The 52,516-nt window shown below is 60.9% G+C and carries 36 protein-coding genes, 1 rRNA gene and 2 pseudogenes; 31 read left to right on the forward strand and 8 right to left on the reverse strand.

What is annotated here, in order from left to right; genetic code table 11:
- Positions 1-183: 183 nt before the first annotated feature.
- The 3 genes and pseudogenes from rrf to AO064_RS31640 all read left to right on the forward strand — a co-directional run bounded on the left by rrf (position 184) and on the right by AO064_RS31640 (position 2,645).
- Positions 184-299 (forward strand): 5S ribosomal RNA (rrf, locus tag AO064_RS03930).
- A 465-nt stretch (positions 300-764) separates the two neighbouring features.
- A pseudogene (locus AO064_RS31635) lies at positions 765-1,742 on the forward strand (cache domain-containing protein); the annotation flags it as partial.
- A gap of 117 nt (positions 1,743-1,859) precedes the next feature.
- Positions 1,860-2,645: a methyl-accepting chemotaxis protein gene (locus AO064_RS31640; RefSeq protein WP_370636097.1), complete on the forward strand. Its 786-nt coding sequence runs from the start codon at positions 1,860-1,862 to the stop codon at positions 2,643-2,645.
- Between the two features lie 39 nt (positions 2,646-2,684).
- Here AO064_RS31640 and AO064_RS03940 read toward each other — a convergent pair whose 3' ends face one another.
- From AO064_RS03940 to AO064_RS03960, 5 genes are all read right to left on the reverse strand, one after another.
- The gene (locus AO064_RS03940) at positions 2,685-3,143 is read right to left on the reverse strand and encodes an SRPBCC family protein (RefSeq protein ID WP_064052460.1); all 459 of its coding nucleotides are present in this window, start codon (positions 3,141-3,143) and stop codon (positions 2,685-2,687) included.
- A gap of 19 nt (positions 3,144-3,162) precedes the next feature.
- Positions 3,163-6,534: an amino acid adenylation domain-containing protein gene (locus AO064_RS03945; protein WP_064052461.1), complete on the reverse strand. Its 3,372-nt coding sequence runs from the start codon at positions 6,532-6,534 to the stop codon at positions 3,163-3,165.
- The gene (locus AO064_RS03950; protein WP_064052462.1) at positions 6,531-7,478 is read right to left on the reverse strand and encodes a diiron oxygenase; all 948 of its coding nucleotides are present in this window, start codon (positions 7,476-7,478) and stop codon (positions 6,531-6,533) included. The genes AO064_RS03945 and AO064_RS03950 overlap by 4 nt, the downstream gene beginning before the upstream one ends.
- Positions 7,465-8,232 (reverse strand): DUF3050 domain-containing protein, encoded by a 768-nt coding sequence (locus AO064_RS03955; RefSeq protein ID WP_082893872.1) that lies wholly within the window; start codon positions 8,230-8,232, stop codon positions 7,465-7,467. Before AO064_RS03955 ends, AO064_RS03950 begins: the two co-directional genes overlap by 14 nt.
- A gap of 372 nt (positions 8,233-8,604) precedes the next feature.
- Positions 8,605-9,303 (reverse strand): GntR family transcriptional regulator, encoded by a 699-nt coding sequence (locus tag AO064_RS03960; protein WP_012721561.1) that lies wholly within the window; start codon positions 9,301-9,303, stop codon positions 8,605-8,607.
- A gap of 311 nt (positions 9,304-9,614) precedes the next feature.
- On the opposite strand from AO064_RS03960, the gene AO064_RS03965 reads away from it, so the two are divergent.
- The 9 genes from AO064_RS03965 (at position 9,615) to AO064_RS04005 (ending at position 19,239) form a co-directional block, all read left to right on the forward strand.
- Positions 9,615-10,508 (forward strand): TauD/TfdA dioxygenase family protein, encoded by an 894-nt coding sequence (locus tag AO064_RS03965; protein WP_064052464.1) that lies wholly within the window; start codon positions 9,615-9,617, stop codon positions 10,506-10,508.
- Between the two features lie 14 nt (positions 10,509-10,522).
- Positions 10,523-11,548 (forward strand): ABC transporter substrate-binding protein, encoded by a 1,026-nt coding sequence (locus tag AO064_RS03970; RefSeq protein WP_064052465.1) that lies wholly within the window; start codon positions 10,523-10,525, stop codon positions 11,546-11,548.
- Between the two features lies 1 nt (position 11,549).
- Complete coding sequence (locus AO064_RS03975; RefSeq protein WP_064052466.1) at positions 11,550-12,404, forward strand: ABC transporter ATP-binding protein; 855 nt, start codon at positions 11,550-11,552, stop codon at positions 12,402-12,404.
- 11 nt (positions 12,405-12,415) lie between these two features.
- Positions 12,416-13,264, forward strand: coding sequence for an ABC transporter permease (locus tag AO064_RS03980; RefSeq protein WP_064052467.1), 849 nt, complete (start codon positions 12,416-12,418; stop codon positions 13,262-13,264).
- A 132-nt stretch (positions 13,265-13,396) separates the two neighbouring features.
- Positions 13,397-13,990 carry a TonB family protein gene (locus AO064_RS03985; protein WP_170171902.1) on the forward strand — a complete coding sequence of 198 codons (594 nt, stop codon included), beginning with the start codon at positions 13,397-13,399 and terminating at the stop codon, positions 13,988-13,990.
- Between the two features lie 52 nt (positions 13,991-14,042).
- Positions 14,043-14,963 (forward strand): LysR family transcriptional regulator, encoded by a 921-nt coding sequence (locus AO064_RS03990; RefSeq protein WP_064052469.1) that lies wholly within the window; start codon positions 14,043-14,045, stop codon positions 14,961-14,963.
- A 224-nt stretch (positions 14,964-15,187) separates the two neighbouring features.
- Positions 15,188-16,723 carry an MFS transporter gene (locus AO064_RS03995; RefSeq protein ID WP_064052470.1) on the forward strand — a complete coding sequence of 512 codons (1,536 nt, stop codon included), beginning with the start codon at positions 15,188-15,190 and terminating at the stop codon, positions 16,721-16,723.
- 15 nt (positions 16,724-16,738) lie between these two features.
- Complete coding sequence (locus AO064_RS04000) at positions 16,739-17,797, forward strand: HlyD family secretion protein (protein WP_012721569.1); 1,059 nt, start codon at positions 16,739-16,741, stop codon at positions 17,795-17,797.
- Positions 17,794-19,239, forward strand: coding sequence for an efflux transporter outer membrane subunit (locus tag AO064_RS04005; RefSeq protein WP_064052471.1), 1,446 nt, complete (start codon positions 17,794-17,796; stop codon positions 19,237-19,239). The genes AO064_RS04000 and AO064_RS04005 overlap by 4 nt, the downstream gene beginning before the upstream one ends.
- Positions 19,240-19,264: 25 nt before the next feature.
- Here the strand turns inward: AO064_RS04005 and AO064_RS04010 are convergent, their stop codons facing one another.
- Both AO064_RS04010 and AO064_RS04015 read right to left on the reverse strand, forming a co-directional pair.
- Complete coding sequence (locus AO064_RS04010; RefSeq protein WP_012721571.1) at positions 19,265-19,969, reverse strand: DUF3142 domain-containing protein; 705 nt, start codon at positions 19,967-19,969, stop codon at positions 19,265-19,267.
- Positions 19,966-22,134 carry a PA5441 family protein gene (locus tag AO064_RS04015; protein WP_064052472.1) on the reverse strand — a complete coding sequence of 723 codons (2,169 nt, stop codon included), beginning with the start codon at positions 22,132-22,134 and terminating at the stop codon, positions 19,966-19,968. Before AO064_RS04015 ends, AO064_RS04010 begins: the two co-directional genes overlap by 4 nt.
- A 179-nt stretch (positions 22,135-22,313) precedes the next feature.
- Between AO064_RS04015 and AO064_RS04020 the strand changes: the two genes are divergently transcribed.
- The 17 genes and pseudogenes from AO064_RS04020 (at position 22,314) to AO064_RS30625 (ending at position 49,589) form a co-directional block, all read left to right on the forward strand.
- Positions 22,314-23,927 (forward strand): glycosyltransferase family 39 protein, encoded by a 1,614-nt coding sequence (locus AO064_RS04020; protein WP_064052473.1) that lies wholly within the window; start codon positions 22,314-22,316, stop codon positions 23,925-23,927.
- A gap of 33 nt (positions 23,928-23,960) precedes the next feature.
- Positions 23,961-24,215 (forward strand): DUF2789 domain-containing protein, encoded by a 255-nt coding sequence (locus AO064_RS04025; RefSeq protein WP_012721574.1) that lies wholly within the window; start codon positions 23,961-23,963, stop codon positions 24,213-24,215.
- A 377-nt stretch (positions 24,216-24,592) separates the two neighbouring features.
- Positions 24,593-25,003, forward strand: coding sequence for a MarR family winged helix-turn-helix transcriptional regulator (locus tag AO064_RS04030; RefSeq protein ID WP_043204616.1), 411 nt, complete (start codon positions 24,593-24,595; stop codon positions 25,001-25,003).
- Positions 25,000-27,078 (forward strand): FUSC family protein, encoded by a 2,079-nt coding sequence (locus tag AO064_RS04035; protein ID WP_064052474.1) that lies wholly within the window; start codon positions 25,000-25,002, stop codon positions 27,076-27,078. Before AO064_RS04030 ends, AO064_RS04035 begins: the two co-directional genes overlap by 4 nt.
- Positions 27,075-27,284 carry a DUF1656 domain-containing protein gene (locus tag AO064_RS04040; protein WP_012721577.1) on the forward strand — a complete coding sequence of 70 codons (210 nt, stop codon included), beginning with the start codon at positions 27,075-27,077 and terminating at the stop codon, positions 27,282-27,284. Before AO064_RS04035 ends, AO064_RS04040 begins: the two co-directional genes overlap by 4 nt.
- Positions 27,281-28,171, forward strand: a complete 891-nt coding sequence (locus AO064_RS04045) for an efflux RND transporter periplasmic adaptor subunit (RefSeq protein ID WP_064052475.1) — start codon at positions 27,281-27,283, stop codon at positions 28,169-28,171. The genes AO064_RS04040 and AO064_RS04045 overlap by 4 nt, the downstream gene beginning before the upstream one ends.
- Positions 28,168-29,610: an efflux transporter outer membrane subunit gene (locus AO064_RS04050; RefSeq protein WP_064052476.1), complete on the forward strand. Its 1,443-nt coding sequence runs from the start codon at positions 28,168-28,170 to the stop codon at positions 29,608-29,610. The genes AO064_RS04045 and AO064_RS04050 overlap by 4 nt, the downstream gene beginning before the upstream one ends.
- Before the next feature lie 81 nt (positions 29,611-29,691).
- The gene (locus tag AO064_RS04055) at positions 29,692-30,324 is read left to right on the forward strand and encodes a hypothetical protein (RefSeq protein ID WP_064052477.1); all 633 of its coding nucleotides are present in this window, start codon (positions 29,692-29,694) and stop codon (positions 30,322-30,324) included.
- A 146-nt stretch (positions 30,325-30,470) separates the two neighbouring features.
- Positions 30,471-31,967, forward strand: coding sequence for a YdgA family protein (locus tag AO064_RS04060; RefSeq protein ID WP_064052478.1), 1,497 nt, complete (start codon positions 30,471-30,473; stop codon positions 31,965-31,967).
- Between the two features lie 300 nt (positions 31,968-32,267).
- On the forward strand, positions 32,268-34,748 hold the full coding sequence (gene pgaA / locus AO064_RS04065) for a poly-beta-1,6 N-acetyl-D-glucosamine export porin PgaA (protein WP_064052479.1): 2,481 nt from the start codon (positions 32,268-32,270) through the stop codon (positions 34,746-34,748).
- Between the two features lie 12 nt (positions 34,749-34,760).
- Positions 34,761-36,758 carry a poly-beta-1,6-N-acetyl-D-glucosamine N-deacetylase PgaB gene (gene pgaB, locus AO064_RS04070; RefSeq protein ID WP_012721583.1) on the forward strand — a complete coding sequence of 666 codons (1,998 nt, stop codon included), beginning with the start codon at positions 34,761-34,763 and terminating at the stop codon, positions 36,756-36,758.
- A 2-nt stretch (positions 36,759-36,760) separates the two neighbouring features.
- Positions 36,761-38,101, forward strand: a complete 1,341-nt coding sequence (gene pgaC / locus AO064_RS04075; protein ID WP_064052480.1) for a poly-beta-1,6-N-acetyl-D-glucosamine synthase — start codon at positions 36,761-36,763, stop codon at positions 38,099-38,101.
- 2 nt (positions 38,102-38,103) lie between these two features.
- Positions 38,104-38,586, forward strand: a complete 483-nt coding sequence (gene pgaD / locus AO064_RS04080) for a poly-beta-1,6-N-acetyl-D-glucosamine biosynthesis protein PgaD (protein WP_064052481.1) — start codon at positions 38,104-38,106, stop codon at positions 38,584-38,586.
- 376 nt (positions 38,587-38,962) lie between these two features.
- Entirely contained in the window at positions 38,963-40,687 is a 1,725-nt protein-coding gene (locus AO064_RS04085; RefSeq protein ID WP_064052482.1) for a ShlB/FhaC/HecB family hemolysin secretion/activation protein, read from the forward strand.
- 30 nt (positions 40,688-40,717) lie between these two features.
- A pseudogene (locus tag AO064_RS32010) lies at positions 40,718-45,385 on the forward strand (two-partner secretion domain-containing protein); the annotation flags it as partial.
- A gap of 56 nt (positions 45,386-45,441) precedes the next feature.
- Positions 45,442-49,011, forward strand: coding sequence for a hemagglutinin repeat-containing protein (locus tag AO064_RS32015; RefSeq protein WP_279615277.1), 3,570 nt, complete (start codon positions 45,442-45,444; stop codon positions 49,009-49,011).
- Positions 49,012-49,013: 2 nt separating this feature from the next.
- Complete coding sequence (locus AO064_RS30625) at positions 49,014-49,589, forward strand: hypothetical protein (protein ID WP_133822175.1); 576 nt, start codon at positions 49,014-49,016, stop codon at positions 49,587-49,589.
- A gap of 207 nt (positions 49,590-49,796) precedes the next feature.
- Here AO064_RS30625 and AO064_RS04095 read toward each other — a convergent pair whose 3' ends face one another.
- Entirely contained in the window at positions 49,797-50,054 is a 258-nt protein-coding gene (locus AO064_RS04095; protein ID WP_027608116.1) for a hypothetical protein, read from the reverse strand.
- A gap of 410 nt (positions 50,055-50,464) precedes the next feature.
- Here AO064_RS04095 and AO064_RS31130 point away from each other — a divergent pair, with 410 nt between their 5' ends.
- Together AO064_RS31130 and AO064_RS31135 are read left to right on the forward strand one after the other, a co-directional pair.
- The gene (locus AO064_RS31130) at positions 50,465-50,719 is read left to right on the forward strand and encodes a hemagglutinin repeat-containing protein (protein ID WP_064052483.1); all 255 of its coding nucleotides are present in this window, start codon (positions 50,465-50,467) and stop codon (positions 50,717-50,719) included.
- Positions 50,698-52,516, forward strand: a 1,819-nt coding sequence (locus AO064_RS31135; protein WP_341844895.1) for a hemagglutinin repeat-containing protein, incomplete at its 3' end; no start/stop codon positions are given. The genes AO064_RS31130 and AO064_RS31135, both read left to right, overlap by 22 nt.

A 52,516-nucleotide genomic window follows, 5' to 3' on the forward strand; every position in this document is an offset into this window, starting at 1 on the left:
AACTCAGTAGTGAAACGATGCATCGCCGATGGTAGTGTGGGGTTTCCCCATGTGAGAGTAGGTCATCGTCAAGATTAAATTCCAGAACCCCTGTTTGCTAACGCAAACAGGGGTTTTGTTTATGTAGAAGTCCATGAATTTAACCGGCACGTTGCTAACAAGACGGTCCGGTGCACAGAATTTCTTGACGACCATAGAGCATTGGAACCACCTGATCCCATCCCGAACTCAGCAGTGAAACGATGCATCGCCGATGGTAGTGTGGGGTTTCCCCATGTGAGAGTAGGTCATCGTCAAGATTGAATTCCGAAACCCCTGTCTGCTAGCGCAGACAGGGGTTTTTTCGTTTAAGAGAGGCGGCAGTTGATAGATCCTCGGTAAGCATGTTCGATTTATTCACGTCGTCAGTGATCGATTACCAGGCCATTGCATGACATGCAAAAACCTACGAGGCATCTTGATTCCGGAGCTCCTGCTCTGTTGCAGCAAGTTCACAAAGGCGCCTTGCGCGCACGTATCTGCGGCACGACCCTGGCGACTGAAAGGATCCGCATCACCGATCCGTTATCGCCTACCACCGGTCGGTTTCCCTCGCGAAAACAGGATATACCTCACAATCCCCTAAGATTTGCCCTGCTTTGGCCGAAAGCCTGATGAGCCATGCGTGCACCGAAATAGAGCGGTCAGAGAGTCCGCCTATACCGTTACATGGAATGTTCCACTCGGCACGCTCACACCCCCATTTGGCAAAAGAAGTCGGTGAAATGAATCTTAAGTTCAGTCATAAAATTCTGTTGGCCGCGTCAGGCGTTGTGGTTCTAGCCTTCGCGTTATTCACGCTTTACAACGACTACCTGCAGCGCAGCACCATCAAGCAAAACCTGGATTCCTCCATCCAGCAATCCGGCGAGCTTACCGCCAGTAGTGTGCAGAACTGGCTCAGTGGGCGAATTCTAGTACTCGAAAGCCTGGCGCAAAATATTGCCCACCAGGGCACTGGCGCAGACCTCCCGGGCTTGGTCGATCAACCTGCCCTCACAGCAAATTTCCAGTTCACCTATGTCGGCCAAACCAACGGTGTGTTCACCCAGCGTCCAGATGCGAAGATGCCTGATGGCTACGACCCCCGTCAGCGTCCTTGGTACAAGCAAGCTGTAGCCACTGATAAAACCATGCTCACCCCGCCTTACATGGCCGCAGTGGGTGGGCAGATCGTGACCATCGCGATGCCGGTGAAAAAGAACGGTGAACTGCTGGGTGTCGTCGGTGGTGACCTGAGCCTGCAAACCCTGGTGAAGATCATCAACTCTGTGGATTTCGGCGGCATCGGCCATGCGTTTCTGGTCAGCGGCGATGGCCAGGTCATCGTCAGTCCTGACCAGGACCAGGTGATGAAGAACCTTAAGGACATCTATCCAGGCTCCCCTGTGCGTATCGAGAAGGTCAGTCAGGATGTCGTCCTCAATGGCCAGGATCGTATTTTGTCGTTCACCCCGATCAGCGGCCTGCCAGATGCGGATTGGTACATTGGTCTGTCGATCGATAAAGACAAGGCCTACACACCGCTGGGTAAATTCCGTACATCAGCGTTGATTGCCATGTTGATTGCGGTGGTGGCGATCGCAGTGCTCTTGAGCCTGCTGATCCAAGTACTGCTGCGGCCTCTGACCACTATGGGCGTTGCCATGCAGGACATCGCTCAGGGCGAGGGCGACCTGACTCGTCGCCTGGACGTCACCAGCAAGGACGAGTTTGGCGAGGTAGGCAGTGCATTCAATCAATTCGTGGAGCGTATCCACGCCTCCATCTCCGAAGTGTCTTCAGCAACACGCCAGGTGCATGACTTGTCCCAGCGCGTAATGGCATCGTCCAACGCCTCGATCATCGGTTCCGACGAGCAGAGCGCGCGCACTAACAGCGTGGCTGCCGCGATCAACGAGCTGGGTGCAGCCACTCAGGAAATCGCGCGTAATGCTGCCGACGCCTCGCAGCACGCGAGCGGTGCCAGTGAACAGGCTGACGATGGGCGCAAAGTGGTGGAGCAAACCATTTTGGCGATGTCGGAACTGTCGCAAAAGATCAGCCTGTCCTGCACCCAGATTGAAACCCTGAATGCCAGCACCGACAACATCGGTCACATTCTTGATGTCATCAAAGGCATCTCCCAGCAGACCAACCTGCTTGCGCTCAACGCCGCGATCGAGGCTGCCCGTGCCGGGGAGGCTGGCCGCGGGTTTGCCGTGGTCGCTGATGAAGTGCGTAACCTGGCCCACCGTACGCAAGAGTCGGCTGAAGAAATCCACAAAATGATCACCTCGTTGCAAGTGGGTTCGCGTGAAGCGGTGAGCACGATGAACGCCAGCCAGACCTCCAGCGAAGAAAGTGTCCAAGTGGCCAACCAGGCGGGTGAGCGGCTGATCAGCGTGACGAAGAGGATCGTTGAAATCGATGGCATGAACCAATCGGTCGCTGCCGCCACCGAAGAGCAGACTGCAGTAGTGGAAACACTCAATGTCGACATCAATCAGATCAACCTGCTGAACCAGCAAGGCGTGACCAATCTCAACGAAACGTTGAAGGACTGCGACGCGTTGTCCCAGCAGGCCAGCCGCTTGAAACAGCTGGTCGACAGTTTCAAGATCTGACGGTGATTGAACAGGAGCGAGCCCTCTCGCTCCTGCTCCTCAACCCAGCATATGGCGCACATTTCCCAAAGCGTTGTCGGCGAATGTTTGTACAAACTGTTCAAACTCCGCCTGCGCCATTTCTGCCGGTTCGCCGATCAGCGTCCAGGTCGCCCTTGAACCGCTTGAACCGAGTGCTTCCACGCGCATCGCCGCCCACAATCGAGCTACGCCCAGCGTGTTATAGATCGTTGTCCAGGTCATGCTCATGGCATCTTCGTCCCGGCTATTGAGTTGCTCCACGACGCAATGACCATCGTGGAAAAACTTGGTGCGCAAAGCGCCCACGCCTTCCCCCGTCATTTCGATGTGCGACAGGGCCGGAATAAAGGCATCAAAGCCTGCAAAGTGACCCACCACCCCCCACAGTCGCATGGCCTCGCAGTTGACCACGACAGAGGCCACCACCGGCATGCCAGTTGGGTTGTGAATCAATGTATCGGGTTGCAGCGGTTTCATGAGGTTGTCCTTAATCCGTTCAAAGAAAGCCGATAGCCTTGAGGTAGTCGCAGCCCCTTTGCAGCAGCGATGCGTTCTTTTCGGGGTAGCGGGTGCCCATTGCTTCCACTGCCCGACGTGCGTTGTTGCAGTGGATCATTGAGGTGTCGCCAATGTCGTCACCCAGCCCATCCAGATAAAAGCCCAGTACGCCAAACAGCGCGTTTTCGCGGCTTACCGTGCGCAGCGCCCTTTGCCAGTGCGCCACACTGACGCGCTCGAATTCGTAGCCCGCCCGGCTGAATGCATCCAAATATTGATCCCAGCTCAAAGGCTGTGGGTTATGCAGGTTGAAGACGTTTCGCCTCGCTTCAAAATGGCCGCAGTGGAACGCGAGAAACCGAGCAAAAAAATCCACAGGCATCAGGTCGAAGTTCACTTCCAAACGGGGCACCAAGCCCAATTGCAGCGAGCCTTTTAGCATCAGCATCAGGCGATTTTTCTGCGGCTGACACACACCGCTCCGGCTGTTGAAACTGATGTTCCCCGGGCGGTGAATGTTTACCCAGGAACCTTGCTTGACCGCGCGCCCCAGCCAGCGCTCGGCGACCCATTTGGACAAGTTGTAGCCATTTTTGATGTAGATCGGCAGGGTCTGCGCGGCAGGGGTTTCGAGGACGTGGCCATGTGCGTCGGTGTCGCTGCAGGCCGACAAGGTCGAGATGAAATTGAGCACTTTCTTGCAGTGGGTCTCACACAGGCGCAGGCACTCCAGCAGTGGGGCGACGTTGTCCTTTACCAACGAGGCGTAGTCCATCACGTGATTGACCCGCGCGGCGTTGTGCACGAGCACACCGTAGTCCCGTGCAAGGTGCTCATACGTATCGCAAGCCAAGCCCAGGCGTGGTTGGCTGATATCCGCGGCATAGACCTGCACCCGGCTCAAGTCCAAGTGTTCAAGACGGTGTTCGCGCAACGCCTGAGCGAATCGCGTGGTTGCGGCTTGTCCCGGCAGCTCCCGCACCAGGCACGCCACGTGGGTTGCACCATTGGCCAACAGCGCCTCGACGATATGCACACCGATAAAACTGTTTGCGCCTGTCACGATCACTTTGTTGCAATCACCAACGCGCTCTACAGGCAGTACCTGAACAACGTCTTCCCTCTGTGCATCCTGAAGCGCCTGGCCGGAAGCTGCTTCAGGCAGCGCCCCATCCTCGATCAGCAGCGCAAGCGTGCGAATCGTTGGTGCTTCAAAGAAGCGGTTCAACGGCAGGCTGCGGCCAAACTGCTCGCGGATACGCAGTAACAACATCGACAGCAACATGGAGTGGCCGCCGAGATTGAAGAAGCTGTCATCAATTGACAGCTCGCCCACTGGCAACCGCAACAACTCACGCCATAACGCCACCAGTTGCATGTGAAGGGCCGTTTGCGCAGCCTGCCCGGCGCTATTCAACGTGGGGTGGGCCGGCAACGCCAGCAAGGCCTGGCGGTCGACCTTGCCGTTACTGGAGCAAGGCAGGCTGGGTAGCTCGGCCCACAAGTCGGGCTGCAGGTAATCAGGCAGCCACTGCCGTGCATGCTGTTTCAAGCCGGCTAGCGTCGCGCCAGGCTCCGGTTGGGCGACGACACCACGAATCTTGCGTTCACTATCAATGACCACCGCCACCTGGCGATACAGTCGACTGTCGCGCAGGCACTGTTCGATTTCCTGAGGCGCGACCCGGATTCCGCGAATCTTCACCTGCGCATCGCGCCTGCCGCCCAGCTCGATACCCTCGGCAGTCCACTTCGCAAGGTCGCCACTGCGATAGGCCCGCAGGGGCTTGCCACCCGGCAGGGCCAGCGTCATGAAAGGGTCGTCGGGCAACTGCGCTGCATTTAAATACCCCAGGCCTACCCCAGGGCCGACGATGTACAGCTCGCCCATCACCTGTTCGTCCACCGGTTGCAGGTTATCGTCGAGGATCAGCACTTGGCTGTTGGCGATGGGGCGGCCCAGGTTGCGATTGCCATCCCCGGCTTGCAGGATGCGATGCGTGACCAGTACCGTCGCTTCGGTGGGACCGTAGAGGTTGTGCAGGTGGCATTGGCCTGCCAAGCGTTCGATCACATAAGGCTCGCAGGCATCGCCGCCGGTCAACAGATGCGTCAGGCCCAGGGGTTTATCAAGCGGCAAGAGGCTGAGCAGCGCCGGCGGCAAGAACGCATGGGTGATGCGCCGTTGCCGAATCAGCTCGACCAATTGCTGCGGATCGCGCCGTTGCGTCTCGCTGGGGATGATCAACTCCGCGCCGGCGATCAGGCTGGGGAAAATGTCCATCAGCGATGCATCGAAATTCACCGAGGCGAACTGCAGCACACGACTCTGTTCACTCAGCGCCATTTGGCTGGCAAACCAAGCGCTGAAATGGGCGAGATTGTCCTGGCCGAGCAGTACACCCTTGGGCCGTCCCGTGGTGCCCGAGGTGAAGAGCGCCATGCAAGGTGCTTCAAGGTCGATGCAAGGAGGCCGCAATGGTCGTGCAGTGTCTGGCGCGCCGAGATTGCCGACGTCCAGCGAAACGAAGTGCTCACGCAATGGATGGCTGCCGTCATCCAGCAATACGCGGGCGCCTGCACTTTCCAGCATGGCCTGCTGGCGTTGTGATGGGTGGTCGGGCGCCAGCGGCAGGTACACCGCGCCGCAGCCGAGCACTGCGAGAATACTGGCGTACAACGCGATGGATTTTTCCAGGCAAACACCGACTACGGCGGGTGCCTCAATGCCCTCCAGTAGCCGTTCCAGCCGCTGCTGGATGGCGAGCATCTGAGTCTGCAGTTGCCGGTAAGTCGTCACATTGCCCGCGATGTTCAGGGCAGGTCGCTCGGCGAAGGTGAGAAGGCTGGCCTGCAATCGCTCGATCACCGGCACCTGGGCTGCCTGCCACACGGCCGGGTCCGCCGTGCGATTAAACCGATGCAGAAACGCCACCGCTTCCAGCCCCTGCATGCCTTGCTCAGGCCAGGCATTGGCGCAGGCTTCTGGGGGCAAATACTCAGGGTCACGTGCAAAACGACTGATGTGCAAGGCAACCCATTCCGCCAGCACCCGGGTTGCGTGCAAGCGCAGTCGCTGGCCGTTCCCACTGGGCTCTTCGGCAAGGTCCAGCGCGGCAAGCAGGCGCCTGTTGCGGTCATAGCCGCGCAACTGTACGGCGGGCAGCCCGTATTCAGTCAGAGCGCCGATGCCCACGCGCAAGCTGATGCGGGAGGCTTCGGAAAAGCGCCGGGGTACTGGCTGGCTCCCGTCTTCGATCACCCAGTCGGCGGCCTCATCACCAGACCGATGGCCGTACTGCTCCAGCACGTGCTTCACGCTCTCCAGGGCTTGGCTGACACCGACCCATCCAATGGTCAGGCATCTCATGCCGCTCTCCCTGCCAGGGGCAAATAGTCACTCAATGCCTGTGTCACGCTGGGTGTCTGCAGCAATCCGCTACGCTGCAGAAAACCTGTGATGTTACCGATCAGTGGGTGTTGTCGGGTGATGGGGAAATCCAGCGCGTTTACTTCTCGTGTCAGCGCCTGACGGATGTCGGGGTCCACGTCCAGACGTTCGATCAGTTGCAGGTCGAAGGACTTCTGCAGGTCGTTGGTCAGGTAGTGGCTCAAGAATGTTGGCAGCACGTCGGCGATGCCGTCGCGATCCTCCGGGCTCGCCGCTTGCCAGTAGAGGCGTACCAGGCGTGTCCAGAATTGCGCATGACGCCCTTCGTCAGAGAGATGATCGGCCATCATGCCGCGGACCGACGACTTGACGCTGTCGTCCTTGGCGAAGGCGGCGACGTCATGGGTCACCGTGTTTTCGGCGATGGCCACGCCAATCAACTCAACCGCGTCACGCAGGTGTGCCGGGGCCTGCGCCTGTGCTGCCGGCAGGGCGCGACTGAGCTCGATTTGTGCCGGCAGTTCGAGCGGTTCTATACCGGTCATTGCCACAGTCTGTTGCAGGAAATCCAGCGCGACCAGGGCATGGTAATCCTCGTCCACCACGATGGTCATTGCGTCGTAGCGACAGGCGAGGGGGAAGGTGATGGCGAAGCGATTCTTGGCAATGCGGCGGGCGGTCTTGTCGACGATCTCGGTTTCGAAAATCACTACGTCATTGATGAATTTATAGAAGCTTTGCACCAGCACAAAATCGCGCCATTGCGAGCAGTGCTCAAGAAACGTCGCGCCCACTACCAGTGGCTGGCGACACAATGGATAGATCAGATTGCCGTCGTTTTCCAGCACGCGGCGAGGACGTGTGCGAATGGTTGCACGGCACTCCCAATCCTCAGCGATGGAGCGGTAGTCAGCGGTATTCATGGATGCCCCCTTGCAACGAGGCACGCACCGAGTCCCAGAAGGTGATGCGGTTTTCCACCGCGTTGAGTGCAGCGCCAGCAGCTTCCTCTTTGCGGCACGCGTCGGCGCCAATCAGGCGTTGCAGTAACTGTTGCGCCGCTGGCTCATGGCCCTGGGTATCCAATTCGATGTGACGGTTCAGGTAGTGGCCCAGGATAGGCGCCTGTTGATTGATGATCCCGCTACCTTGCAACAAACGTTCGAAGATGGCCGGGATTACACTCTCACGGCCGTGCAGGAACGCTGCGGCAACACAATGGGTCGGGGCATTTAACGCGATAAGCAAGGTGTCCTCGACGAAGCGGGACACGCCCTGCGGTACATTGACCTGTTGCAAGGCTGCCTGGGCCTCGATGCCTCGGCGTTGCAGCGTAATAAAGGCATCGATGGCGGCGGTGCTGGCGCCCACTTCGACCATTGCTTCACGGTACAGCTCGAAGTGGCTGCTATAGCCTCGCTCAGGATGCTCGTCGGACTCCTCACCCAGCACGATCTCGTTGATCAATCGGGCGGCGTGTGGATCGGTCGGGGGGAGCCAGGGTAGCCGCGTGCACGTCAGGTCCTGTTGCAGGCGTTTGGTGAGGGTCATGAAGTCCCATACCGCAAACACATGGCTCTCCATGAAAAGTTGTAACTTACCCAGTGAAGTTATTTCATCAAATAACAGATGGTTGCATAACTGCTGTTTTTTTTGCTCAAGCAAAGTTTGATACATGGTTGATGCCTATAAGTTGTCGCGACTGCTCGTGAAGCAGTGATGGCTTTTGCAGCCGGAAGTAGACAAATAGCGTTCAGTCAGGCCACGCGCAAGGCGCGCCATAGGCCTGGATGGATACGGACAGTTGAAAAGTTTAATGTTCAGCGGAAGATAATAAGCTGATTAAACGTTTGGGTGAGCTTATAAGTGCACTGGATGTTTTTTCGAGAAGTTACATGTGGTGTGTAAAGTGCGTTTTAAAGGTGGGAAGTTTCCTGGGTAGAAGCAGGTTTAGTTTAATCAAGTTGTTTTAATCACGTCATCTGACGCGGCGCTCTCCTTGAGGGGGGGAGCCCCGCAACGCAGGGGGTCGAGCGTTGCGGTGGAAACCTATCTATCGGCTTCTTCAAGGCCATTGAGATAGTTCGCGATGACTTCCATGCCGCGCGTCAGGTGATTGCGCAGTGCCAGGATGCTTTCGTCGAGCTTCTTCTGCGCCACCAGGTTCAGCAGTTCACGGTGATCTTCCTGGGATGTCTCGCCCAGCCCCATCGCTTCAAGGTTGAAGCGCAAAAAACGCTCCTCTTCATTCAAACCGTGTTCGACCAGCTTGAGCAGCCGCTGGTTAGGAGCCTTGCCATACAGGACCATGTGAAACAGTCGATTCAGGCGGCCAATCTCGGTGTAGTCTTTCTCCCGTTCCAAGGCATCGATGTAGGTATTCGCCTCGGCAATATCGGCGGCGGTCAGCAATGGGGTCGACAAGCGCAGCGCTTCCGACTCCAGAAGAATGCGCAAGGCATAGGTCTCAGCCGAGTTGTCCTCAATCAGCGGCGCAACCACTGCGCCCTTGTGCGTCACCACATGCAGCAATGACTGTGCCTCCAACTGGCGCAAGGCTTCGCGGACTGGCATGCGGCTGACCCCGAACAGGCTGGCCAGCTCTTGCTGGCGCATGGCGGTACCACACGGCAACCGCCCATCGAGAATGGCGTTACGCAAGGTTTCTTCAATTACGGAGCGGGCAAGGTGGGCGGGAATCGGCCCGCTGATCTTGATGCTGTTCAAGGGGTTCGGCTTCTGCGTCACGGCTACGCTATCCTCCTTATTAGAATGAGTGTGGCTAATTGGATCCAATGCACACTAGAGACTGCCTGCCGGGTTGTCAAACGGGCAAGGTTTTCGGCTTGTAAGCGGCTAAACACGCGGTTCTTGGCGCCCACACAGCGTTTCTACGACGTCTTACAGTTGAACGTTTCGCTTCGCTGATTTATGCCATCCCGGCCGCCGAAAGCGCCTTTTCGCCGGAACATTCCTGTCTATAGATATTCATTAACGGTATTTAAAATGCCGCTCTTATATCTATAAAGTCACTCTCCTGTCTGACCGGGAGTGAACTCATGTCCGCCGCCTCTACTGTTCCAACAGCGATCCCTACCCACCAAACCTTCGAGATTCGCCCACTTCCCGGCAGTGTCGGTGCCGAGATCATTGGCCTGGACTTGACCCGTGCGATCAACGACAAAGATTTCGCGCGCATCCACCGCGCACATCTGGACCATCATGTCGTGGTCTTCCGTGACCAACGCATCACCCCCGAGCAACAGATCGCCTTCAGCCGTCGCTTTGGCGTGCTGCAGATCCATGTGCTCAAACAGTTCCTGTTGGCCCACCATCCGGAAATCCTGATCGTCTCCAACATCATCGAAAACGGCCAGTCCATCGGCCTGGGGGACGCGGGCAAATTCTGGCATTCGGACCTGTCCTATAAAGAACTGCCGAGCCTGGGCTCGATGCTGCACGCTCAGGAGCTGCCCTCTGAAGGCGGCGACACCTTGTTCGCCGATATGCACAAAGCCTGGGACCAATTGCCCGAGCACTTGCGCAACGCCGTCGAAGGTCGCAGTGCCGCCCACTCCTACACCGCGCGCTACAGCGAAACCAAATTCGAAGGCAACTGGCGCCCCACGTTGACCCCTGAGCAGCTTGCCCAGGTGGCGGAAGTCGTGCACCCCATCGTGCGCACTCACCCGGAAAACGGCCGCAAAGCGCTGTTTGTCAGTGAAGGTTTCACCACCCGCATCGTCGGCCTGCCGGAGGACGAAAGCCGCGACCTGCTGGCCCAACTCTATGCGCACAGCGTGTTGCCGCAAAACATCTACCGCCACCAGTGGCAGCCCCACGATCTGGTGTTCTGGGACAACCGTTCACTGATCCACCTGGCCGCCGGTTGCCCGAGCCATCTGCGCCGCAAGCTGTTTCGTACCACCATCCAGGGCGACGCGCCTTTCTGACTCGGAGCATGACCATGTCCAGGAACATTCCATTTGCACGGCTGGCCGCGACCGTCGGCCTGGGTATCAGCCTGCTGGCTGGCAGCCTGGTCGCGCCAGCGGCCGCGCAGGCCGAAGGCGAGATTCGCATTGCTGAGCAGTTCGGCATCGTCTACCTGTTACTCAACGTGGTACGCGACCAGAACCTGATCGAGAAATACGGCAAGCAGGAAGGCATCGACATCAAGGTGGACTGGACTCAGCTGTCTGGCGGTGCGGCAGTCAACGACGCACTGCTCTCCGGTTCCATCGATATTGCCGGTGCCGGTGTCGGCCCGCTGCTGACCATCTGGGATCGCACCCACGGCAAGCAGAACGTCAAGGCCGTCGCTTCCCTGGGCAACTTCCCGTACTACCTGGTCAGCAACAACCCCAAGGTCAAGACCATCGCCGATTTCACCGAGAAAGATCGCATTGCCGTACCGGCGGTGGGCGTGTCGGTGCAGTCGCGTTTCCTGCAATACGCGGCGGCCAAGCAATGGGGTGACAAGGAATTCAACCGCCTCGACAAGTACACCGTTGCCGTCCCGCACCCGGATGCCACCGCCGCGCTGATCGCTGGCGGCACCGAGCTCACCGGGCACTTTTCCAACCCCCCGTTCCAGGACCAGGCCCTGGCCAACCCGAACGTTCACGTGGTGCTGAACACCTATGACCTGCTCGGCCCGAACTCGCCGACAGTGCTGTTCGCCACCGAGAAATTCCGCAACGACAACCCGAAAACCTACAAGGCGTTCGTCGAGGCATTGACCGAAGCCGCGCAGTTCGTCCAGAACGACAAAGGCGCTGCGGCCGACACTTACATCCGTGTCACCAACGCCAAGATCGACCGCGCCGAGTTGCTGAAAATCATCGACAACCCGCAGTTCGAATTCAGCGTCACGCCGAAAAACACCTACCCGCTGGCGGAATTCCTCTACCGCGTTGGCGCCATCAAGAACAAGCCTGAATCGTGGAAGGATTACTTCTTCCAGGACGCCAAGCCCCTGCAAGGAAGTTGAGATGAACGCGCCCTTGCAAGGCCACGCGGCCAGCAACCTGCACACCACCACCACCCCGCTGCTGGCGGTGGATAACGTCAGCCTGGAATACCGCACCCCCGAGCGCGTGGTGCGGGCCACCCACCAGGTGAGTTTCGAGATCGACCCGGCCGATCGCTACGTGCTGCTCGGCCCTTCGGGCTGCGGTAAGTCCACCTTGCTCAAATCCATCGCCGGGTTTATCAAACCCTGCGAAGGCGAGATCCGCTTGCTGGGCCAGAAGGTCGAGCAACCAGGCCCGGACCGTATCGTGGTGTTCCAGGAATTCGACCAACTGCCGCCCTGGAAAACCGTCAAACAGAACGTGATGTTTCCGCTGCTGGCCTCGAAAACCCTGAAGCGCGCCGAAGCCGAAGAACGTGCATTGCACTACCTCGACAAAGTGGGCCTCACGGCCTTTGCCGATGCCTACCCACACACCCTTTCCGGCGGTATGAAAGCCCGCGTCGCCATCGCCCGTGCCCTGGCCATGCAGCCGAAAATCCTGTTGATGGACGAACCCTTCGCCGCCCTCGACGCGCTGACCCGGCGCAAGATGCAGGAAGAGTTGCTGCTGCTATGGGAAGAAGTGCGTTTCACCCTGCTGTTCGTCACCCACTCCATTGAGGAAGCGCTGGTGGTGGGTAATCGCATCCTGTTGCTGTCGCCCCACCCGGGGCGCGTGCGCGCGGAAATCCACAGCCATCAATACGACCTGCACAGCCTCGGCGGTGTGGACTTCCAGGCGTCGGCGCGGCGCATTCATCGCCTGCTGTTCGATGAAGCGCCCGAGGCCGAACGTGAGTTGGGTTTCGCCGATATCCGCATCGCTTACTGAAGGGACAACCCATGCGCCAGGAATACGAAATCACCCTCGAGCCGTTGCTCAGTGTCCCCGTGGAACGCGAGCTGCCGCTGCGTCAACGTTTGTGGCAACAAGGCTGGCTGCGCAAGGGCCTGATCCTGATCGTGCTCGCTATCCTCTGGGAAGCCGTTGCGCGTTATCAGAACAACGACCTGCTGTTGCCGAGCTTCTTGCAGACCTTTCACGCACTGTACGACGGCCTGCTCAGCGGTGAATTGCTCAGCAAAGTCAGCATTTCGCTGGTGGTGCTGATCAAGGGCTACCTGATCGGCATTGTGCTGGCGTTTGCCCTGACCACCTTGGCGGTATCAACCCAACTGGGCCGTGATCTGCTGAGCACCCTGACCTCGATGCTCAACCCGCTGCCGGCGATTGCCTTGCTGCCGCTGGCGCTGCTGTGGTTCGGCCTGGGGCAGAACAGCCTGATTTTCGTGCTGGTGCATTCGGTGCTGTGGGCGTTGGCGCTCAACACCTATTCGGGGTTCCTCGGCGTGTCCGAAACCCTGCGCATGGCTGGCCGCAATTACGGCCTCAAGGGCATGCGTTTTGTGCTGTTCATCCTCATCCCTGCGGCGCTGCCGTCGATCCTCGCGGGCCTCAAGATTGGCTGGGCCTTTGCCTGGCGCACATTGATCGCCGCCGAACTGGTGTTCGGTGCTACCAGCGGCAAGGGTGGCCTGGGGTGGTACATCTTCCAGAACCGCAACGAGCTGTACACCGACAAGGTGTTTGCCGGGTTGGCGGTGGTGATCATGATCGGCCTGCTTGTGGAAAATCTGGTGTTTGACACGTTCGAGCGCCTGACCGTGAAGCGCTGGGGCATGCAGCGCTAAACAGGAATGATTGCTCTTTGTCCGCCGTGAACCCGATAATGCCGGCCAAATCTGACGTCGCCCTGGCGTCAGGTGTGCCCGGTAAAAGGATTTACGACGATGCGATTTTTTGTGTTGGTGGCGGCTTTGTGTTTGTCGACTTCGGTTCTGGCGGAATTCGTGCCTGAAGTGGTCACCATGCCCAAGCCGCTGTACCCCAGCCATCTGATAGCCACCCAGGGGCACGCACGCATCAGCCTGAACATTCATAACGACGGTACGGTCAGCGACGTCAAAGCGCTCAGCGCCACCAAGCCGGCATTTGGTGAAGCCGCCGTGGCGGCGGCCACGCTATGGCGTTTCAAGCCCTGGACGGTAGAGGCCGATCGGCCCGCAGTGCTCCAGGCGCAAAACGATATGGTGTTCACACCCGAACCGGTGAGAAAGGAAACCACTCAACTGACCTTTACCCAGACCACCTACCAATCCTGCAGCACGCTGACCGAAGAAGTCAGCCAGTTCCGTCGCGAACATCCCACGCGCCCCTTGATCGCAATGAAGAGCTTTGCCATTACCCGAGTCGCGGTGATGTTCCCGGCGCTGAGCGGTAAGAGCGACTACAACGAGGGCCTGACTCGCGCCGACGAACTGGAAAATGCCCTGCCGGACATCGTGCGCAAATGCCAGGCCCATCCCAAAGCCGCCTTTGCGGACTACCTGCCCCGCAACCTGAAGCCTTACCTGTAAAGCCTGCTACGATTGCGCTCAATTCACGCCCCGTTGATCACGAGTGCTTGGCATGCAACTACCGGACATGAACCTGCTGGTCGCCCTCGACGCCTTGCTCGACGAGGGCAGTGTGGTTGGCGCCGCGCGCCGCATGAACCTCAGCCCGGCGGCCATGAGCCGCACCCTGACGCGTATTCGCGAAGCGGTGGGCGACCCGATCCTGGTGCGCGCCGGTCGCGGCCTGGTGCCCACGCCTAAGGCGCTGCAGCTGCAAGGCCAGGTGCGCAACGTTGTCGAGCAGGCGGCGCTGCTGTTCCGCTCGGCGGACCAAGTGGATCTGAGCACCTTGCGCCGCCGCTTCAGCGTGCGCGCCAATGACTTCTTTATCGGCGTATACGGCGGGCGGCTGTTCGACACCATGGAGCGCCTGGCGCCCCTGTGCGAGCTGTGCTTCGTGCCCGAAGGCGACACCGATGACGAGGCCCTGCGCGAAGGGCGCCTGGATTTACGCGTGAGCAACACCATGCCGGCCAGCCCCGAGGTGAAGGTGCAGAACCTGTTCTCCACCACCTTCGTCGGCCTGGCGCGGGAAGACCACCCGTTGTTCGACGAAGAAATCACCGCCGCACGTTTCGCCAGTTATTCCCATATCAGCATCTCGCGGCGCGGCATCGCACGGGGGCCGATCGATACCGCGCTGAATGCCCAGGGCCTGGAGCGCCGCGTGGCGATGATCGCCCCAGGCTTTCACGGCGCGATGTTCATGCTGCCCGACTCCGACCTGATCCTGCCGGTGCCTAAGGAGGCGCTGTTGAGTGCCAATCGCCTGAAGCTGCCACTGCGCGCATTCACCCTGCCTATCTCGCTGCCGACGCTGGTATTGGCCCAATCCTGGCACCCGCGATTCGACAAAGACCCCGCCCACAAATGGCTGCGCGAAACCCTGCGCGAGAGCTGCCACGCCACGTGGCTCGAAGCCCAGCCGGCCTGAAGTGAACTCGGTGAATGTGGGAGCTGGCTTGCCTGCGATTGCGGTCTGACTGTTCCAAATGGATCACTGACCCACCGCTATCGCCGGCAAGCCAGCTCCCACAGAGGTTGGTGTTTATCGTGATTGTTGCGTCTGGTGCAGTTACACACTGCCAACAAGTAACTTTTTGTCATGTTTGTGCCTGATTAAACTGCTCGGGTATTTATCATTCGAGCTACTTGTTCATGACGTCCCTCGCTGCACCCACCCTTGCGGCCGCAGCCAAGCCCACTGCCATGACCCCGCCCGTGTTCGGCCCGCGCATCATCATCGGGCTGGTCGGCGTGTTGCTGGCGGTGCTGGTCTCCGGTCTCAACGAGATGGTCACCAAAGTGGCCCTCGCCGATATTCGCGGGGCGCTGTACATCGGGTTTGACGAAGGCACCTGGCTGGTCGCGGCCTACACCGCCACCTCGGTATCAGCCATGGCCTTTGCACCCTGGTGTTCGGTGACTTTTTCCCTGCGCCGCTTCACCCTCTGGGCGATCGGAGTGTTTACGGTGCTGGGGATCCTGTGCCCGTTCGCGCCGAACTACGAAAGCCTGCTGCTGCTACGCACCGTGCAAGGCCTGGCCGGTGGTGCGCTGCCGCCGATGCTGATGACCGTGGCGCTGCGTTTCCTGCCGGCCAACGTCAAGCTGTACGGCCTGGCCGGCTACGCCCTCACCGCCACCTTCGGCCCGAGCCTGGGCACGCCGCTGGCGGCAATGTGGACCGAGTACGTCGGCTGGCAGTGGGCGTTCTGGCAGATCGTTGCGCCGTGTCTGCTGGCCATGGCCGCCGTGGCCTACGGGCTGCCGCAGGACCCGTTGCGCCTGGAGCGCTTCAAGCAGTTCAACTGGCGCGGCCTGCTGCTGGGCTTCCCGGCGATCTGCATGCTGGTGATCGGCATCCTGCAAGGCAATCGCCTGGACTGGTTCGAGTCGGGCCTGATCACCTTCCTGCTGTCGGGTGGCAGCGTGTTGTTGGTGCTGTTCATGGTGAACGAGTGGTCGCACCCGATGCCGTTTTTCAAATTGCAGATGCTCGGGCTGCGCAACCTGTCGTTCGCCCTGATTGTGTTGGCGGGCGTGCTGATGGTGCTGACCTCGGTGATCATCATCCCGTCGAGTTTTCTCGCCCAGGTCCAGGGGTACCGTCCGCTGCAAACCGCGCCGGTGATGCTGTTGATGGCGATCCCGCAATTGATCGCGCTGCCGCTGGTGGCGGCGCTGTGCAACCTGCGCTGGGTCGATTGCCGCTGGGTGCTCGGGATCGGCCTGGGGATGCTGGTGCTGTGCTGCGTGGGCAGTGCGCACCTGACCTCGGCCTGGATTCGCGATGACTTCTACGACCTGTACCTGCTGCAAATTTTCGGACAACCGATGGCCGTGTTGCCGCTGCTGATGCTCTCCACCGGCAGCATCCAGCCAACGGACGGCCCGTTCGCCTCAGCCTGGTTCAACACCATTAAAGGCCTGGCCGCCGTGATTGCCACCGGCGTGCTCGACACCTTGGCCACCCAGCGCCTGCACTTCCACTCGACTCTGCTGGTGGACCGCCTGGGCAACTCACCCCTGGCCGACGGCGACGCGCCGGGCTTGGCGCACCGTCTGCACGAGCAGGCCGTGGTGCTGACCTCTTCGGATCTCTATTACGTCATGGCCGCAGTCGCGGCGGCGTTGATCCTGCTGATTTTCTGGATGCCCACGCGGATTTTCCCGCCTCGTGCACCGACTTGATTGAAAGGACTGCTCATGAAACGCAAAGACAAAATTGCCGTCTCCGTTATCGCGGTATTCGCCGTCGGCGTGCTGGTGTACCTGGTCGCGCCGGGCGTGCTCGGCAGCAAGCGCCAGACCACCAACGACGCCTTCGTCGCCGCTGACTTCACCCTGGTGGCGCCGCGCGTGGCGGGCTTCATCAAAGAGGTGCTGGTGGAGGACAACCAGCGCGTCAAGGCCGGGCAACTGTTGGCGCTGATCGACGACCGCGATTTCCGCGCCGCCGCCCAGGCTGCTGACGCTGATACGTTGGTCGCCCAGGCCCAACTGAAAAATGCCACCGCCACCCTCGAGCGCCAAAGCTCGGTGATCGCCCAGGCCCAGGCCACCGTCGCAGCGGACCGCGCCGAAGTGGCTTTTGCCGAACACGAACTCAATCGCTACAACCACCTCGCCGGTGTCGGCGCCGGCACCGTGCAGAACGCCCAGCAAGCCAAGACCCGCATCGACCAGGCCACCGCGCGCCTGGCGAACGCGACGGCGGTGCTGGCGGCCGAACGCAAGCAAGTGGAGATCCTCACCGCCCAGCGCGATGCCGCCGAAGGTGGGCTCAAGCGTGCCCAGGCCGCGCTGGAATTGGCCAGTTATCAACTGTCCTACACGCGCATCGTCGCGCCGGTGGATGGCATGGTCGGCGAACGTGCGGTGCGCGTTGGCGCGTATGTGACGCCGGGCAGCAAGATCCTCGCGGTGGTGCCGCTGGAAGAGGCGTACGTGGTGGCCAACTTCCAGGAAACCCAGCTTTCTCATATGCACGCCGGCCAGGCCGTGCAGGTGCGCGTCGACAGCCTCGACGGTGAGTTGCTCAACGGCCATCTGGAAAGCCTCGCGCCTGCGACGGGTGTGACGTTCGCCTCGGTCAAACCCGACAACGCCACCGGCAACTTCACCAAGGTCGTGCAGCGGATTCCGGTGAAGATCGTCCTCGAACCCAACCAGGCACTCACCGAACGCCTGCGGGTCGGCATGTCGGTGGAAGCCAGCGTCGACACCCAGCCCGTTGCGCAGCAGCGTGAGGTGGCCCAGCAATGAAGCGAATTGCCTGGCTCACCTTGAGCCTTATCAGCCTGAGTGCCTGCACGGTCGGCCCGGACTTCCACAAGCCCCAGAGCCTGCCAGTGTCGCAATGGAACGAGCCCCAGGGTCGTCAGGCGACCAGCCGTGCCGTCAGCGATCCCTTGCAGGAGCGCTGGTGGGATGTGTTTCACGACGCGCAACTCTCGGCCCTCACCCGTCGCGCGCTCACCGATAACCTTGACCTGAAACTGGCCAGCAGTCGCCTGCAACAAAGCCGTGCCGTACGCCAGGTGACCACAGCCGATCGTTATCCCAACCTCAGCGCCAACGGTGATTACCTGCGCCAACGCAACAGCGGCAAAGGCCTAAGCGACCCGTCCGGCAATAACGGTCGTTCGGCGTTCAACCAGTGGGACATGGGCTTTTCTGCCTCTTGGGAGTTGGACTTCTGGGGCCGTGTGAAACGCGAAACCGAAGCCGCTGACGCCACCCTGCAAGTCGCCGAAGACGACCGCCGCGCTGTGCTGTTGTCGGTACTCGCCGAGACCGCCCAGGACTACATCCAACTGCGCGGCGTACAGAACACCCGCGCCGTCACCGAGCAGAACCTCGACGTCGCCCGCCACAGCCTCAAGCTGTCACAGTTGCGCCTGGCCGATGGCGTGGCGACTGACCTGGACGTCGCCGAAGCCGCCGCCCAGGTCGCGGCCATCGAAGCGCGTCTGCCGGATCTGCAACAGCGTCAGGACCAACTGATCAATGCCCTCAGCCTGTTGATGGGCGAGCCGCCGCAGGCCCTTCACGCGCAGTTGTCCAAGGACGCCGCCGTGCCGCAAACCCAGCGCCAGGTTGCGATTGGCCTGCCGTCGGAACTGGCCGAGCGCCGCCCGGACATCCGCCAGGCCGAAGCCCGCCTGCACGCCGCCACCGCCAGCATCGGCGTTGCCAAAGGCGACTTCTACCCGCGCATCACCTTGTCCGGCAGCCTCGGCTCCCAGGCCATGCAACTCTCGGATCTCGGTTCTTGGGGCTCCCGCGCTTTTGCCTTCGGGCCGCAGTTCAGCTTGCCGCTGTTCAACGGCGGGCGCCTGCAAGGCATGGTGAACCTGCGCGAAGCCCAACAACAGGAAGCGGCGCTCGCGTACCAGCAAACCGTGCTGCGGGCCTGGCATGAGATCGACGACCAGTTGACCCGCTACAACGCCAGCCAACTGCGCCGCGACAGCCTCGCCGAAGCCGTGCGGCAGAACCAGATTGCCCTGAGTACCGCTCAGCAGCAGTACGTGGAAGGCGTGGTGGATTTCGTCAACGTGCTCACCGTGCAAAGCGCGCTGCTGGCCACGCAAGAGCAGTGGGTGGAAAGCTCGACCGGCGTGTCCCTGGCCATGGTTGGCCTGTACAAAGCGTTGGGTGGCGGCTGGGAATCGGTGTATCCGCTGCAAACCGCTGGGCGCTGAACGGCAAAGCTACAGATTGAACGCATCAAGGGTTTTGCAAAAACACCACGTAGCCTCGAAACCATTCGCTGTCCTTCAAATACCCCGGTGCTTGCCACTCTCCGCCCTGAATCAAGCCAATCTTGAACGGCAGCCCCAGCCGATCCATGCGTGGCAAGTACGCCGCGTAATCCGGGATGCTGTGGCGGCCTTGGTACGTCTGCACCACCACTTCATCCACCACGCCCTTGAGCTGGGCGATGGCCGCCGGGTCGGCGTTGCTGCTCCAGTCCATCAAGCCGGTGATGCTCAGGCGCAACTCGGCAGGCAAACGCTGGCGCAGGTCGCGCAGGAACTCGGCGTATTCGTGCAGGTATTGGGTACGCGCATCGAAGTCGATCTGTATACCGACCACCGGGTTGCCCGCATCGCGCCAGCGTTGCACTTGCCCGAGCAGTTGTGTGTAGACCTGTTCCGGCCAGCGCAGGGTGTGGGCGCGGTAGACGATCCAGATGTCGCCCTGGGTGAGGCGTGGCACGCTGATGCCTTGGGCGATCATCTGCACGCCACGACCCGGCGCGCGGCGGGTGGCGTTGATCTGGCCCTGGAGGATATACAGGGTCTTGGCCTGCTTGAGCACCGGTTGAGGGGTGACGCCACTCCACAGCCAGAAGGCGTCATAGTCACGGGCGTCAACAGCGCCGAAGGCCGGGCTTGCCAGTAACAGCAAGCCTAGCCACAGGTGCTTCACCAGTAGTACTGCAGGGACTTGCCCCACTGGGTGTCGGCGAAGCCGGTTTTCAACTGACGGAACCACGCCTTGCGCACGGCCGGCTCCACATCAACGCCGCCGCAACTGTTGTAGCCCGATGGCCCATAGCAGTTGATGGCGCGAAACAGCGCATAGGCGCGATCATTCTTAGGCGCCTTGGCGTTGCCGATCACCTGTTTGTAGCCGTCCAGGCGCGAGAAGGTTTCTCCCTTGAAGTCCGACGCAGTGCTGCCCAGGCTGCCGGCGGCGCGTGCCTGTTCCAGTGGCATGCCGTCCAGGCCGTTGCGCAGGATGAACTCACCCAGACAGTTCAGGCCCTGTGGGTTTTTGGCATCGCCCTGCAAGGTCGCGGCGGTTTGCGCAATGCTCGGGCAGGCGTAGCCGGATTCGGCCTTGTCGCCATTCCACTGGAACAGCTTCAAGGTCTGGCTGGCGCTGTAGACGTAGCCCAGGCTGGTGCCCAGTTTGTCTTCCGAAGCCTGGGCGGGCAGTTGCTTGAGGTCCTCGGCAAAGGTCGCGAACTGGCCGCGCAGCAGGTCTTTGTAGAGCAGCACGAATTGTGCGGTCTGGCGTTCCAGCGGGTCGCTGGCCTGGGCGATCTGCTGGCGCAGCAGCTCGGGACCTGCAACGTTGCGCAGCAGGATGTAGCGCACCGGCTTGGCGCTGATCGGCGAGTCGGCGGCGAATACCTTGGCCAACTGGCCGCTGCGCTCGTAGTTCATGGCCAGGGCCAATTCCAACTGGTCGCGTTGCAGCGGCAGTTTCGCCAGCGGCAGCAGTTGCAGCCAGAGCGCTTCGGCACCTTTCCAGTCTTGCTTGGCTTCCAGGGCCAGGGCGCGCAGGGTCTGCTGGCTGAAGGCGAAGTAATTCAGGCTCGACGGTACGGTTTGGGGCAATAGCTTCAAGGCAGCGTCCGGTTGATGCTCGCTGTACAGCGCATTGACCGCCAGCAGGTAGTCATGCAGTTCCGGCGCACTGGCGAATGCGGCTTTTTGCTTCTCCAGGTCGGCGCGGGAGAGGGCCGGCTGGTTGCCGCCGCGCATCACCATCAGGTCACTGACAAACTGGATCATCGGTGTGGTGACGGTCTCGCTGTTGACCATCAACAGCTTGAGGTCAGCTTCCTCCACCAATTCATCCACCGACACATTGCGCTGCGCGTCAGTGGCCTGGGTCATCGCCCAGGCGTAGGCCTCGGCGAGTTTGGTGTTGTCACCCGCCAACCAATAGACCCGGCGCAACAGGCCTCGGGCGGAAGCGACGTAGTCGCCCTGTGGATAAGTTTTCAGGTAGTTGAGGAAACCTTCCTCAGCCTCGCTCAGGGCTGACTTATCCACATGATCGAGGCGCGGCATGCCGTATTCGTCGAAGGCTTCGGCCTGCGCCTGGTTCAGTGAGGTACGCGCGGTCATGTACAGCGCGGTTTCCGTCAGCCACGGCACGTTGCTGCTGCTGGCGGCGGCAAACCCCCGTTCGGCGTCACTGAAGCGACCACTGTAGAAGTCGGCCGCGGCTTGCAGGTAAGTGCGCAACAGTTGGCCTTCGCTGGACTGGATCTGCTGGGCGTCCACCACCTGGCCCTCCCACGAACAGGCCGTCAGCAGCTGCAAGCGCGCCTTTACCAACAGCTCGCGTTCGGCCGCCGGCATGTCGGCCTTGATCACCTGGCGGATAAACGCGGTGGCGCTGTCATCGTCGTTGCTGCGGCAGCGGCTGCCTTCGCCATTGAGGAATGCTTCGCCAGCGGTTTTGTACTCGTCGCGCTTGATGCCCAAGGGCTGCAGCAGTGTGTCGAGTTCGGCGGTGCGTGAGTCGTCCGGGGCGTTGTCGGGTTCTTCGTTTGTGCTGGGAATCGGCGCCAGGCGATAGACCGGGAAGGGCACCGGGCCAAAGCCCTGGGACAGGTCATCTTCGCTCAGGGCATTGGGCGCTAACGGCGCTGCCTTTTTGTCGGCCAGCAACAGGCGCAGATTGACGCGGCTGTCATTGCCCGGGCTGAGGAAGGGCAGGTTGCTGCACGCGTCGAGGCTGTCACGCGCCACCCGCCAGTCGGGGTAGCACGAGTCGTCGGAGCTGGCCTGGGCGTGTTGGGAAAGGCCTGCGAGCAGTGCCAGTGCCAGGGGTGACAGAAAACCGATGCGCATGACGTGTCCTTGATCCTGAGTCCGTGGAGGGGGGCAATAATAGCGTGTTCCTACGGTTGCTTCGGAGACGCCCTGCACAATTTGCTGATTTGTCCGATTCCAGCAGCCAGCCTGGATCTTTTGTCCTAGAGTGGCGGTGTTTACGCGTGGGCAATCAAGGCAGTGGTAGGGGAATCGAGGTGCGTCGGTCTGTGGTAGAACAAAACGAAAAGGTCGGGACGTTACCCGTACTCAACCGCCTGACGTGGGAAGGCGCCGGTTGGATCAGCCGACTCTGGTGGGTGCCGATCCTGGCGCTGGCTATGATTCTGCGTTTTTACAACCTGACGGCGGCGGCGATCTGGGGCGATGAAGGCTCGAGCCTGTTGCTCAGCGAATACGCCTTGGCCGACCTGTGGTTCCACGCGGCGCACGACGTGCATCCGCCGCTGTATTTTTTCCTGCTGCGCGGCTGGATCGAGCTGTTCGGCGACAGTATCTGGTCGATACGCGGCATGAGCGCCATTCCCGGTGTGGTGGTCGTGGGCCTGGGCGTCTGGCTGACCCGGCAACTGTCCACGCGCCGGGCGGCGGTACTGGCGGGGATCCTGCTGGCGTTGTTGCCGACAGCGGTGCGTTACAGCCAGGAAGTGCGCATGTATTCGCTGCTGGGGGTGTGGTTGCTGGGCGCCACGCTGGCGCTGGTGTACTGGGTGCGCCAACCCGAGCGCACGCGCTATCTGGCGGCCTATGTCGTATTGATGAGTGCCGGTTTCTACACCCATTACTTCACTGCGTTGTGCGTGCTGGTGCATTGGGCTTACCTGGGCGTGCTGGGCGTGCTGGGTGGCACGGCGCCGCGAGGCCAACGCCTGATCACGCGCCCGGCCTGGTGGGTGGCGAACACAACGATTGTGCTGGTGTACCTGCCGTGGCTGCCGAACCTGCTGGACCTGGTACAGCACGTCGACCAGCTCAAGGTGGGGGGCGACATCGGCTGGGAAGAACCGGTCAACCTGTTCTCCCTGCCCTCGATGATCTGGCAATTCGTGCTGCAGGATGAAGGCGTTGGCTTCTGGGCACCGCTGTTCTGGCTGTTTCCGCTGTTGCTGGTGGCTGTCGTCCTCATCACGGCCTGGCGTGATCGCGAGCGTCATCGACCGGCCCGCCTGCTGGCGCTGTTTTTCTTGCTGCCGTTGTTATTGGTCTACGGCGTGTCGTTTATTTCCCCGGTGTTTATCGAACGCTACCTGACGGTGTATGCCCTGGGCTTGCCGATCCTTTGGGCGATGGCCATCGACCGCCTGCCATCACGGTTTGCACTGCTGGGGGCGGCGTTGTTCGTCCTGTTTGTCGGCGTGGAACTGGTGGGGCTTAAGAACAATTTCACCGTGGATGAACACGACCAGTTCAACGTGCCGGTGGAGTTCGTCAACCGCAATTACCAGGAAGACGACCGCATCGTCCTCAGCGACATGATGTGGTACCTCAGCTACGTGTATTACGACCAGACCGACGCTCAATTGCAGCTCTACACCCCGCCCAAACCGGACGGCACGCCCACGCGGCCGAATGCCTACGGCTTCGGCACCCTGGTGGACCAGGACGGCGGACGCATCTACCTCGACCGCCTGTCGGCACTGCCCGCCGAAACCCGCCGCGTGTGGCTGATCAGCAGCAACGAAGCCCCGGACGACTTCGCCCCGCTGCCCCAAGGCTGGCGCGAACTCAGCCGCCAGGATGGCGGCGGCGCGAGGGCGCGGTTGTTCGTGTTGTGCAACGTGCCGTCGGCGCAACCCGAGGGCTGCCGCTAGACTGGGTTAACGATTTTCTAACAGGAGTCCGTCATGGAATCGCCCGTGCATAGCTTGCCGTCACTGTTCAAACAGCTGGGGCTGCCGGATGACCCGGTGAGTATCGAGCAGTTTGTCACGACTCATTCGCCCCTCAAGCCGGAGCTGAAACTGGCGGATGCGTTCTTCTGGACGCACAGCCAGCAGGCGTTTTTGCGTGAGGAAATTCTGGAGGATGCAGATTGGGCAGAAGTGGTGGATGAGTTGAATTTGATGTTGCGGGGTGGGCGAGGGGTGCAAAAAACTTAGCAGAAAGGGCAAAAGTTGAAAAAATCCGGTCTTTTACCGCGTTAGTAAACTTTTCCTGAGGTCTGGGCTTGGTGGCCAGGCCGAACACCAATCCTGAAGCCAGCACTGATCTAAATGTGGGAGGGGGCTTGCTCCCGATAGCGGTCAATCAGTCAACCTTGTATTGACTGAAACTGCGAAATCGGGAGCAAGCCCCCTCCCACATTCGGTATGCGGTAAATCCTACCCCGACGCTAAAACCAGCTTTACTGACTCCCACCACCCATCCGCAAAATTGTTTCAAAACTTGACGCATTTGGATCCATCCACCATATTGATAGTTAGCAAACTAACTGTATGCGAACTATCCAGTGCCTCAATCCCTCGAACAACTCCAGATGAACCTCAGCAGCAGCATGGTGGTGGGCGCCCGTAACTGGCGCAAAATCTGCCAGACCACGCTGGTGAGCTATGGCATCTCCGAAGCTTGCGCCGTGCCGCTGTTGATGATCGGCCGTCTGGGCGACGGGGTGCACCAAGTCAAAGTGGCCCAGGCGTCGGGGATGGAAAGCCCGTCGCTGGTGCGCCTGCTCGACCGGCTGTGTTCCGACGGCTACGTGTGCCGTACCGAAGACGTTCACGACCGTCGCGCCAAGTCCCTGAGCCTCACCGAGCGCGGTCGTGAACTGGTGCATGCGGTGGAAGTGCAACTGGTGCGCCTGCGCAAGGACGTGCTGGCGGATATCGCCCCCAGCGATCTGGAAGCCGCGCTGCGTGTGCTGCGTGCTTTCGAGGCGGCGTCGCTTTGAACGGATTTTTTACCGGTTTCCCGCCCGCCCGTGATTGGTTCTACGGGGTCCGTACCTTCGCGGCCTCGATGATTGCCCTGTACATCGCCATGCTCATGCAAATGCCGCGTCCGTATTGGGCGATGGCCACGGTGTATATCGTGTCCAGCCCGTTTGTCGGCCCTACCAGTTCCAAAGCGCTCTACCGTGCGATCGGCACGTTCATGGGGGCGGCGGCGGCGGTGATCTTTGTGCCGATGTTCGTGCAGTCGCCCTACCTGCTGGTGGTGGTGATTGCCCTGTGGACGGGCACCTTGCTGTTCCTCTCCATGCACCTGCGCACCGCCAACAATTACGCCCTGATGCTGGCCGGCTACACCTTGCCGCTGATCGCCTTGCCGGTGGTGGATAACCCCCTGGCGGTCTGGGACGTGGCCGAAGCGCGCACTGAAGAAATCTTCCTCGGCATCGCCGTCGCAGCGGTGGTGGGCGCAATGTTCTGGCCGCGCCGGTTGATGCCGGTGTTCGATGGCTCGGTAGCCAAATGGTTTGCCGACGCGCAGGTCTACAGCCAGCGCTTCCTCACGCGCAACGTCGAGCCTGAAGAAATCAGCACACTGCGCGGCGGTATGGTCGCCACTTTCAACACCCTTGAATTGATGATCGGCCAATTGCCGCACGAAGGCGCACGGCCACAGACGGTACGCAATACCAAGGAATTGCGCGGGCGCATGATTCACCTGCTGCCGGTGATCGATGCCCTGGATGATGCGGTGTACGCCATCGAACACCGCGCACCGGAGTTTGTCGATCAGCTCGCGCCGTTGCTGGAAGCCGCCAACGCCTGGCTGGAAAGGACTACCGACACCGCGCCTCTTGAGCGCTGGCGCGTGCTGCGCGACCAGGTCGACGCCGCCCAACCCCAAGGCGAAGCGCTGGACGACCGTCACACGCTGCTGTTTTCCAACGCGCTGTACCGCCTGGGCGAATGGATCGACTTGTGGCAAGACTGCCGCAGCCTGCAAGCCGCCATCCAGTGCGAGAGCCAGGACACTTGGCGCGCCGTCTACCGCCACTGGCGCCTGGGCCGGCTCACGCCGTTCCTCGACCGTGGCTTGATGTTTTATTCGGCGTTTTCCACCGTCACCGCGATCATCGTCGCCTCGGTCCTGTGGATCCTGCTCGGTTGGACCGACGGCGGCAGCGCAGTGATCCTGGCCGCCGTCGCCTGCAGCTTTTTCGCAACGATGGACGACCCGGCGCCGCAGATTTACCGGTTCTTTTTCTGGACCGCCATGTCGGTGCTGTTCGCCAGCCTGTACCTGTTCCTGGTGCTGCCCAACCTGCATGACTTCCCGATGCTGGTGCTGGCGTTTGCCGTGCCGTTTATCTGCATCGGCACGCTCACAGTGCAGCCGCGCTTTTACCTGGGCATGCTGCTGACGCTGGTGAATACCTCGTCGTTCATCAGCATCCAGGGTGCCTACGACGCGGACTTTCTCAACTTCGCCAACGTCAACCTGGCGGGGCCGGTGGGCCTGCTGTTCGCCTTTGTGTGGACGTTGATCGCTCGGCCCTTCGGCGCTGAATTGGCGGCCAAGCGCCTGACCCGTTTCAGCTGGCGCGACATCGTCAGCCTCACCGAGCCGGCGACCCTCGCCGAACACCGGCACATGGCCGTGCAAATGCTCGACCGCCTGATGCAGCACCTGCCGCGCCTGGCCCTGATCAACCAGGACACCGGCACCGCCCTGCGCGATTTGCGTGTGGCGCTGAACCTGCTCGACCTGCTGGCCTACTCGCCGCGCATCCTCGGCGTGCCACGGGTGCTGCTCAACCAAGTGGTGGAAGGCGTGGGGGGTTACTTCAAGGCCTGCCTCAAGGCGGGTGAACGCTTGCCCGCGCCCAGCGGTCTGCTGATGACCCTGGACCGCACGCGCCGCGCCCTCAACGGCCAGGGCCTGCAAGACGAAGACGACACGCGCCTGCACTTGCTGCACGCGCTGGCCGGGCTGCGCCTGTCGCTGCTGCCGGGCGTGGAATTTATTGGCGGCACCGAGATGGAAGCGCCGCTGCCTGATGGAGCGCCTTTATGATCGGTGATCTGGATATCAGCGGGGTGTTCCTGCCCACGCTGCTGGTGCTGATGGGCATTACGTATGTGTTGTTCCTGGTGGTGCACGGGTTGTTGACCCGCGTCCACTTCTATCGCCTGGTCTGGCACCGGGCATTGTTCAATGTGGGGCTCTACGCGCTGTTGCTGGGCGCGGTGGACTCACTCAGTCGATACCTGATGACATGAAAAAACCTTTTTTGACCATCGGCCGTGTAGTCCTCACGCTGTTGATCGTGACGTTTGCGGTCGTTGTGGTGTGGCGCATGGTCATGTACTACATGTTTGCCCCCTGGACCCGTGACGGCCACATCCGGGCCGACATCGTGCAGATCGCCCCGGACGTCTCCGGGCTGATCCAGCGCGTCGACGTGCGCGATAACCAGTTGGTGACCAAGGGCCAGGTGCTGTTTGCTGTCGACCAGGACCGCTTCAAGCTGGCCCTGCGCCAAGCCCAGGCCGCCGTGGCCGACCGCCAGGAAACTCTGGCCCAGGCCCAGCGCGAGTACAAGCGTAACCGTGGCCTTGGCAACCTGGTGCCCAGCGAGCAACTGGAAGAAAGCCAGTCGCGTGTCGCCCGCGCCCAGTCAGCCTTGGCCGAGGCCCAGGTGACGGTGGATTCCGCCCAGCTCAACCTCGACCGCTCGGTGATCCGCAGCCCGGTGGACGGCTACGTCAACGACCGTGCGCCGCGCACGCAGGAGTTCGTCACCGCCGGGCGCCCGGTGCTGTCGGTGGTGGACAGCAATTCCTTCCATATCGACGGTTATTTCGAAGAGACCAAGCTCGACGGCATCCATGTCGGCATGAGCGTGGACATCCGTGTGATCGGCGACAACGCCCGTCTGCGCGGCCATGTGCAGAGCATCGTCGCCGGTATCGAAGACCGCGACCGCAGCAGCGGCTCCAACCTGTTGCCGAACGTCAACCCGGCGTTCAGTTGGGTGCGCCTGGCCCAGCGGATTCCGGTGCGCATTGCCTTTGACGATGTGCCGGCGGACTTCCGCATGATCGCCGGGCGCACGGCGACGGTGTCGATCATCGGCGATAAGGTCGACAACGGAGCCAAGCCATGAAGCAGCTGCTGGCAACCGCTGCACTGGGGGTGTTGCTGTCGGCCTGCCAAGTCGTGGGGCCGGATTACACGCTGCCGGAAAAGTCCGCCATCAACCGTGGCGACCTGCAAGGGCAGCTCGCGGGCGAGGGCCACAACGTGGTCTCGGCGCCGGTGCCGGCCGACTGGTGGAAGCTCTACAAGGACCCGCGCCTGGATGAGCTGGTGCGCCAAGCCATGGCCTCCAACACCGACCTGCGCGTGGCGGCCGCCAACTTGCAGCGTGCGCGCTATCAAACCCAGCAAGCCGAATCCGCCGGAGGCTGGAGCGTCGGCGCCAAGGCCGAAGCCCAGCGCCTGCAAGAGTCCGGTGAGGCCTTTTTGCTGTCGGAAAAAGTACCGGTGGGCAATATTGGCAGCGTCGGCATCACCACCTCTTACCAATTCGATTTGTTCGGCACCCTGCAGCGCGGAATCGAAAGCGCCCAGGCCAGTGCGGACGCCGCGCAAGCCGCCGCCGATATCGCGCGCATCACCCTGGTGGCGGATGTAGTGCGCTCCTACACCCAGGTCTGTGCGGCCAATGAAGAGCTGGCGATTGCCAACGAGTCCCTCGACCTGCAGGCCCAGAGCACTAAGCTGACCCAGCGCCTGCGCGACGCCGGGCGCGGTGATGAAACCCAGGTGACGCGCTCGCAGACTCAATACAAATCCTTGCGCGCCGACACGCCGCGCTACCAGGCGCTGCGCCAGGCCGGCTTGTTCCGCCTGTCGATGCTGCTCGCCAAGCCGCTGGACCAACTGCCGGCGGGCACCGGCACTTGCGCCGAATTACCGCACATCGCCCAATTGTTGCCGGTGGGCGACGGCGCGACGCTGCTCAAGCGCCGTCCCGATGTGCGTCAGGCCGAACGGCAACTGGCCGCTGCCACCGCGCGTATTGGCGTGGCCACGGGGGCGCTTTACCCGGATATCAGTATCGGTGCCACCGTGGGCACCGTCGGTCTGCTCGATAACCTCGGCACACCGGCCACCAATCGCTGGGGCTTTGGCCCGATGATCAGTTGGACAGTGCCGACCAACGGCGCCCGCGCCCGCATCCGCGAAGCCGAAGCCGCCACCCAGGGCGCCCTGGCGCACTTTGACGGCGTGGTGCTCAACGCCATCCGCGAAACCCAGACCGGCCTTGCGCAATACACCGCGCAGTTGCAACGCCGCGACGCCCTGGCCGAAGCGGGTGAGTCGGCCAAGGAAGCGGCGGGGCAGACCCATCGCTTCTTCCAGGCGGGTCGCGCGTCTTTCCTGGCCGACCTGCAAGCCACCCGCACCTACACCGATGTGCGCGCGCAACTGGCGGCGGCCAACACCCAGGTCGCCATGAGCCAGATCGATCTGTTCCTGGCCCTGGGCGGTGGCTGGGAAAGCGGACGAACGCAAGCGTCACAGCCCGGCAAACCCTGAGCGAATAGCTATGCTTTGACAGGCGGATCGCCGTGACGATTCGCCTGACACTGCTCGCGTTTGCTCATGGGGATTCCAATAATGAAAAACCCTTATGCTCCCGCTTTCTGGTGCGTGTGTTTCGCACTGGTATTGTTATCGGCGACTTACTTCTACGGCGTCATGCTGGCTCATCAACTCGACAAGGCGATGGTATTTCTCGACAGCGCCTGCCTGGTGATCGGCACCCTGTCCATCGGCGTCGTGGCCTGGGCCTCCTACCAAAATCAACGGGTGAAGAAAAAACTCCTCGAACAAGGCAAGACCCGCGTAGCCATCTGGGATACCAAGGTTGCGCTGCGTCGGGTCGAAACCGTGTTCGACCGCTATTTCTGGGGCAGCTATTGGCAGCCGGGGCGCACGTTCCAGGAAGTCATGGGCGACCTCACCGGCACGCCCCTGGAAAAAAGCCTCGAAGTCCTGAAAAAACAGTGTGTGGCGCTTGATCAGCAGGTTGCTGACGGCAGGCACTGGCTGAATAACGCGCGGGAATTGTCCGACGTGGCCACCCAGATGGCCCGCGAGCGCTACCAGCTCGACTTCTGCGACCCCAAGACCGACACCCCCGGTAATGCCGTGATACACCGCGAGTTTGAGGTGTTGGTGTACACCTGGACGGCGCGCTTGAAGAGTTTCGACCACCAACTGGATGAAATTGAGCTGGAGTACTCCTGAACTCCTGTTGAACTGATCCCTCTGAAAGGCTGGGCCGTTTGTGGCCGCCAGTGCTAATCTTCCCCCGTTTTCGGCGGGCTTGAGCCAATCCCCTTGGGGTTCAAGGAAGACAGCCCACTTCTCACAGGATTTGATCAGGTCACTTCATGAATAAGCCAGCAGTCGTTCTTTTGGGTTTTGTTGTCGCCGTCGGCGTCGTCAGTGCGGGCGGTGCCTGGTACACCGGTAAGCAACTGGAGCCGGTGTTGCAAACGGCGGTTCAGGACGCCAACAAGGAACTGCAACGTTCCATGGCCGGCATCGACGGCACCGTTGCCCTGGAGCTGGTGTCCCTGGACCGTGGCCTGTTCAGCAGTACCGCGCACTACCGCCTCAAAGGCCAGGGCTCGTTCTTCGGCGAGCAGAACCCGAACCCCGAGCTGCTGATTGTCGACCATATCGAACACGGCCCGCTGCCATTCTCGCGCCTGGTGTCGCTGAAATGGCTGCCGGTCATGGCCACCAGTCACTACGAACTGGAAAAGAACGCCACCACCGAGAAATGGTTTGCCGCCGCCAAAGACCTGTCGCCGCTCAAAGGCGTGGCCAATATCGGCTACAGCCGTTCGGTGAACGGCAATCTCGAACTGCTGCCGCTGGAGTTCAAGGACGCGACGGGCTCGTTCAACTTTTCCGGCTTGAACCTGGATTTTGACAGCACCGCCGAAGGCAAGAAGGTCAAGGTTGACGGCTACATGAACAGCCTCAAGCTGGCCGTGATCGACGCCAATGGCGCGCCATTCGACGCTGAACTCGCTGGCCTGACCGTGGCCAGCAACCTGGAGAAATCCACTTTCGGCTTCTACGCCGGGCAGAACACCGTAGAGCTGAGCGACGCCAAGCTCACCTTCGGCCCGCAGAAAGCCGTGCTGACCCTCAAGGGCTTCGAGCAAAAAGACGCCAGTGAAGTCAAAGACAACACCATGTCCGGCCGCGTCGACTACAAGATCGACGAGATCGGCTACCAGGGCAAACCGGTCGGTTCCGCCGCCATGGCCCTGAGCTTGAAGAACATCGATGTCCCGTCGGGCCTGGTGCTGACCAAGCTGTACCAGGACAAGATGCAGCCGGTGCAAGCCGCTGCCGCCGCCGGCCAACCGGTGCCGGAGCTGCAGCTGACCGAAGCCGAACAAGCGCTGGCCCAAGCCAACGTCAACCAGTTGCTGGCCGCCAAGCCGCACCTGGCGCTGGAAAACCTGTCGCTGAAAACCACCCACGGTGAAAGCAAGTTCAACCTGGTGCTGGACCTGGCCAAGCCGACCACCCTGGAGCTGCCGCCGGTTGAACTGGGCAAGCAAATGGTCTCGCTGCTGGACGCCAACCTGACCCTGTCCAAGCCGATGATCGCTGACGTTGCCGCGCTGCAAGCACAGGTCGGCGGTGTGACCGACCCTAAAGCCATCGAGCAGCAATCCCAGATGGCCAGCGAAATGGTCAGCGGCATGGCCGTCGGCACGCAGCTGGCGACCCTGGTGGGCAGCGACGTGGTCTCCAAGCTGCATTACGCCAACAATGAAGTGACCTTCAATGGCCAGAAGATGACCGTTGAGCAATTCATTGGCTTCGTGATGTCCAAAGTCGGTGCGGTTGGCGGCGCGCAGTAAAGATTTCGCCATCGCCCAGAAATAAATAATGGGGGAGCGGGATTGCCCGCGATACGGGTCAAACTGTCGGCGCTCCCGCCGGCGTATGACCCGCTATCGCAGGCAAGTCCGCTCCCCCATTCGTATTTCAGATTTGTCGCGCAATTCTGAACAATTGTGCCGATTTGTGCATTTCGATACAGGCGTCGGGGATAGTTCATACAGGAAAGCTAGGTCGGGTCACGAGACGCCGACGCCCTGATGCAAATCGCTCAGGACCACCTATCGTTACAGCTTTCCGTGTGTAAGGAAGCTCACGATATGCTGCGAAACATTCCACTCAGTGCCTCAGGCCGGTTACGGCTGCTCATCGGGGTAACCTTGTGCAGCCAGTTGCTGATGCCCACCTTTGCCATGGCCGACGCGGCCTATGACGCCCTGATCATCCAGGCGCGCAACGGCAACTTCACCCCCGCCCTGACTCAATTGCGCCAATTGCCTGCCGAGCGCCAGACGCCAGGCCAGATCAGCGATCACCTGGTGATCGCCGGTTGGGCCGGCCAGGATGCCGAAGTGCTGAAGGTGTACGAGGCGCAGGGTCAGAACCGCAACTTGACTGCCCAGGCGCTGGCGACGGTTGCGCGTACCTATCGCAACCAGAAGCAGTGGGCGCAGGCCGAGGCGGTCTATCGCAAGGCGCTGCTGCGTGAACCGAATAATGTCGACCTGCAATTGGGCCTGGCCCTTACCCAGGCTGACGGTGGTAAGGCCAGCGAAGCGGTGCAGCGCACCCGCGCCTTGGTGGCCGCCAAGCCCGATGACCCCAACCGGCGCATGGCGCTGGGCTACGCGCTGACTCGCGCGGGCTTGCAGTTCGATGCGCTGCATGAATTCGACCAGGCGTTTATCCGCGCCGGCGACAAACCGGAAGTGGCCCGCGAATACATCGTCGCCCTGCAAAAGGCGCGTTTACCAGAGCCTGCATTGCGCCTGTCGGCCCAGCGTCCGGGGCTTGTTGACCCCGTCACTCAGCGTCGCCTGGAAGGTGACCTGGCGGCCGAGCGCGTGCGCATGGCCGAGTTCGCCACGCGCTCCGAGAAAGAACGCTATGTCATCGCTGATCGTGCCTTGCAGGGCTACGACCAACTCCTCGCCCGCTGGACCCCGGACGCGACGGCCCATGACGACGTGCTGACCTGGCGCATCGACCGCCTGGGCGCGCTCAAGGCACGGGCCCGCACCGCTGACGTGATTCGCGAGTACGAAACCCTCAAGGCTGAGGGTGTGCAATTGCCCACCTACGCTGTGCGTTGGGTGGCGGCATCCTATCTCGACCAGCGCCAGCCGGAAAAAGCCGAACCGTTGTACCGCCAGGCGCTGAGCGCCCCCGACGCCGAGCCCGATGATCGGGTCGAAGACACCACGGCGTTGTTCTACGCCTTGCAGGAAAGCGATAAAGCCGACGACGCCCGCGAAGTCGCCAACAACCTCGCCAAGAACCAAAACCCTCGGGTCGAACTCAAGGGCTTGCCTGTCGGCAACCCCAGCGATGCGTGGATGGACGCGCAACAACTGTCAGCCCAGGCCGGCGTTTTCGGCGGGGACCTGCCAGGCAGCGAGGCCGGCCTGGAAGCGCTGGTGGCAAAAGCCCCGGGCAATGTCGGCTTGCGCCTGGCCCAGGCCGACATGTACCGCGCCCGTGATTGGCCACGGCGCGCCGAAGGCCTTCTCAAGGAAACTGAAGCCCAGGCCCCGCGCGACATTGGCCTGGAAGTGAGCCAGGCCTACACCGCCATGGACTTGCAGGAGTGGCGCCAACTCGATGTGCTGACCGATGACGTGGTCGCGCGCAACCCGGACAACCGCCAGGTGCAGCGCCTCAGTCGCCTGCGCGATGTGCATGACATGGCCGAGCTACGGGTCGAGGCCTACACCGGTAAAAGCTTCGGCGGTGGCAACGACGGCGATGCGGGTGCCGTTTCGGGCAGCCGTGACTGGGGTATCGAAAGCCGCCTCTACACGCCGCCCATCGACGAAGATTGGCGCCTGTTCGCCGGTGCCGGCTATGCCCGCGCCGATTTCGAAGAGGGCACCGGCCAGCATCGTTGGCAGGTGGTCGGCGTAGAGCGGCGCACCCGCGACATGACCATTGAAGCCGAAGTGTCCAACCACTCCTACGGTGATGGCTCAAAACAAGGCGCTGCCGTGTCGATTGCCCGCGACATCAACGACAACTGGCAATACGGCGGCAGCCTTGGCTACCTCCTGTCCACCACCCCGCTGCGGGCGTTGAATGACGGCGTCACGGCCAACGGCGGCAGCGGTTTCATCCGCTGGCGTGCCAACGAAAGCCGCGAATGGAAACTGACCCTCAGCCCGTCCCATTTCAGCGATGGCAACGACCGTTTCGAAGCCTTGCTCAGCGGCCGTGAAGGCCTCTACAGCTCGTCGAAAGTGCAAGTGGACCTGGGCCTGGAAGTCGGCGCCAGCCGCAACAGCAAGGAAGACACGGTGTACTTCAACCCGAAGTCGGACTTCACCGTGTTGCCTGTCCTCAACATCAACCATGTGCTCTATCACCGCTACGAGACCCAGTGGAGTCAGCAGTTCCAGGTCGGTGCGGGTACGTATAGCCAGCGGGATTATTCCACCGGTGGCATCGGTCTGGTGGGCTACGGCCAACGCTTTCGCTGGAACGATGTCCTGGAAGCCGGCGCCAACCTGAGCCTGATCAGCCGACCTTATGACGGTGATCGCGAACGCGATCTGCGTCTGCTCGTCGACCTCACTTACCGTTTCTAGAAGAGCCTGACCATGACCGTCCTCAGCCGTTGCCTGTTGATCCTGGGCGTAATGCTGGCCAGTGCCTGCGCCCAGCAACCCGCACCCTTTACTCCACCCGCCGAGCGGCCGACCCCGGCCAATGAAGCGCCGTGGCCGAAAAACCATTTCCTGGGCATTGCCTACCACGACGTCGAGGATCGCGACCCCGATCAGGCGGTGGTGGCGGTGCGTACCGAACGTTTGATCGAACAGCTGGCCTGGCTGCGCGAGAACGGCTACCAGGCGGTCAGCGTCGACCAGATCCTGGCAGCCCGCAACGGTGGGCGGCCGCTGCCACCCAAAGCCATCATGCTCAGCTTCGATGACGGTTATTCCAGCTTCTACACACGGGTGATGCCGATCCTGCGCGCCTATCACTGGCCGGCGTTGTTGGCGCCGGTGGGCTACTGGATCGATACGCCGATGGACAAACCGGTGGACTTTGCCGGCCAACCACGGCCGCGTGGAGAGTTCCTTACCTGGCAGCAGATCCGCGAAGTGTCCCAGTCGGGCCTGGTGGAAATTGCGGCGCACACCGATGCCAGCCACACCGGCATCCTCGCCAACCCCCAGGGCAACCTGGAGCCGGCGGCGACCTCGCTGCGCTTTGATCCGGCCACGGGCCGTTATGAAAGCCAAGCGCAGTTCGATGCGCGGATGCGGGCCGATGTGGTGGCGATCTCCAACAAGATCCAAAAAGTCACGGGCAAGAAACCACGGGTGTGGGTATGGCCCTACGGTGCAGCCAAGGGCACTTCGCTGGCGATCGTTGGCGAGCAGGGCTATCAAATGGCCCTGACCCTGGAAGACGGCCTCGACAGCTCCAGTGACCTGATGAACAGCCCGCGCTTCCTGGTCGCCTCTGACCCGGACGGCGAGCACTTCGCCAACAGCATCGTCGCGGCGCAAGCCAAGGCACCGCTGCGCGTGCTGCATGTGGACCTGGACAACGTCTACGACCCGGACCCGGCCCAGCAAGCGCGCAACCTCGACCAACTGGTGCAGAGAGTTGTCGACATGGGCGCGGGCACCGTGTTCCTGCAAGCCTTCGCCGACCCCAAGGGTGACGGCCTGGTGCATGAACTGTATTTCCCCAACCGTCACTTGCCGGTACGTGCCGACTTGTTCAACCGCGTCTCCTGGCAATTGCACACCCGTGCCCATGCCGCGGTGTATGCCTGGATGCCGGTGCTCAGTTTCGCCCTCGACCCCAAGCTGCCGCGCGTGACGCGCTGGGACCCGAAAACCGGCCAGGTCGGCCTCGACCCAGACCAATACAAACGCCTGTCGCCGTTTGACCCGCAGGTGCGCAAGATCATTGGTGAGATCTATGAAGACCTGGCGCGCAACAACGCCATCGACGGTGTGCTGTACCACGACGATGCGGTGCTCAACGACTTCGAAGACGCCAGCCCGGCCGCGCTTAAGGCGTATGCCGCCAACGGCCTGCCGAATACGATCGAGGCCCTGCGTGCCGACCCGGCCGTGATGCAACGCTGGACGCGCTTCAAGAGCCGCTACCTGATCGACTTCACCAACGAGCTGACCGCCAAGGTCCGCGCCATCGGTGGGCCGCAGGTGCAGACCGCGCGCAATATCTTCGCCGAGCCGATGCTCAATCCCGGCAGCGAAGCCTGGTTCGCGCAGAACCTTGATGACTTCCTCCAGACCTACGACTGGACCGCGCCCATGGCCATGCCGTTGATGGAAGGCCAAGAGTACAAGACCTCCAACGCCTGGCTGGAGAAGCTGGTGGCGACGGTCAAGGCGCGTCCTGGCGCGATGGAGCGCACGGTATTCGAACTGCAAGCCAAAGACTGGCGCACCAAGGCCGCGCCGGATATTGACGCTAAGCAGATGGCTGAATGGATGGGTGTACTCAAGCGCCAGGGTGTCACGAGTTTCGGTTACTACCCGGACAACTTCCTGGAAAACTCCCCGGACCTGAAGACTGTGCGTCCGGCCCTTTCCAACCAATGGAACCCTTGACCATGTTCGACAGACTCCTGGCTTTATTCGTGCTGGCATTGGTATTGGGCGTGCCCCTGGGCCTGATCTTCCTGGTCACCGGGCAGTTCCTGATGGACTTTGTGTTTTTCTACCCGCTGTTCATGTCGGCGTTGTGGATCGCAGGCGGCGTTTACTTCTGGCTGCACTGGGAGCGCCACTGGCCCTGGGAAGAAGACACCCCGGCACCCACGCTGGCCGGCAACCCGCTGATCTCGATCATCATCCCTTGCTACAACGAAGGGGATAACGCCGCCGACACCATCCATGCGGCGCTGGGCCAGTTGTACCCGAACATCGAAGTGATCGCGGTGAGCGACGGCTCCAAGGACAACACCGCCGCCGTGCTCGACGCACTGGCACTGGAGCACCCGCGCTTGCGCGTGTTGCACCTGGCGCAGAACCAGGGCAAGGCGGTGGCCTTGCGCATGGGGGCCGTGGCCGCACGCAGCGAATACCTGGTGTGCATCGACGGCGATGCGTTGCTGGATAAAAACGCGGCGGCCTACCTGGTTGCGCCGATGCTCGATAACCCGCGCCTGGGCGCCGTGACCGGCAACCCACGGATCCGCACACGCTCGACCTTGATCGGCCGGGTGCAAGTGGGTGAGTTCTCTTCGATCATCGGCTTGATCAAGCGGACACAACGGGTGTTTGGCCGGATCTTCACGGTGTCGGGTGTGGTGGTAGCGTTCCGTAAAAAGGCGCTCGACCGTATCGACTACTGGAGCACCGACATGATCACCGAGGACATCGATGTCAGTTGGAAGCTGCAGCTTGATCACTGGAGCATCTTCTACGAGCCGCGCGCCCTGTGCTGGATCCTGATGCCCGAAACCGTCGGCGGCCTGTGGAAACAGCGCCTGCGTTGGGCCCAGGGCGGTGCCGAAGTGCTGTTCAAGAATATCCGTGGCATCTGGCAATGGCGTCACCGCTACCTGTGGCCGCTGCTGTTCGAATACTGCCTGTCCACCGGTTGGGCGTTCACGTTCCTGCTGTCGGTGATTTTCTGGGGGGTGGGCAAGTTCATTCCGCTGCCCCAGGCCATTGCCGTGGACTCCCTGATGCCGCCGGCGTTTACCGGGCTGGTGCTGGCGATGGTGTGCCTGTTGCAGTTTGCGGTGAGCATCCTGATCGACCGCCGCTACGAGAAAGACCTGTGGAAAACCCTGTTCTGGACCGTGTGGTACCCGATGGTGTTCTGGCTGGTCAGTTTGTTCACCACCCTGGTCAGCTTTCCCAAGGTGCTGTTCAACCAGCACCAGAAGCGCGCGCGCTGGGTCAGCCCCGATCGCGGCATCAAACCCACTGAAGAGGAGGCGTGATCATGAAACTGGTCAGAACCCGCCAACGTACCGTGATGTGGATCATCGATGTGCTGTTGACCCTGATGGCCTGGGCCGGATTGATCTGGCTGCTGGCCCGCGGGATCGGCTCGATGCTCGACAGCCACGGTGGGCCACGGATTGAAGCGCCGATCTTTGCAGCGCTCAATACCCTGCAGATCTACCTGTGGATCGCGCTGTTCAACGCTGTGATCCTGGTCAGCTGGGCCCGCTACCAGCAACGCAAGGGGCGCAAGTTCGCCCAGCGTCGCGCGGAGGCCAAGGCCCTCACCGACAAGAACCTGAGCGAGAGCTTCAGCCTTGCTGAAGGGGACCTTGAGCAGTTGCGTCGACCTGGGGTGTTGGTGATCCATAACGACGAGGACGGCGGTGTCGCGCAAGTGACATCCCATGTCTCCCGCGATGTGGAAAAGCCGGGGCTGACACTGGTGCCTGGTAAGGACCAGTCCAAAGACGCCGGTTGAGTATTGTGACGGGCGGGCTTTGTGTCTGCCACAAGCCCACTCGTCACAGGCATAAGCTTTAAGCCCATAAATGGGATCTAAATCACAAAAAGGCCGCGAACTTTTCTGCTGTTTTCGGTACTAACTTATCTCGGCAAGAACTTGATGGCTAATTAATAGCAATCTGTTAGTTCTCCGACGAATCGCGATCAATAGTGCTGCCGCTTGTCGGATTAATACTTCCAGTTACAAGTCGTTCGCCTATTTGATTATTTTTACTTGTTATTAATCAATGAGTTGCGTGATTAACTTGCGCGAATATCCAACTAGCTCTGTTCTTTGAGTTAGCGGAAGTTCGATGTTAGTTTGCCGCCCTTTGATTTTCGACGGATCGAACATGTCTTCGTTACTGCCACGGACTCGGTTTCTGCTGTGCACTTTACTGCTCGCTTATTTGAGCCTGAACAGCGCCACGGCCGCCCCTACGCCCGGGGATCAGGACCTGATCCGCGACCGGCAGAACCGCTTGCTCGAAGAGCAGCGCCGGCGCCTCGAAGAGCTCCAGGACCTGCCGGGCAAGGGCACCCAGTCCCAGACCCCGGCCGCGCCTGCCGACACCCGTTGCTTCCCTATCAAAGACATCCAACTGCAGGGTGCCGACAGCCTGTCGGCGTCGGATCGCGTGCGCCTGCTCAAGCCCTATGTCGGCCAATGCCTGGGTGTCTCGCACCTCAATGAGCTGCTTAAGGTCATCACTGATTTCTACATCGCCAAAGGCCGTGTCACCAGCCGCGCCTACCTGCCGCAGCAGGACCTTTCCAGCGGCCACCTGCAGGTGCTGGTGGTGGAAGGCAAGCTCGAAGGCGTGAAAGGCGGCCCAGGCAGCACCGTCACCGACCGCGAACTGGCGATGGCCTTTCCCGGCAAGGTGGGTGAGCCGCTCAACCTGCGCGAAGTCGAACAACTGGTCGACCAACTCAGCCGCTTGCCGTCCAAGCAGGCGCAGATGGAGCTGACGCCCGGCAGCCAAGTGGGCGGCAGCGAAGTGGTGGTCAAGAACACCCCGCAGAAGCCCTGGCGCGCCAGCCTGTCGCGTAACAACGATGGTCAGAAAAGCACCGGCGAACAGCAATGGGGTGCTGGTCTTGAGTGGGACAGCCCCCTCGGCCTGGCCGATCAACTGATACTGCGCGGCGGCCACGACGCCATGAGTGACCACCAGAAAACCTCGAAAAACAGCATGCTCTACTACAACGTGCCATGGGGCTGGTGGAACTTCAGTTACACCTACAGCGAAAGCGACTACCGCACCCTCGGCGATGCTGATGGCTTCAAGTTCAAGCAGTCCGGCGACAGCCAGAACCATCAGCTGCGCGCCGAGCGTGTGATCCATCGTGACGATGTGAGCAAGACCTCGGTGAACGTCGGCCTCGCCCATATACGCACCAACAACTACTTGCTCGATACTCGCCTGGGCCCCAGCAGCAACCGCCTCAGTGAGTTCCAGGTCGGCATCAACCACGGGCGGCGCATCGGCAGCGCCTTCGTCAACCTCGACCTGGGTATGCAGAACGGCATCGGCGCCTTCGACGCGCAAAGCAACGACCAGGAACGCGATCGCGAGGGCAACCTCACGCCCACGCCGAACTACCGCAAATACACCGCCACGCTCAGCTACCTGCAGCCCTTCACGCTGTGGGGTGAGTCGTTCAGTTTTTCCAGCCTGGCCACCGGGCAGCGCAGTGAAGACGTGCTGTTCAGCCCCCAGCGTATCAGCCTGGGCGGGTCGGCCTCGGTACGCGGCTACAAGGACCAGCAACTCACCGGTGACAGTGGTGGCTACTGGCGCAACGACATTCGCTGGGCCCGCCCGGTGACGTGGGACTGGATGCGCCCGGCGTTCCTGGAATACGGCGCCAGTGTCGGCTACGACCAGGGTGTGATCCGCAATGACCGCTACAACGAAACGCTCCATGGGCGGGTTTCGAGCAACTCCTTGGAGCTGTTCGCCCGCGGCAAAAACGTCAGCGCCAGCGTGACATTTGCCCACTCCTTGGAACGCCCTGCGGTGATGAGCGAGCGCGAAGCGCCGATCTATTTCCGCATGGATTTTTACCTGTAATTCAACGCCAGCTGCCTTGAGATCTTGAATATGGACATTCGCCCTGCTTCTGCCCTGAAAAGCCTAACCCAGCGCGGCCTCGCACTGATTCTGGCGAATGCGCTGTTCTGGCAGCCGCTGTTGGCCCAGGCCGACGGCATTGTCGTCAGCGGCCCTGGCACCACGGTCGGCCAGGCAGGCAATGGCGTGCCGGTGGTGAACATCGCCACGCCGAACGGCAGCGGCCTGTCGCACAACCAATTCAAGGACTACAACGTCGGCCCCAACGGCGTGATCCTTAACAACGCCAGCGGGCCGGTGCAAAGCACGCAACTGGGCGGGATCATCGTCGGCAACCCGAACCTCAGGGGCGGCGCGGCGAATGTCATCCTCAACGAAGTCAAAGGCGGCAGCCCCAGCCAATTGCGCGGCTACACCGAAGTGGCGGGCCAGTCGGCCAAGGTCATCGTCGCCAACCCCTACGGCATCAGCTGCAATGGCTGCGGCTTCATCAACACCCCCAACGTCACCCTGACCACCGGCAAACCGATGATCGATCAGGCCGGGCAGCTGAAAAGCTACCAGGTCGATGGCGGCGCCGTGACCATCGACGGCCAGGGCTTGAATGCAAGCAACGTGGACCGCTTCGAAATCATCACCCGTTCGGCCAAGATCAACGCGAAGATCAACGCCCGCCAACTGACCGTGATCGCCGGCCGCAACGACGTCGATGCACAAAGCCTGAAGACCACTGCGCGCGCCGACGACGGCAGCGCCAAGCCCGAACTGGCCATCGACTCGTCGGCCCTGGGTGGCATGTATGCCGGTGCGATCAAACTGGTGGGCACCGAAGCCGGTGTGGGCGTGAAGCTCGACGGCACACTGGCCGCCAGTGGTGGCGATATTCAGCTCGACGCCAACGGCCACCTGAGCATGGCCCAGGCCGCCGCGAGCGGTGTGGTGGACATCAAGGCCGCGAGCCTGGAGACCAAGGGCGCGGTGTACGCGGGCACCACCCTCAAGGCACAGACCAAAGGCGCACTGAAAAACAGCAAAACCCTCGCCGCCCGCGACAGCATCACCCTGGCCAGCAACGGTCAGTTGACCAACAGCGGCATCATCGAAGCCGGGGTCAACCCAGACAACACCCGCAATGCCGGTGGCGACGTCACCCTCGACAGCCAGCACCTCACCAACACCGGCACGGTGATCGCCAATCGCAACCTCACCGCCACCGCGCAAAGCCTGGATAACCAGGGCGCTACCTTGAGCGCCAAGCAGGCGCTGAACGTCACCGCCGCCAGCGTCGACAACCGCAACAAAGGTCGCCTGCTCAGCGACGGCGCACAGACCCTCAACGTCAGCGGCCTGCTGGACAACAGCCAGGGCGGCATCATCGACAGCACCGGTGCGTTCACCCTCAACGGCAATACCCTGGAAAACAGCGCCGGTAGCTTGACCGCTGGTGGGGCGATCACCCTCGATTTGATCGGCGACCTGATCAACCGCAACGGCAAGCTGGCAAGCGGCGGGCCGCTGCTGATCCAGCGCGCCGCGCACATCGATAACCAGGGCGGCAAGCTCGCCAGCCAGGGCTTGCTGACGGTATTCGCCAATAGCATCGACAACCGTAACACCGGCACCCTGGCTGCCAACGATGGCCTGGCCCTGACCACCAGCGGCCTGTTGCAAAACAGCGGCAACGGTCTGATCCACAGTGAAAACGCTGGCGTGACCATCACCGCCGGTACACTCGACAACGACGGTGGCCGCATCGCCGCCAAAGCCGGTGATGCGCAGATCGATGCAACGGATTTCAACAACGGCAGCGGCGCGCTGTTTGCTCGGGATCGCGTGCACCTGACCGGTATGAATGTGGATAACGGCGGCGAGATCGCCGGCAACCGGATCGACGTCAGCCTGAAGGGCGCACTGACCAACCGTGGCCTGATCGAAAGCGCCACGGCCCTTGATGTCGAGACCGCCAGCCTCAACAACAGCGGGCAAATGCGCGCCTTGGGCACCAGCGGCAAGACCCGCTACGCCATCGGTGGCCTGCTCAACAACAGCGGTAGCCTGGAAACCGCCAACGACCAATTGAGCCTCGCCGCGACCCGCTTCCAGAACACCGGCGGCAAGGTGTTGCACGTGGGCACCGGCGCGCTCGACCTCAGTGGCATCAGCCTCGATGACGTGGGTGGCAGCCTGGTCACCAACGGCGACCTGACCTTCGACAAAGTCAATTGGACCAACAGCACCGCGATCCAGGCCGGGCGCCTGACCGTCAACGTGGATAACCTGCAACAGACCGCCACCGGCAAACTGCTCGGCACCCGCGCCCTGGTCGGCAGCGGCAAGGACTGGACCGTGGGCGGCAGTGTCGCCAGCCAGGGCAGCCTGGATCTTTCGGTGGACAACCTGCTCAACGACCACGGTCTGATCTTCAGCGGCGGCGACCTGAACCTCAAGGTCGACCGCCTGAAAAACCTCGGCGCCACGCTCTACGCCATGGGCAACCTGCGCGTCGATCGTGACGGCCAGGGCGGCTTGGCCAGCAGCATCATCAACAGCTCGGGCACCATCGAGAGCGAGCGCAACCTGGTCCTGGCCGCCAGCACGATCCAGAACATCCGAACTGTGCTCACCACTGAGTCCGGCATCTACAGCGCCTCCATCACTCCCACGGCCTGTATCTTTCGCGTAACCGGTGGCGACTGCGAAGGCGGCAAGCAAAACCGGCCGTTCCAGATTACCCAGCGTGATCACTTCATCGTCAGCGATGCCACGGCAGCGTCCAGCATCACCTCGGGCGGCAACATGCTGCTCACCGGCGGCGAGCTGCTCAACAGCAGCAGTAGCATCGGCGCCGGTGGCAACCTCACGGCTGTCGTCAACCAACTCACCAATGTCGGTGTAGTGACCCACGACACTCAGTACGATCGCATCTTCACCTCCGCCCGTGAGCGCAAGCCCGGTGCCTGGTACCGCGAAGCCGCTGCGTTCACCCAGCGCTATTCGGCCGGCCAGGACATGGGCGGCGTCGAAGCGGGCCTGGCCTCGTTCATCGGTAAGATGGAGAGCGAGCAGATCGCCCTGCGCAAGACCACCCAGTTAAGCGCGCCAGACCAAAGTTACGCCGCTGTGATCCAAGCCGGCGGCAGCGTGGATGTGAAGGCCCAGGCCGGCATCGACAACAGCGTCGTGCGAGGTGGCTACACCTACGTCGGCAGCGGCGCCAACACCCATGCGCCGGGCTACTCGACCCTGGTCAGCCTCAACCCGCAACTGCCACCGGACGTGGCCCAGCAACAGGTCAACCCGCTGGGCCTGCCCGGCTTCGACCTGCCCAGCGGCCAGAACGGCCTGTTCCACCTCAACGACAGCGATGGCGCCAAAGGCCTGCCCACCAGCCAGTTCGCGGCCAGCCCGCATAAATACCTGATCGAAACCAACCCGCTGTTCACGGATATGCGTCAGTTCCTGGGCTCGGACTACATGCTGACCAAGCTCGGCTATGACCCCGACACCGCGCAAAAGCGCCTGGGTGATGGTTTCTACGAACAGCGCCTGATCCAGCAAGCCGTACTCGCCCGCACCGGCCAGCGCTTCATCGACGGCCAGACCAGCGACGCCGACCTGTTCAAGCACCTGATGGACAACGCCATCAGCAGCAAAAGCGCCCTGAATTTGTCCGTAGGCGTGAGCCTCACCGCCGAACAAGTCGCCGCCCTGACCCACGATATCGTGTGGCTGGAAAACGCCACCGTCGCCGGGCAACAAGTGCTGGTGCCGGTGTTGTACCTGGCCCAGGCGAACAACCGCCTGGCACCCAATGGGGCGCTGATTTCCGGCAGCGACGTCAACTTGATCACCGGCAGCAACCTCAATAACGCCGGCACCCTGCGTGCCACCGGCAACCTGCTGGCGAACGTCGGCGGCAACCTCACCAACAGTGGGTTGATGGAAGCCGGTGGTCGCCTCGACCTGCTCAGCGGCAACAACCTGACCAACCGCGCAGGCGCTGTGATCAGCGCGGGCAACGTCAACCTCGCCGCTGGCGCCGACCTGCTCAACGAACGTAGCGTCACCACCCACGAAAGCGCCAGCAACTACCGCACCGAACGCAGCGACTTCGTCGACAGCGCCGCGCGCATCGAATCGGCCAACGATTTGGCCATGCAAGCCGGTGGCAACGTCAACAACGTCGGTGGCGTGCTCAAGAGCGGTGCCGACACCACGGTCAAGGCCGTGGGCGACGTCAACATCACCGCCTCGAAAACCCTCGACAGCGGCGCCATCGGCAACCGTTCCAGCTTCACCACCATCGCCCAGCAAGGCTCGGTGGTCGAGGCCGGCCGCGACCTGCATGTGATTGGCGGGCGCGACATCAGCGCCGTGGCCAGCCAGGTCAATGCCAAGCGCGACGTCAACCTGATTGCCACCCGCGACCTCAACGCCATTGCGGCGGCCAACGAACAACACTCCACGGGCAACACGAAAAAGGTCAAGAGCATCGAAGACCACGTGCAGCAAGTGTCCAGCGTGATCAAGGCCGGCGGCGACGCCACCCTGAGCGCCGGGCAGAACCTGCAACTGGTCGCCAGCCAGGTTAATGCCGGCAACGAGGCGTACCTGGTCTCCGGCAAAAACCTCGAGCTCAAAGCCGCCGAAAACCAGGACTACAGCTTCTACAGCAAGACCAAGAAAACCTCCCAGGGCAANAAAACCTGCTGCTGGCCGGCAGTGCCGTCACCGCTGAAAAAGGCGCCACGCAACTGGCGGCCGGCCAGGACGTGAGCATCCTCGCCGCTACTAACTCAGACAGCGCCCGTCACGAACGCAAGGAAAGCAAAAGCAGTTGGGGCGGCCTCAAGTCGAGCAAAGTCCAGGACAAAGTCGACGAAAAACGCACCACCGCCCTGGGCAGCATGGTCTCCGGCGAAACCGTCACCATCGCCGCCAAGCGAGACGCCACGGTCACCGGTTCCAACCTGGTCAGCACCGGCGACCTCGCCGTCCAGGCCGGCCGCGACCTGACCATCGACGCGGCGCAAAACACCTTCGCCCGCACCGACATGCACAAGGAAAAAAATCGCGACCTGACCGGCGTGCTGACCGGCAACAAGCTCGGTCTGGACGACATGACCGGCAACCAGAAGCTGTACATCAACAGCTCGAAGCATAACGGCACCGCCAATGAAATGACCTTGACCGGCAGCACGATTGGCTCGAGTGCGGGCAATGTGTCGCTGACAGCGGGGCGTGAGTTGAAGGTGGTGGCCAGTGATCTGGTGAGCACCAAGAACATGGAGTTGAGTGGGGCGAATGTCACAGTCACCTCGGGTGTGGAGACTGCCAGTCAGACCAGTAAGGACAGTTCCAAGAGCTTGGCGGTTGGGCGGGTGATCGCGGGCACCGTGGTCGACACCGCCAACAGCATCCGCGACGCAGCTGAGGCGGCGCGCAGCTCCGACGACCCGCGCCTCAAGGCCGTGAAGATCGCCCAGGCGGCGCTGTCGATGTACAACCTCAATAACCAGGCCGGCGAACTCGCTAAGCAAAGCACCGGCTTCAAGGACAAAACCGGTGGCTCCGTCGGCAACGGTTCGTTCATCAAGATCGGCACCGAACTGGCCAATACCCGTACCAAAAACAGCAGCGAATACACGGCGCAGACCGCTCACCAGAGCAACCTCAACGCCGGGGGCAAACTGTCGATCATCGCCGCGGGCGATGCGCCGGGCACTGTGGGTGACTTGACGATTACCGGCAGTACGTTGAAAGCCGACAGCACGTTGCTGTCCGCGAAAAACAATATCCTGATGCAAAGCGCACAGAACACCACCGACCGCAAAAACGACGGTTCACGCAAAAGGACCGCTATCGGTGCCAGCTTCAACATAGGCGAGCAAAACGGTTTCACCATCGACCTCGGTGCACAAACCGCCAAGAACCTCGGTTCGGGTGGCTCGGTTACCCAGGTCAATACCACGTTGGACACCGGCTCGCTGGTACTGCGCAGCGGCCAGGACACCAGCCTGATCGGCGCGCAGGTACGCGCTGACCGTATCGATGCCAACATCGGCGGCAACCTCAACATTCTGTCGCGCCAAGACACCGAAACGTCCAAGAGCAAGCAGAACAGCGCGGGCTTCGGTGCGAGCATCTGCATTCCGCCGATCTGTTATGGCTCCCCAGTGACAGCGTCCGCGAGCCTGGCGGCGTCGAAAATGAACAGCGACTACCAGGCTGTCACCGACCAGAGCGGTTTCTTTGCCGGTAAGGGCGGCTACACCATCGACGTGGCCAAAAACACCATCCTGCAAGGTGCGGTGATTGCCAGCGAGGCTGCGGCCGACAGGAACCTGCTGCTCACCGATCGGTTGCTGGTCAGTGACATCAAGAATAAGAGCGAGATCAAGAGCCAATCGGCCGGCGTCAGCGTCTCCGGTTCCTACAGTAGCGGCGCGAGTACCCTCACGCCGGGTGCCTTGTATGGAATGTCGCTGAACGATTCGGACCACAGCTACACGCGCAGTGCCGTCAGCGAAGGCACGATCGTGGTGCGCAACCCTGAAGGCGCGGGTGACCTAGTCGGCCTGAACCGCGACACCGCCAACGCCAATCAACGCCTCGACAAGCCTGATGAAAAGGCCATGCAGGAACGCATGGACCTGATCAAAAGCTCGATGGAGCTGACCAAGGGCATTGGCGACGCGATTGCTGCGGCCAGGATCAGGGCCGCTGACGACCCTAACAGTGACGTCAACAAAGCCACGCGCCTGAAGTTGATTGATGAGGGTATCGCCAATCCGACACAGGCTCAGATCAGCCAGCGTGCCCAGCAGGATTATGGCGTTGGCAGCAGCTTCCAGAAGGCCAGCCAGGCAGTGACTGCCGTGGTGCAAGCGGCGATGGGTGGCAGCGTAGGTGGGGCGTTGGCGGGGGCGGCGGCGCCATATCTGGCAGAAACAATCAGGGACAGGACCAAGGGCGACCCTACAGCCAATCTGATGGCCCATGCGGTACTGGGTGCTGTGCTCGCCAAGGCTGGCGGTAACTCAGCACTCGCTGGTGCAGCCGGTGCTGTGGCGGCAGAGGAAACCGCACGTCTGATCAAAGAGAACCTGTATGGCGATGTCAGTAACGAGAACCTGACCCAGGCGCAAAAGCAGACGATCTCCAGCCTCGCGACCTTGGCGGGTGGCCTTTCAGGATCGTTGTCCGGCAAGGGCGCACTGGATGCGGTGGCAGCGGCTCAGGTTGGGAGGAATGCGGTTGAGAATAACTATCTCAGCGTGCCGGAAGCGACCCGTAAGTTTGTGCTTTCACGCAAGCAAATGCTGGGCACCATCACTGACAAAGAAAAAGATGAACTCGCGTATATAAACGTTATCGATAAAGATCGAGATGAAGCGATTCGCGATGCCTGCACTACCGGAAATTTGTCCAGTTCCGCTTGCGGTCGTTTGATCGAACCTGCACGTCAGGCTCTTGCGGAATACGAGGCTCCTGTCTCTGTCCGTCTGCTTTATAAAGAACTTTACCCGGCTGATGCAAAAAATGCCGAGGCTGCATTACGTGGCTTAGACGATGCCAGCATTCTCCACGACATCGTGATAACGGACCTTGCGAGCCGTTCTGAGAAAACGCGGGCGGAAGTTGAGCAACAGTATGATTTTGTCATGACGATGCATGCCATCACGGCGGCGATTGCTGGGGGGTACGGATTAAAAGGGTTAACGTCTACTACAAAAGTGCCTGCATCGACTTTGATTTCTGGAGAGGCCAAAGTTGTCGGAACCGGAAAATCAGCAGCAAACGACGCGAGCTTTAATGTTCCCAAAGGCTACACACAAGAAATTGATGGAACCGTGAACGGCCCCGGTGGTGGGACTTACAAACCTACCGGAACGCAGGACGCCAATGGCAATCAGGTGTTTCTGGCCGGTAATGGTAACTACTACACGTTGACCGAGGATAGAGCGACGCGAATTGTTTCTCCTAATCCGTCCGCCGGAATTGGAGCAACAGGGAAAATCGGGGAGGATGCCCTAAAACCATTGGGTGGTCAGTCTCAAGTTACCTTCCAAACGACCCAAGGCGTGCGTGTCGTCGACCAGCTAGCTCCAGGTGCTTTGGCTCATGAGTCCAAGGTTGGATACACTTCACTCGACGCCAATACAGCCCTTCAGGTGATGAAGGATACGGAGCTCCTGAGCCGCGGTATGGTTAATGGGGTAACATGGAATTTTTATAGGAGCCCCGTCACAGGACGCGTTGGACCTGCGCCAGCCCTTGAAAAAGCTTTGTCCGACGCGGGAATCAAAATTAAGGTGCATTGATTATGGAATTTACAACCGCCTATACGCCAGTCACAGATTTTTTTTCATCTATGAATTCGAAAGAGCTAAATAGTTTTTATGAACTCTTTATGCTTAATAAACCCTACTGTTTAGATGAGTTAATTCAAGCTGTTTGGCATACGCCGGGATATGAAAGCTGGAACGCGGATTTTTCCCCGGAATCTTTAGATGGTGTGGCTGAGTGGTTAGCTTCACGGATTTATAAAGAGCAACTGTCATCAACGGTTAACGAAACAGGAAATGATTCAATTGCCGGCACGGCTGATTTGAACACACCTGTTCTATCCGAAGAGGCAATGTCTTTGGCTGTTTTAGTTGGAATGTATTATGGTGAAGTGGCGGTTCGAAATAACCCTGAACTGAGCTGGAGTCAGTTAAAAGGTAATAAGAAACAGGCGGATTACGGGCAGCCTGTTATATCCGCATCTGGCTCGCTGCCTACCAATCCAGTAAGAGTTGCTCATGCATTCGCGTGCGCTATTGCTGATGGATCAAAGACATTAGGTCGGCTTCGAGAGACATATAACTATTGGATGCAATTAATAAAGGCTAAATAAGATGTGCAGTGACGTGCAAGTATTTCACTGTGTCGTTTGTCGTAACTGTGATTGCGCTATCCATTAGGGGGCAGGCCACGTTTTTGTTTGAATGCTTGTGGAGAAGCAAATCTGGAGGTGTTACGTTCTTTAACAATTGGCTTTTTTATTTCATTTGTCTGGGAAGTTTTTAAGCTGGGCGGTTTTTAAAATAACCGCCCATTTTATTTATGAAATTTTTGAGTTCAACTTCCGGCCAATCACATCCAGCAAATCACACCCATCTCGCAGCGGAATTGCCAGTAACAGCGCAAAATCGTGAAGCACAATCGCATCACTGCTGATCTCTTCCCGAAACGCGAGGTTCTCCAAAAACTGAGTCACCGCACGAATGCGATACGCGGCGGCATCATAGAGAACATCTAGGGGCGCTTGCGTGTCGATCACCAGCGCGGGGATGGTTGAGTCATGGCCTGTAAGCGGCATGTATCTATTCATAGGTAAAGCCTCGGTCGATGTAATGAAAGCTGTCACCTATCGTCGCCAAACGAATGGGTGACAGCTGTACGCAGGTTGGCGAACCGGGACCGAGTTCCGGCAGACCCGAAGGTCTCCCGCGCACAGCTGCCATAAAGCAGCGATGCGGGTACGGAAACCCCTGCAAGCAAGCAGAAAGCTTTCGCATACGGTCAACGGATCGCCAAATCCGATCGCCCTTTTGGACGACCGGCGGACTATAAGTCCTCAGCGTAAAAACACGCAAGGCATCAAAAGGCCAACGTCGCCCTGCGAGCCGGCGCCAACCTCAACGCCATCGCGGCAGCCAACGAGCAGCATTCGACCTACAACTCGAAAAAATCAAAAGCATCGAAGACCACGTCCAGCAAGTCTCCAGCGTGATCAAGGCCGGCGGCGACGCCACCCTGAGCGCCGGGCAGAACCTGCAACTGGTCGCCAGCCAGGTCAATGCCGGCAACGAGGCCTACCTGGTATCCGGCAAAAACCTCGAGCTCAAAGCCGCCGAAAACCAGGACTACAGCTTCTACAGCAAGACCAAGAAAACCTCCCAGGGCAANCAGACCTGCTGCTGGCTGGCAGTGCCGTCACCGCTGAAAAAGGCGCCACGCAACTGGCGGCCGGCCAGGACGTGAACATCCTCGCCGTCAGTAACGCCGACAGCGCCCGCCACGAACGCAAGGAAAGCAAAAGCAGCTGGGGCGGCCTCAAGTCGAGCAAAGTCGAGGACAAAGTCGACGAAAAACGCACCACCGCCATGGGCAGCATGGTCTCCGGCGAAACCGTCACGGTCGCCGCCAAACGCGATGCCACGGTCACCGGCTCGTCCCTGGTCAGCACCGGCGACCTCGCCGTCCAGGCCGGCCGCGACCTGACCATCGACGCGGCGCAAAACACCTTCGCCCGCACCGACATGCACAAGGAAAAAAATCGCGACCTCACCGGCGTGCTGACCGGCAACAAGCTCGGTCTGGATGACATGACCGGCAACCAGAAGCTGTACATCAACAGCTCGAAGCACAACGGCACAGCCAATGAAATGACCTTGACCGGCAGCACTATTGGCTCGAGTGCGGGCAATGTGTCGTTGACCGCTGGGCGTGAGTTGAAGGTGGTGGCCAGTGATCTGGTGAGCACCAAGAACATGGAGTTGAGTGGGGCCAATGTCACCGTCACCTCGGGGATGGAGACGGCCAGTCAGACCAGTAAGGACAGTTCCAAGAGCTTGGCGGTTGGGCGGGTGATCGCGGGCTTGGTAGTGGACACCGCCACCAGCATGCGCGACGCCGTCAAAGCGGCCCGTAGCGCTGATGACCCACGACTCAAGGCAGTCAAAATCGCCCAGGCAGCCCTCGCCGCCTACAACCTGAATGGCCAGGCTTCGGACGCCAATGCGCAAAGCTCCGGCTTCAAAAACAAAACCGGCGGCACGCCCGGCAACGGTTCGCTGATCAAGATCGGTACTGAACTGGCCAATAACCGCAGCAAGAACAGCAGCGAATTCAACAGTGTCACCGCCAAGCAGAGCACGCTCAACGCAGGGCAAGACTTGTCGATCGTTGCCACGGGCGCAGCGGCGGGTACTCAGGGTGATATCCAGATCACCGGCAGCAGCTTGAAAGCCGCCAACACGTTGTTGTTAGCCAAAAACGATGTGCTGATGCAAAGCGCACAAAACACCACCGACCGCAAAAACGAAGGGTCGAAAAATAAAACCGCTATTGGCGCCAGCTTCAATATTGGCGAGCAAAACGGCTTCACCCTCGACCTCGGAGCGCAGGGTGCCAAGAACAATGGCAACGGTAACTCCGTCACTCAGGTCAATAGCACCCTCGATACGGGCAGCCTGTTGTTACAAAGCGGTGGCGATACCACCCTCAAAGGCGCCCAGGTTCGTGCGGACCGTATCAAGGCAGATATTGGCGGCAACCTCAATATTATCTCCCTCCAGGACACCGAGTCTTCGCGCAGCAAACAGAGCAGCGCAGGCTTCGGCGCGAGTATCTGCGTCCCGCCGTTCTGCTACGGCTCTACCGTAGCGGGCTCGGCGAACCTTGCCGCCGCCAATATGAACAGCGACTACAAGGGCGTGACCGACCAGAGCGGTTTGTATGCGGGCACGGGCGGCTACGACATCAATGTCGGCAAGAACACCACCCTGCAAGGCGCGGTGATTGCCAGTGAAGCGTCAGCTGATAAGAACCGCCTTAGCACTGACCGCCTGATCGTCAGCGACATCAAGAATGTCAGCGAGATCAAAAGTCAGTCTGCCGGTATTTCGGTGTCTTCCAGCAGTACCAGCGGTGCGTCGATGGGCGGCAGCATACCGATAGCGCTCAAGGAGAAAGACCATAGCTACACCCGTAGCGCGGTCAGCGAAGGCACGATTGTGGTTCGCAATGCCGAAGGCGCCAATGANNNNCCTGGTGGGG

This window comes from Pseudomonas marginalis, from assembly GCF_001645105.1.
Lineage (GTDB): Bacteria > Pseudomonadota > Gammaproteobacteria > Pseudomonadales > Pseudomonadaceae > Aquipseudomonas > Aquipseudomonas petroselini.

Coding starts and splice junctions, on each gene's coding strand:
- AO064_RS04000 (WP_012721569.1), top strand. CDS start 16,739: ATGAAACGCAAAGACAAAATTGCCGTCTCCGTTATCGCGGTATTCGCC.
- AO064_RS04030 (WP_043204616.1), top strand. CDS start 24,593: ATGAACCTCAGCAGCAGCATGGTGGTGGGCGCCCGTAACTGGCGCAAA.
- pgaB (WP_012721583.1), top strand. CDS start 34,761: ATGACCGTCCTCAGCCGTTGCCTGTTGATCCTGGGCGTAATGCTGGCC.
- AO064_RS03995 (WP_064052470.1), top strand. CDS start 15,188: ATGACGTCCCTCGCTGCACCCACCCTTGCGGCCGCAGCCAAGCCCACT.
- AO064_RS03945 (WP_064052461.1), bottom strand. CDS start 6,534: ATGAGATGCCTGACCATTGGATGGGTCGGTGTCAGCCAAGCCCTGGAG.
- pgaC (WP_064052480.1), top strand. CDS start 36,761: ATGTTCGACAGACTCCTGGCTTTATTCGTGCTGGCATTGGTATTGGGC.
- AO064_RS03980 (WP_064052467.1), top strand. CDS start 12,416: ATGCGCCAGGAATACGAAATCACCCTCGAGCCGTTGCTCAGTGTCCCC.
- AO064_RS04050 (WP_064052476.1), top strand. CDS start 28,168: ATGAAGCAGCTGCTGGCAACCGCTGCACTGGGGGTGTTGCTGTCGGCC.
- AO064_RS03940 (WP_064052460.1), bottom strand. CDS start 3,143: ATGAAACCGCTGCAACCCGATACATTGATTCACAACCCAACTGGCATG.
- AO064_RS03975 (WP_064052466.1), top strand. CDS start 11,550: ATGAACGCGCCCTTGCAAGGCCACGCGGCCAGCAACCTGCACACCACC.
- AO064_RS03970 (WP_064052465.1), top strand. CDS start 10,523: ATGTCCAGGAACATTCCATTTGCACGGCTGGCCGCGACCGTCGGCCTG.
- AO064_RS04040 (WP_012721577.1), top strand. CDS start 27,075: ATGATCGGTGATCTGGATATCAGCGGGGTGTTCCTGCCCACGCTGCTG.
- AO064_RS04005 (WP_064052471.1), top strand. CDS start 17,794: ATGAAGCGAATTGCCTGGCTCACCTTGAGCCTTATCAGCCTGAGTGCC.
- AO064_RS04045 (WP_064052475.1), top strand. CDS start 27,281: ATGAAAAAACCTTTTTTGACCATCGGCCGTGTAGTCCTCACGCTGTTG.
- AO064_RS04060 (WP_064052478.1), top strand. CDS start 30,471: ATGAATAAGCCAGCAGTCGTTCTTTTGGGTTTTGTTGTCGCCGTCGGC.
- AO064_RS04095 (WP_027608116.1), bottom strand. CDS start 50,054: ATGCCGCTTACAGGCCATGACTCAACCATCCCCGCGCTGGTGATCGAC.
- AO064_RS04055 (WP_064052477.1), top strand. CDS start 29,692: ATGAAAAACCCTTATGCTCCCGCTTTCTGGTGCGTGTGTTTCGCACTG.
- pgaA (WP_064052479.1), top strand. CDS start 32,268: ATGCTGCGAAACATTCCACTCAGTGCCTCAGGCCGGTTACGGCTGCTC.
- AO064_RS04025 (WP_012721574.1), top strand. CDS start 23,961: ATGGAATCGCCCGTGCATAGCTTGCCGTCACTGTTCAAACAGCTGGGG.
- AO064_RS03955 (WP_082893872.1), bottom strand. CDS start 8,232: ATGTATCAAACTTTGCTTGAGCAAAAAAAACAGCAGTTATGCAACCAT.
- AO064_RS03990 (WP_064052469.1), top strand. CDS start 14,043: ATGCAACTACCGGACATGAACCTGCTGGTCGCCCTCGACGCCTTGCTC.
- AO064_RS30625 (WP_133822175.1), top strand. CDS start 49,014: ATGGAATTTACAACCGCCTATACGCCAGTCACAGATTTTTTTTCATCT.
- AO064_RS04085 (WP_064052482.1), top strand. CDS start 38,963: ATGTCTTCGTTACTGCCACGGACTCGGTTTCTGCTGTGCACTTTACTG.
- pgaD (WP_064052481.1), top strand. CDS start 38,104: ATGAAACTGGTCAGAACCCGCCAACGTACCGTGATGTGGATCATCGAT.
- AO064_RS04015 (WP_064052472.1), bottom strand. CDS start 22,134: ATGCGCATCGGTTTTCTGTCACCCCTGGCACTGGCACTGCTCGCAGGC.
- AO064_RS31640 (WP_370636097.1), top strand. CDS start 1,860: ATGGCATCGTCCAACGCCTCGATCATCGGTTCCGACGAGCAGAGCGCG.
- AO064_RS03950 (WP_064052462.1), bottom strand. CDS start 7,478: ATGAATACCGCTGACTACCGCTCCATCGCTGAGGATTGGGAGTGCCGT.
- AO064_RS03965 (WP_064052464.1), top strand. CDS start 9,615: ATGTCCGCCGCCTCTACTGTTCCAACAGCGATCCCTACCCACCAAACC.